At 66.8% G+C, this 53002-nt stretch carries 41 protein-coding genes, 3 tRNA genes and 4 pseudogenes; 37 read left to right on the top strand and 11 right to left on the bottom strand.

Annotated elements, in window-relative coordinates; genetic code table 11:
- Nucleotides 1-258: 258 nt before the first annotated feature.
- The 5 genes from HGG74_RS12690 to HGG74_RS12670 all read left to right on the top strand — a co-directional run bounded on the left by HGG74_RS12690 (nt 259) and on the right by HGG74_RS12670 (nt 4221).
- Nucleotides 259-330 (top strand) — tRNA-Gln (locus HGG74_RS12690).
- Between the two features lie 51 nt (nt 331-381).
- A tRNA-Glu gene (locus tag HGG74_RS12685) sits at nt 382-454 on the top strand.
- 126 nt (nt 455-580) lie between these two features.
- Nucleotides 581-653 (top strand) — tRNA-Glu (locus HGG74_RS12680).
- A 125-nt stretch (nt 654-778) separates the two neighbouring features.
- Entirely contained in the window at nt 779-2608 is a 1830-nt protein-coding gene (locus HGG74_RS12675; RefSeq protein WP_168486840.1) for a dynamin family protein, read from the top strand.
- The gene (locus HGG74_RS12670; protein WP_168486838.1) at nt 2605-4221 is read left to right on the top strand and encodes a YfjP family GTPase; all 1617 of its coding nucleotides are present in this window, start codon (nt 2605-2607) and stop codon (nt 4219-4221) included. Before HGG74_RS12675 ends, HGG74_RS12670 begins: the two co-directional genes overlap by 4 nt.
- Nucleotides 4222-4319: 98 nt before the next feature.
- On the opposite strand, the gene HGG74_RS12665 is transcribed toward HGG74_RS12670, so the two are convergent.
- On the bottom strand, nt 4320-4871 hold the full coding sequence (locus HGG74_RS12665) for a DUF1697 domain-containing protein (RefSeq protein WP_168486836.1): 552 nt from the start codon (nt 4869-4871) through the stop codon (nt 4320-4322).
- A 111-nt stretch (nt 4872-4982) separates the two neighbouring features.
- On the opposite strand from HGG74_RS12665, the gene HGG74_RS12660 reads away from it, so the two are divergent.
- Nucleotides 4983-5996, top strand: coding sequence for a thiamine-phosphate kinase (locus HGG74_RS12660; RefSeq protein WP_376766140.1), 1014 nt, complete (start codon nt 4983-4985; stop codon nt 5994-5996).
- A 78-nt stretch (nt 5997-6074) separates the two neighbouring features.
- Here the strand turns inward: HGG74_RS12660 and HGG74_RS12655 are convergent, their stop codons facing one another.
- On the bottom strand, nt 6075-6794 hold the full coding sequence (locus HGG74_RS12655; RefSeq protein ID WP_168486832.1) for an IclR family transcriptional regulator: 720 nt from the start codon (nt 6792-6794) through the stop codon (nt 6075-6077).
- 145 nt (nt 6795-6939) lie between these two features.
- On the opposite strand from HGG74_RS12655, the gene leuC reads away from it, so the two are divergent.
- The 6 genes from leuC (at nt 6940) to HGG74_RS12625 (ending at nt 13483) form a co-directional block, all read left to right on the top strand.
- A complete protein-coding gene (leuC, locus tag HGG74_RS12650) occupies nt 6940-8403 on the top strand; it encodes a 3-isopropylmalate dehydratase large subunit (protein ID WP_168486830.1) in 1464 nt (487 codons plus the stop codon).
- Nucleotides 8404-8416: 13 nt separating this feature from the next.
- Nucleotides 8417-9016 carry a 3-isopropylmalate dehydratase small subunit gene (gene leuD / locus HGG74_RS12645; RefSeq protein ID WP_168486828.1) on the top strand — a complete coding sequence of 200 codons (600 nt, stop codon included), beginning with the start codon at nt 8417-8419 and terminating at the stop codon, nt 9014-9016.
- A gap of 169 nt (nt 9017-9185) precedes the next feature.
- Nucleotides 9186-10502, top strand: coding sequence for a UDP-N-acetylglucosamine 1-carboxyvinyltransferase (murA, locus tag HGG74_RS12640; protein ID WP_168486827.1), 1317 nt, complete (start codon nt 9186-9188; stop codon nt 10500-10502).
- Between the two features lie 16 nt (nt 10503-10518).
- Nucleotides 10519-11298, top strand: a complete 780-nt coding sequence (locus HGG74_RS12635) for a lysophospholipid acyltransferase family protein (protein WP_168486825.1) — start codon at nt 10519-10521, stop codon at nt 11296-11298.
- Nucleotides 11295-12332: an NAD(P)H-dependent glycerol-3-phosphate dehydrogenase gene (locus HGG74_RS12630; protein WP_168486823.1), complete on the top strand. Its 1038-nt coding sequence runs from the start codon at nt 11295-11297 to the stop codon at nt 12330-12332. The genes HGG74_RS12635 and HGG74_RS12630 overlap by 4 nt, the downstream gene beginning before the upstream one ends.
- Nucleotides 12329-13483 carry a D-alanine--D-alanine ligase family protein gene (locus HGG74_RS12625; protein WP_168486821.1) on the top strand — a complete coding sequence of 385 codons (1155 nt, stop codon included), beginning with the start codon at nt 12329-12331 and terminating at the stop codon, nt 13481-13483. The genes HGG74_RS12630 and HGG74_RS12625 overlap by 4 nt, the downstream gene beginning before the upstream one ends.
- A gap of 101 nt (nt 13484-13584) precedes the next feature.
- Here the strand turns inward: HGG74_RS12625 and HGG74_RS12620 are convergent, their stop codons facing one another.
- Nucleotides 13585-14088, bottom strand: coding sequence for a DUF3515 domain-containing protein (locus HGG74_RS12620; RefSeq protein ID WP_168486820.1), 504 nt, complete (start codon nt 14086-14088; stop codon nt 13585-13587).
- A 76-nt stretch (nt 14089-14164) separates the two neighbouring features.
- Between HGG74_RS12620 and HGG74_RS12615 the strand changes: the two genes are divergently transcribed.
- The 17 genes and pseudogenes from HGG74_RS12615 (at nt 14165) to HGG74_RS12535 (ending at nt 34792) form a co-directional block, all read left to right on the top strand.
- A complete protein-coding gene (locus HGG74_RS12615) occupies nt 14165-15235 on the top strand; it encodes an LCP family protein (protein WP_246262870.1) in 1071 nt (356 codons plus the stop codon).
- Nucleotides 15236-15244: 9 nt separating this feature from the next.
- Entirely contained in the window at nt 15245-15982 is a 738-nt protein-coding gene (locus HGG74_RS12610) for an OCRE domain-containing protein (RefSeq protein WP_168486687.1), read from the top strand.
- 52 nt (nt 15983-16034) lie between these two features.
- The gene (locus tag HGG74_RS12605; RefSeq protein WP_168486818.1) at nt 16035-17255 is read left to right on the top strand and encodes a glycosyltransferase family 4 protein; all 1221 of its coding nucleotides are present in this window, start codon (nt 16035-16037) and stop codon (nt 17253-17255) included.
- The gene (locus tag HGG74_RS12600) at nt 17252-19006 is read left to right on the top strand and encodes a glycosyltransferase family 4 protein (protein WP_312856835.1); all 1755 of its coding nucleotides are present in this window, start codon (nt 17252-17254) and stop codon (nt 19004-19006) included. Before HGG74_RS12605 ends, HGG74_RS12600 begins: the two co-directional genes overlap by 4 nt.
- Nucleotides 19007-19008: 2 nt before the next feature.
- Nucleotides 19009-19908, top strand: coding sequence for an ABC transporter permease (locus tag HGG74_RS12595; protein WP_168486816.1), 900 nt, complete (start codon nt 19009-19011; stop codon nt 19906-19908).
- A complete protein-coding gene (locus tag HGG74_RS12590; RefSeq protein ID WP_168486815.1) occupies nt 19892-20827 on the top strand; it encodes an ABC transporter ATP-binding protein in 936 nt (311 codons plus the stop codon). Before HGG74_RS12595 ends, HGG74_RS12590 begins: the two co-directional genes overlap by 17 nt.
- An 11-nt stretch (nt 20828-20838) precedes the next feature.
- Nucleotides 20839-22752: a glycosyltransferase gene (locus HGG74_RS12585; RefSeq protein ID WP_168486813.1), complete on the top strand. Its 1914-nt coding sequence runs from the start codon at nt 20839-20841 to the stop codon at nt 22750-22752.
- Nucleotides 22753-22762: 10 nt separating this feature from the next.
- On the top strand, nt 22763-24070 hold the full coding sequence (gene wecC, locus HGG74_RS12580) for a UDP-N-acetyl-D-mannosamine dehydrogenase (RefSeq protein WP_168486811.1): 1308 nt from the start codon (nt 22763-22765) through the stop codon (nt 24068-24070).
- A 9-nt stretch (nt 24071-24079) separates the two neighbouring features.
- Complete coding sequence (locus HGG74_RS12575; protein WP_168486809.1) at nt 24080-24949, top strand: hypothetical protein; 870 nt, start codon at nt 24080-24082, stop codon at nt 24947-24949.
- 7 nt (nt 24950-24956) lie between these two features.
- Nucleotides 24957-26918 carry a glycosyltransferase family 2 protein gene (locus HGG74_RS12570; protein ID WP_168486807.1) on the top strand — a complete coding sequence of 654 codons (1962 nt, stop codon included), beginning with the start codon at nt 24957-24959 and terminating at the stop codon, nt 26916-26918.
- Nucleotides 26915-29257, top strand: a complete 2343-nt coding sequence (locus HGG74_RS12565) for a glycosyltransferase family 2 protein (RefSeq protein WP_168486805.1) — start codon at nt 26915-26917, stop codon at nt 29255-29257. The genes HGG74_RS12570 and HGG74_RS12565 overlap by 4 nt, the downstream gene beginning before the upstream one ends.
- Nucleotides 29244-30125 (top strand): alpha/beta fold hydrolase, encoded by an 882-nt coding sequence (locus HGG74_RS12560; RefSeq protein ID WP_168486804.1) that lies wholly within the window; start codon nt 29244-29246, stop codon nt 30123-30125. Before HGG74_RS12565 ends, HGG74_RS12560 begins: the two co-directional genes overlap by 14 nt.
- 514 nt (nt 30126-30639) lie before the next feature.
- Entirely contained in the window at nt 30640-32775 is a 2136-nt protein-coding gene (locus HGG74_RS12555) for a glycosyltransferase family 2 protein (RefSeq protein ID WP_168486802.1), read from the top strand.
- Complete coding sequence (locus HGG74_RS12550) at nt 32772-33407, top strand: hypothetical protein (RefSeq protein WP_168486800.1); 636 nt, start codon at nt 32772-32774, stop codon at nt 33405-33407. The genes HGG74_RS12555 and HGG74_RS12550 overlap by 4 nt, the downstream gene beginning before the upstream one ends.
- Before the next feature lie 104 nt (nt 33408-33511).
- Nucleotides 33512-33780, top strand: a pseudogene (locus HGG74_RS22135) (IS21 family transposase); the annotation flags it as partial.
- A 59-nt stretch (nt 33781-33839) separates the two neighbouring features.
- On the top strand, nt 33840-34379 hold the full coding sequence (locus HGG74_RS12540) for an ATP-binding protein (protein WP_168486797.1): 540 nt from the start codon (nt 33840-33842) through the stop codon (nt 34377-34379).
- A gap of 38 nt (nt 34380-34417) precedes the next feature.
- Nucleotides 34418-34792 carry a hypothetical protein gene (locus tag HGG74_RS12535; RefSeq protein WP_168486795.1) on the top strand — a complete coding sequence of 125 codons (375 nt, stop codon included), beginning with the start codon at nt 34418-34420 and terminating at the stop codon, nt 34790-34792.
- Nucleotide 34793: 1 nt separating this feature from the next.
- Here the strand turns inward: HGG74_RS12535 and HGG74_RS12530 are convergent, their stop codons facing one another.
- Nucleotides 34794-35543, bottom strand: coding sequence for a hypothetical protein (locus HGG74_RS12530; RefSeq protein WP_168486793.1), 750 nt, complete (start codon nt 35541-35543; stop codon nt 34794-34796).
- Between the two features lie 1300 nt (nt 35544-36843).
- Between HGG74_RS12530 and HGG74_RS12525 the strand changes: the two genes are divergently transcribed.
- Both HGG74_RS12525 and HGG74_RS12520 read left to right on the top strand, forming a co-directional pair.
- On the top strand, nt 36844-36981 hold the full coding sequence (locus tag HGG74_RS12525) for a hypothetical protein (protein WP_168486791.1): 138 nt from the start codon (nt 36844-36846) through the stop codon (nt 36979-36981).
- Nucleotides 36982-36991: 10 nt separating this feature from the next.
- Entirely contained in the window at nt 36992-37408 is a 417-nt protein-coding gene (locus tag HGG74_RS12520) for an ATP-binding protein (protein WP_312856834.1), read from the top strand.
- A gap of 485 nt (nt 37409-37893) precedes the next feature.
- Here HGG74_RS12520 and HGG74_RS12515 read toward each other — a convergent pair whose 3' ends face one another.
- From HGG74_RS12515 to HGG74_RS12505, 3 genes are all read right to left on the bottom strand, one after another.
- Nucleotides 37894-39510 carry a hypothetical protein gene (locus HGG74_RS12515; protein ID WP_168486789.1) on the bottom strand — a complete coding sequence of 539 codons (1617 nt, stop codon included), beginning with the start codon at nt 39508-39510 and terminating at the stop codon, nt 37894-37896.
- A gap of 424 nt (nt 39511-39934) precedes the next feature.
- Entirely contained in the window at nt 39935-41065 is a 1131-nt protein-coding gene (wecB, locus tag HGG74_RS12510; protein WP_376766139.1) for a non-hydrolyzing UDP-N-acetylglucosamine 2-epimerase, read from the bottom strand.
- A 112-nt stretch (nt 41066-41177) separates the two neighbouring features.
- Nucleotides 41178-41390 (bottom strand): hypothetical protein, encoded by a 213-nt coding sequence (locus HGG74_RS12505; protein WP_168486786.1) that lies wholly within the window; start codon nt 41388-41390, stop codon nt 41178-41180.
- Between the two features lie 216 nt (nt 41391-41606).
- On the opposite strand from HGG74_RS12505, the gene HGG74_RS12500 reads away from it, so the two are divergent.
- The 4 genes and pseudogenes from HGG74_RS12500 to rfbA all read left to right on the top strand — a co-directional run bounded on the left by HGG74_RS12500 (nt 41607) and on the right by rfbA (nt 46444).
- Nucleotides 41607-42626 (top strand): DAK2 domain-containing protein, encoded by a 1020-nt coding sequence (locus tag HGG74_RS12500; protein WP_168486784.1) that lies wholly within the window; start codon nt 41607-41609, stop codon nt 42624-42626.
- Nucleotides 42619-44817 (top strand): ATP-dependent DNA helicase RecG, encoded by a 2199-nt coding sequence (locus HGG74_RS12495; RefSeq protein WP_168486782.1) that lies wholly within the window; start codon nt 42619-42621, stop codon nt 44815-44817. The genes HGG74_RS12500 and HGG74_RS12495 overlap by 8 nt, the downstream gene beginning before the upstream one ends.
- A gap of 3 nt (nt 44818-44820) precedes the next feature.
- Nucleotides 44821-45393: a 16S rRNA (guanine(966)-N(2))-methyltransferase RsmD gene (gene rsmD / locus HGG74_RS12490; RefSeq protein WP_168486780.1), complete on the top strand. Its 573-nt coding sequence runs from the start codon at nt 44821-44823 to the stop codon at nt 45391-45393.
- A gap of 171 nt (nt 45394-45564) precedes the next feature.
- Nucleotides 45565-46444: pseudogene (gene rfbA, locus HGG74_RS12485) on the top strand (glucose-1-phosphate thymidylyltransferase RfbA).
- A gap of 30 nt (nt 46445-46474) precedes the next feature.
- Here the strand turns inward: rfbA and HGG74_RS12480 are convergent.
- The 4 genes and pseudogenes from HGG74_RS12480 to HGG74_RS12465 all read right to left on the bottom strand — a co-directional run bounded on the left by HGG74_RS12480 (nt 46475) and on the right by HGG74_RS12465 (nt 50932).
- A pseudogene (locus HGG74_RS12480) lies at nt 46475-47797 on the bottom strand (sugar nucleotide-binding protein).
- Between the two features lie 17 nt (nt 47798-47814).
- A pseudogene (rfbB, locus tag HGG74_RS12475) lies at nt 47815-48812 on the bottom strand (dTDP-glucose 4,6-dehydratase).
- A gap of 78 nt (nt 48813-48890) precedes the next feature.
- Entirely contained in the window at nt 48891-49691 is an 801-nt protein-coding gene (locus tag HGG74_RS12470; protein ID WP_168486779.1) for a spermidine synthase, read from the bottom strand.
- Nucleotides 49688-50932 (bottom strand): aminotransferase class I/II-fold pyridoxal phosphate-dependent enzyme, encoded by a 1245-nt coding sequence (locus HGG74_RS12465; protein ID WP_205761816.1) that lies wholly within the window; start codon nt 50930-50932, stop codon nt 49688-49690. Before HGG74_RS12465 ends, HGG74_RS12470 begins: the two co-directional genes overlap by 4 nt.
- Nucleotides 50933-51214: 282 nt before the next feature.
- Between HGG74_RS12465 and coaD the strand changes: the two genes are divergently transcribed.
- Nucleotides 51215-51709: a pantetheine-phosphate adenylyltransferase gene (gene coaD, locus HGG74_RS12460; RefSeq protein ID WP_168486776.1), complete on the top strand. Its 495-nt coding sequence runs from the start codon at nt 51215-51217 to the stop codon at nt 51707-51709.
- 56 nt (nt 51710-51765) lie between these two features.
- A complete protein-coding gene (gene galU / locus HGG74_RS12455) occupies nt 51766-52701 on the top strand; it encodes a UTP--glucose-1-phosphate uridylyltransferase GalU (RefSeq protein ID WP_168486775.1) in 936 nt (311 codons plus the stop codon).
- Nucleotides 52702-53002 lie beyond the last annotated feature (301 nt).

Below are 53002 nucleotides of genomic sequence, written 5' to 3'. Positions count from 1 at the left end.
CTGCCGGCACGCCAACAACAGACCTAACGAATCCCTACTAGGGCAAGTCGCTGCGCCACTGCATTGGGACCTGGCGCCGTCCGGCAGGAAAGTCGCCAGGTCCCAATGCGCCCGGACCAGCGGAAACGGTGTGACGGACACCTCACGTAGCAGGGCCGTTCCGATTTTGAACATCCGCGGGACATCGGGTAAAGTAATTACTCGTGCTGAGGCGCTAGGAACGCGGGGAAAGCCCCGCCGACCGGCAATCCAAGCCATTGGGATATGGTGTAATTGGCAACACTACGGTTTCTGGTACCGTCATTCTAGGTTCGAGTCCTGGTATCCCAGCGCTGGTTTTCCGGCCCACAGGGCGGGAACAATCCGGTAAGGAAAGTACACGGCCCCATCGTATAGCGGCCTAGTACGCCGCCCTCTCACGGCGGTAACGCGGGTTCGAATCCCGCTGGGGTCACGGTCAGCGGCCCGGGCTTTGCGTCCGGGCGGTTGCGTTTAATCGGGAATTCCACCCGGTTGGAACCGGCAGGAAGGCGCCTGGTGCGCCCTCGGCCGGCCGGCGGAAGCCGGAAGGAAAGTGCTTGGCCCCATCGTATAGCGGCCTAGTACGCCGCCCTCTCACGGCGGTAACGCGGGTTCGAATCCCGCTGGGGTCACGGTCAGCCGGTCCCGGACAGTATGTCCGGGACCGGCTTTGTTTTTCCCGGGCCAACCGGCCGCCGGCACCTGGCGCCGGCTCATCGTGGGCGAATCCTGCTGATTTTCCCTCCCGGCTGGCATGATGGTCAGCGTGAGACAGACAGCTGAAGGCGAGGCGGCCGGCGGCCCGGCAGGCGCCGTCGTCCTGCTCGAGGAGGTCCTGGCAGCGCTGCAAGCACTGGCCCTGCCGCTGCAGCTGCCCGGGGCGGAGCAGATGCGCCGCAATGTTGCCGGTGCCCAGGGGCAGCTGCGGGATTACGTGCTGCCGCGCTACCACAGCCTTCAGGCACCGCTGCTGGCCGTGGTGGGCGGATCGACCGGCGCCGGTAAATCCACCTTGGTCAACGCCCTGGCCGGGCACCCGGTCACCCGGGCCGGGGCGATCCGCCCGACCACCCGGCAGCCGATCCTGCTGCACCATCCCGGGGACAGGCACTGGTTCGCGGACCAGCGGATCCTGCCGGGCCTGGCCCGGACGGTGGGAACGGTCAGGAAGGACTTCCCGGCTGCGGGCAGTACCGGCCTTCCGGGGGCAGCCGGCCCAGGCGGCGAGGAACAGGTTTCCTCGCTGGTCCTGCTGGCCGACGACATCGTTCCGCAGGGCGTGGCGCTGCTGGACGCCCCCGATATCGATTCCATCTCGGATGCCAACCGGAAACTGGCCGGCCAGCTGCTGGCCGCGGCGGACCTGTGGCTCTTTGTCACCACGGCGAACCGCTACGCCGATGCCGCGCCGTGGGAGCTGCTGCTGGAGGCCGCCCGGCGGAACATCACGGTGGCTGTTGTCCTGGACCGGGTGCCCGAGGGGGTGGAAGAGGAAATCCGTCCCGACCTGGCCGGCATGCTCGAGCGCGAGGGGCTCGGCGGCGCCCCGCTGTTCGTGGTGCCCGAGGCCGCCCTGGATGCCCGGGGCATGCTGCCGCCGGAGTCAGTGGCCCCAATCCGGACCTGGCTGGGCGATATCGCCGCCGACAGCGCCCGGCGTTCCGCCATTGCCAGGCGCACGCTCAGCGGAGCCATCGGTGCCATGGCGGACAAGGTGGAGGCAGCAGCCGATGCCGTGCAGGCCCAGTTGGCGGCAGGGGACCGGCTGCGCCAGGACGCGGCCGGCGCCTACTCGGACGCCGCCAGGCGGGCCCTGCTGGCGACCCAGGACGGAACCCTGCTGCGCGGCGAGGTGCTGGCCCGCTGGCAGGACTTCGTGGGCACGGGCGAATTCTTCCGCTCCCTGGAGTCCGGGATCGGACAGTTGCGGGACCGGATCGGCGCGTTCTTCAGCGGCAAGCCGGCACCGTCGGTGAAGGTGGAAGCAGCTATCGAATCGGGTCTGCAGGCAGTGATTGTGGACGAGGCGGCCAAGGCTGCGGAGGAGGCGGACGCCCGCTGGCGGGACGACCCGGCCGGCCGCCAGCTGCTCGGCGGCGACGACCTGGCGGCCCCGAGCGTCTCGCTGGCGGACACCGTGGCCGCCGAGATCCGCGCCTGGCAGGCGGACCTGCTCGAGCTGATCCGCGTCGAAGGCCAGGACAGACGCCTGCGGGCCCGCGTGCTGTCCTTCGGCGTCAACGGTCTCGGCGTCATGCTGATGGTGGGGGTTTTCGCCACCACCGGGGGGCTGACCGGCCTGGAGATCGGCGTCGCCGGCGGCACCGCCGTCGTCGGCCAGAAGGTGCTCGAGGCGGTGTTCGGCGAGGACGCCGTCCGGCGGCTGACCAAGACCGCGCGCGAGGACCTGGCCCGGCGCACGGATTCCCTGATGCAGGCCGAGGCCGCCCGCTTCCTGTCTCGGCTCGACGTGCTGGACAGCCCGGAGGCTGCAGCCGTGCTGCGCGGGCAGGCGCGCAGGCTCGCCGACCTGGCAGAGCAGACGGCCCGGGCCGGGCAGGACGGCGGAACGGAGACGCGCCCATGAGCCGGCACCGCGGGACCACCGAGTCCTCGCCGCTGCAGCAGCGGCTGGAGGCGCTGAACACCGCCCGTGAGCTGGCCGTCGGCAGGCTGCCGGAGGCCGTGCTGACGCCGGCATTCGACGTGCTTGAGCGCGCCAGCATGCGCCGGTCGCTGTCCTCCGAACACACCGTGGTGGGTCTGTTCGGAGCCACCGGCAGCGGGAAATCCTCCCTGTTTAATGCCCTGGTCGGTGAGGAGGTCGCCAGGGCGGCGGCCCGGCGGCCGACGACGGCGGAACCGCTGGCGGGCATCTGGGGAACCGCAGGCAGCGAGCCGCTGCTGAACTGGCTCCAGGTCAACCGGCGCCACGAGATGGACGCGGACACGCTCGCCGACCCAGCCACAGGCGGCCTGATCCTGCTGGACCTGCCGGATTTTGATTCCACCGCCGTGGAGCACCGCAGGATCGTCGAGCGTCTGGCCGGCCAGGTGGATGTGCTGGTCTGGGTGCTGGACCCGCAGAAGTACGCCGACGCCGCCGTGCACTACGGCTTCCTGCGCCCGCTGGCCTCCTACGGGGCCGTGACCCTGGTGGTGCTGAACCAGGTGGACCGGCTGCGCGAGGGCGAGCTGCAGCCGGTGACCGACTCCCTCCGGGACCTGCTGGCCGTGGACGGATTGGAGCAGGTCCCGGTCTTCCCGGTCTCCGCGCGCACCGGGTCCGGCATCGCCGAGCTGCGCCAGGCCATCCGCAAGGTCGTCGATGACCGCCAGGCGGCCAGCGAGCGGCTGGGCGCGGACGTGCGCAGGGCCGTCTCCGTGCTCCAGGACAGCGGCTCCGGCACGGCGTTGCCCGGCCCCGGCCAGCAGGCCAAGCGCGAGCTCGCCGGACAGCTGGCCCAGGCGGCCGGCGTCGAGGTCGTGGTGGAAGCGGTGGAGAAGTCCTTCCGGCGGCGCTCCCATGCCAGCACCGGCTGGCCCGTGACGCGCTGGCTGGGCCGGCTGCGGCGCGACCCGCTGCAACGGCTGAACCTGGACCGGCGCGACGTGGATCCCGCGGTTAACCGCTCCTCGATGCCGGCGCCCGGCCCGGCCCAGCGTGCGCGCGCGGATACGGCGATCCGGGCTTTCGCCGACGCGGCCAGCGCCGGCGCACCCGATCCCTGGCGCGGGTCCATCCGGCGCGCGGCCCGGTCCACTGCCGAAACCTTGCCGGATGCCCTCGACCAGGCGCTGGCGCGGACGGACCTCGGGTCGAACCGGAAGGCCTGGTGGTGGCCGGTCGCCGGGATCCTGCAGTGGATTGCGCTGGCGGCAGCGCTGGCCGGGGCGCTGTGGCTGCTTGGGCTCTTCGTGCTGGGCTATCTGCAGCTGCAGGTTCCGCCGGCGCCGCAGGTCGAAGGCTTCCCGGTGCCCACGCTGCTGCTGGCCGCGGGAGTGCTGCTGGGCATCCTGGTCGGCATCGCGTCGGGGCTGGTCGCCAGGCTGGCTGCCCGGCAGCGGGCGGCCAAGGCCCGGCGCAGGCTGCAGGCAGCGGTGGCCGCCGTCGCCGAGGAGAAGGTGGTGGCCCCGGTGGAAGCGGAGATCTCGCACTACAACGACTTCCGCCAGGCCCTCGCCGCCGCCTCCGGTTAGCGGCGGCCGTCCCGTCCGCCCCACGCGCGCCCCGGCGCCATCCTGCCGGGCCTGCCGATGGCCACCCGGCGGCAGGAGCCGATGCCTGGCGGGGAGTATCAGTGGCCGGTGACGGTGGCCGTGGACCTGGCAGCCTCCAGGACCTTGAGCATCGTGCGCAGGTTCCGCGTCGTCGTCACACTCTTGTAGCGCGCCTTGGCCCCGAGCTTGCCCAGCGGGCTGTCCAAGGTGGCGCCCTTGGGACACTGCCAGGCCACGGCCTCGGGCCCCAGGCTCACCTGCTCGGCGCCCGCGGCCGCCCCGGCCTCGAACAGCTCCTGCAGCAGGACCGGGTCGGAGGACAGCGTGATGTAGGTGTGGGTGTCGGCCTCATCCGGCGGATACGGGCAGGCCGCCACCAGCTCGCGCACCCGCTCGGCGGGCAGGACAATCACCCAGGCGTCGTAGCCGAAGGCCTCGCGCAGCCGCTGCTCGATGAGCGACTTGACCTCGGCGGCCGGGACCTCGGCGGAACACACCACGTTGCCGCTGGCCAGCAGCGTCTTCACGTCCTGGAGCGGCAGCCCGGCGAGCTCGCGCTGCAGGTCCGCCATCTTGATGTTGATCCCGCCCACATTGATGCCCCGCAGGAAAACCGCATACCCAGTCATGCAGGGCAGATTACCGTCCGGGCGGGCCGGTGGTGAATGATGCCAAGGGAGAGACGGCCGCAGTCCCGGCGGCCGGCGGTCGACGATGGGCGCGCAAGGCGCAGGAGCGTGGTGGAGCAGGTGGCGGACCGATTGACGGTGGCGGAGCTGGACGAGCGGGGGCTGCTGCAGCGGATCTTTCCGCGGCTGGGCACTGCCCGGGCGGCGGCGGTGCCGGTGGGCCCGGGGGACGACGCCGCCGTCGTCGCCGCCCCGGACGGCCGGACCGTGGTCAGCATCGACACGCTGGTCGAGGACCACGATTTCCGGCTGCGCTGGCCCGGCGGGTACCGGACCACAGGTTTCGACGTGGGCTGGAAGTGCGCGGCGCAGAACCTCTCCGATGTTAACGCAATGGGGGCCGAGGCGACCTCCCTGGTAGTCAGCCTGACCTTGCCCGGCGGCACGGAAGTGGCGTGGGTGGAGGACCTGGCGGACGGGCTGCGCGCGGCGCTGGACGAACTCGGGGCGCCGCGCTGCGCCGTTGTTGGCGGGGACCTGGGCAAGGGGCCGGCGCTGGTGGTGACGGCGGCGGTGACCGGGGATCTCGGCGGCCGGGCACCGGTGCTGCGCTCCGGGGCACGGGACGGGGACGTGCTGGCGGTGACCGGCTCCCCGGGACAGGCCGCGGCGGGACTGGCACTGCTGGAGAGCAACCACGCCTATGACGGCCTGCCCGCGCCGCTGAAGGACTTGGCGGACGCCCAGTCCAGGCCGGTGCCGCCGCTGGCATTGGGACCGCTGGCTGCCCGGGTCGGTGCACACGCGATGATGGATGTTTCGGACGGGCTGGTGCGCGACGCCGGGCGGCTGGCCGCCGCCAGCGGGGTGACCATCGAACTGGACTCCGCCGCGCTGCTGCCCTTTGCCCGTTCCTTGCGCGCCGCCGCGGAGCTGGCCGGGGCGGATCCGCTGGCCTGGGTGCTGGGCGGGGGAGAGGACCACGGGCTGCTCGCCGCCTTCGGACCGGACTCGGCGCTGCCGGACGGGTTCACCGCCGTCGGCCGGGTGTACGACGGCGACGGGCAGGTGACCGTGGACGGCGCCAGCCCCGGGGCGGCCGGCTGGGACCACTTCGCCGGCTGACCCCGCCAAGCTGGCGCAAAATTCTGCAAAAATCCGGCAATGGATGCGCCGCATCTGCTGGCGGATTTTCCGGAGGGGTCAGTCGCCGGATTTGCGCAGCGCCTCGGTCAACTGCGCGGCGGCCTGGCACACCACGTCGGCGTGCAGGCGCCCGGGCTGTCGGGTCAGGCGCTCGATCGGGCCGGAGATGGACACTGCCGCGATCACCCGCCCGGACGGCCCGCGCACCGGGGCGGAAACCGAGGCCACGCCCGGCTCGCGTTCGCCGAGGCTTTGGCCCCAGCCGCGGCGCCGCACCCCGGCCAGGACGGTGGGGGTGAAGCGGGCGCCCTGCAGCCCTTCGAGCAGCCGCTCGTGGTCTTCCCAGGCCAGCAGCACCTGCGCTGCCGAGCCGGCCTTCATGGACAGCTGGGTCCCGACCGGGATGGTGTCGCGCAGGCCCACGGGGCGCTCGGCCGAGGCCACGCAGACGCGCCATTCGCCCTGCCGGCGGAAGACCTGCGAACTCTCCCCGGTGGCATCGCGCAGCTGGAGCAGGACCGGCCCGGCCGCGGCGATCAGGCGGTCCTCGCCGGCCGCGGAAGCGAGTTCGACCAGGCGGCCGCCCAGAATGAACCGCCCCTGGACGTCGCGGGCCACCAGCCGGTGGTGGACCAGGGCCAGTGCCAGCCGGTGCACGGTGGGCCGGGCCAGTCCGGTGGCCGCCACCAGTTGGGCCAGCGTGGTGGGACCGGCCTCCAGGGTGTCCAGCACCATAACCGCTTTATCAATCACGCCGACGCCGCTTGAATTGTCCATAAAATGATATTGCCGTCTCACTATTTGAGATGCAAGTCCCAAAAGTGGCGCTATGCGGCGCGCTGCTGGAAAAGTGGAAACACAAGCTTCTGCGGCCCCGGCTCCGGGTGGCCGGCCGCGCTGTCGATGATGGAGGGAGCTGGCCATGGCCGGTCATACTGCGGGCAGGACGCTCGCCGAGAAGGTTTGGGACGCACATGTGGTGCGCCGCGGGGAAGGCGAGGGCGCTGCCCGCCAGCCGGATCTGATCTTCATCGACCTCCACCTGGTCCATGAGGTGACGAGCCCGCAGGCGTTCGAGGGCCTGCGGCTGGCCGGCCGGAAGCTGCGCCGGCCGGATCTGACGATCGCCACCGAGGACCACAACACGCCCACGATCGATATCGACAAGCCGATCGCGGACCTGACCAGCCGCACGCAGATCGAGACGCTGCGCAACAACTGCAGGGAGTTCGGCGTCCGGCTGCACCCGCTCGGCGACGCCGAGCAGGGCATCGTGCACGTCGTGGGCCCGCAGCTGGGCCTGACCCAGCCGGGCCTGACGGTGGTCTGCGGCGACTCGCACACCTCCACCCACGGCGCCTTCGGCGCCCTGGCCTTCGGCATCGGCACGTCCGAGGTCGAGCACGTCATGGCCACCCAGACGCTGTCGCTGAAGCCGTTCAAGACCATGGCCATCAATGTCGAGGGCACGCTGCGCCCGGGCGTGAGCGCCAAGGACATCATCCTGGCCGTGATCGCCAAGATCGGCACCGGCGGCGGCCAGGGCTACGTCCTCGAATACCGCGGCTCGGCCATCCGCGCCCTGAGCATGGAGGGGAGGATGACCATCTGCAACATGTCCATTGAGGCCGGTGCCCGGGCCGGGATGGTGGCCCCGGACGAGACCACCTTCGACTACCTCAAGGGCCGCCCGCACGCCCCCGAGGGCGCCGACTGGGACGCCGCCGTCGACTACTGGCGCACGCTGCACACCGACGAGGATGCCGTCTTCGACGCCGAGGTGTTCCTGGACGCCGACGAACTCGAACCGTTCGTCACCTGGGGCACCAACCCCGGCCAGGGTGTGTCCCTGTCCGAGCGCGTGCCGGATCCGGAGGACTTCGGGGACGAGAACGCCAAGGCCGCGGCCGAACGCGCCCTGCAGTACATGGGGCTTGAGGCCGGCACGCCGATGAAGGAGATCCGGGTGGACACCGTCTTCCTGGGCTCGTGCACCAACAGCCGCATCGAGGACCTGCGCGCCGCGGCGGAGATCATCCGCGGCCGGGCCAAGGACCCCCACGTGCGCATGCTGGTGGTGCCCGGTTCGGCCCGCGTCCGGCTCGAGGCCGAGGCCGAGGGCCTGGACCAGGTGTTCAAGGACTTCGGCGCCGAATGGCGCTTCGCCGGCTGCTCCATGTGCCTGGGCATGAACCCGGACCAGCTGGCCCCGGGGGAGCGCTGCGCCTCGACCTCCAACCGCAACTTCGAGGGCCGCCAGGGCAAGGGCGGGCGCACCCACCTGGTCTCCCCGGTGGTCGCGGCGGCCACCGCCGTGCGCGGCACGCTCAGCTCACCGTCCGACCTGGAGCCGGCCGCGCCCGACGCCGCCGGCCGCGCAGCCTAAGGAGCTTCCACCCATGGAAAAGTTCACCACCCATACCGGCATCGGCGTCCCGCTGCGCCAGTCCAACGTGGACACCGACCAGATCATTCCGGCCGTCTACCTGAAGCGGATCACCCGCACCGGCTTCGAGGACGCGCTCTTTGCCGGCTGGCGCAAGGACGAGAGCTTCATCCTCAACCGCGAGCCCTTCAGCCGCGGCTCGGTCCTGGTTGCCGGCCCGGACTTCGGCACCGGGTCCTCCCGCGAGCATGCGGTCTGGGCGCTGAAGGACTACGGCTTCAAGGCCGTGCTTTCCTCCCGGTTCGCGGACATCTTCCGCGGCAACTCCGGCAAGCAGGGCCTGCTGGCCGCCGAGGTGGCCCAGGACGACATCGAGCTCATCTGGAAGGAGCTCGAGAACCACCCGGGCACCGAGGTCACCGTCGACCTGGCCGCCAGGACCGTGCGCTGCGGCACCATCACCGCACCCTTCGGGATTGACGACTACACCCGCTGGCGCCTGCTCGAAGGCCTCGACGACATCGGGCTGACCCTGCAGCACGAGGCCGAAATCACAGAATACGAGTCCGCCCGCCCCTCCTGGAAGCCCAGGACACTGCCGGCCAAGTCCTGATCCTTCGCCGTCCGGCGCATTTCCGGCCAGCCTGTTTAGGTCCGGCCCCGTCGAGCTTCTATGCTTAGAAGGGGGCCTTCGCGAAGCTCGTGTGGAATCCGTGAGCGGAATCCGCGCATCCGGCTTGAAGGCGTAATGACGGTGTCCACATCGAGGGAAACAGGTATCCATGGCAACTGTGCTGACCATCCGTGGCGGTGTCCCGCTGACGGGACAGGTGTCCGTCCGCGGCGCCAAGAACCTGGTCCCCAAGGCGATGGTCGCAGCACTGTTGGGCAGCGATGCCTCGGTGCTGCGCAACGTCCCGGAGATCAAGGATGTCGACGTCGTGACCAGCCTGCTGCGGCTGCACGGCGTCGAGGTGGTCAAGGAGCCGCAGACCGGGGATCTGCGGCTGGATCCGACCAAGGTCAAGACAGCGCAGATGAAGGACATCGACGCCCACGCCGGTGATTCCCGCATCCCGATCCTGTTCTGCGGCCCGCTCATCCATGCAATTGGCGAGGCCTTCATCCCGGACCTGGGCGGCTGCAAGATCGGTGACCGGCCCATCGACTACCACCTCGAGGTGCTGCGGCAGTTCGGTGCTGTGGTGGAGAAGCGTGAAGGCGGTATTTCCATCTCCGCGCCCAAGGGCCTCAAGGGCGCCAAGCTGTCCCTGCCGTACCCCAGCGTGGGTGCCACCGAGCAGGTGCTGCTCACGGCGACCAGGGCAGAGGGCATCACGGAGCTGAGCGGCGCTGCGATCGAGCCGGAAATCATGGACCTGATCGCCGTGCTGCAGAAGATGGGCGCCATCATCACCGTCCAGACCGACAGGGTCATCCGGATCGAGGGCGTCCGCGACCTCACCGGCTTCAAGCACCGGGCGCTGCCGGACCGCAACGAGGCAGCCTCCTGGGCGTCGGCAGCACTGGTCACCCAGGGCGACATCTACGTCGCGGGCGCGCGGCAGGGGGACCTGACGGCCTTCCTGAACACCTACCGCAAGGTGGGCGGCTCCTTCGACATCGACGACAACGGCATCCGCTTCTACCACACGGGCCGCAAGCTGTCCCCGCTGGTGCTGGAGACCGACGTCCACCCCGGCTTCATGACGGACTGGCAGCAGCCGCTGGTGGTCGGCCTGACCCAGGCCCAGGGCGTGTCGATCGTCCACGAGACGGTGTACGAGAACCGTTTCGGCTTCACCGAGGCCCTGGTGCGCATGGGTGCGAACATCCAGCTGCACCGCGAATGCCTCGGCAGCGTCCCCTGCCGCTTCGGCCAGCGCAACTTCCTGCATTCGGCGGTGATCTCCGGTGCCACCCAGCTCAAGGGCGCCGAGATCCACATTCCGGACCTGCGCGGCGGCTTCAGCCACCTGATCGCGGCGCTGGCCGCCACCGGCAGCTCCCGGGTGACGGGAATCGAGATCATCAACCGCGGCTACGAGCACTTCCAGTCCAAGCTCGAAGCCCTCGGCGCGGATTTCGACGTCCACTGACGTGCCGCCGACGATTATGGAAAAAGCACAGAAGGAACGCATCACCCTGGGAGTGGTGGCCATGGTGGCCCGGCCGGTGCTCAACGCCGTCCTCCGGCGGCAATGGGCCGGCCAGGAGCACCTGCCCAAGGACCGAGGCTTTATCGTCTGCCCCAACCACAACACCGAGATCGACCCGCTCGTGGTCGGCCACTACCTGTACAACAGCGGGCACCTGCCGCACTTTCTGGCCAAGGCGTCCCTGTTCAGCATCCCGGTGGTCGGGCCTATCCTGCACTGGGCCCGGCAGATCCCGGTGGAACGCTCCAGCGCCGGGGCCAACCGCTCCCTGACGGCGGCCCGCGAGGTCATGGACGCCGGCGGCGCGGTGATCGTCTACCCGGAGGGCACGCTCACGCGCGATCCGGACCTGTGGCCGATGCGCGGGCGCACCGGCGCGGCCCGGCTGGCCCTGCAGACCGGCGCCCCGGTAGTGCCGGTGGCACAGTGGGGTGCCAACGAGCTGTTTCCCCGGTACGCCAAGCGTTTCCACCTCTTCCCGCGCAAGACCTCCAAGGTGCTGGCGGGGCCGCCGGTGGACCTGTCAGAGTTCCGCGGCCGGCCGATTACCAAGAGCGTGCTCGAGGCCGCCACGGACAAGATCATGGCCGCCGTGACCGAACTGTTGGCCGGACTGCGCGGCGAGGCGGCCCCGGCCGGACGCTGGGATCCGGCGGCGCACCGCCAGAAGGCGACCGGCCGGGACTTCGCCGCCGGGGACGAGGCGGCTGCCCGGCTGGCGAAGGACGCAGAGTGAGCGCCCGGCGGCCGCTGCCGGCCAAGGTGGCGGTCCTCGGCGCCGGAAGCTGGGGCACCACCTTCGCCAAGGTGGTCGCGGATGCCCACCCTGACATCCAGGTCAGCCTCTGGGCCCGCCGGGCGGAGGTCGCCAAGGAAATTAACGAGTTCCACCTGAACTCCCAGTACCTCAAGGACATCAGGTTGCCGGAGAACCTGGCAGCCTCCGCCGACCTGGCCCAGGTGCTCGGCGGCGCCCCGCTGGTCGTGCTGGCGGTGCCGGCCCAGTCGGTGCGTGCCCAGCTGAAAACCGTGAAGCCGCTGCTGGCGCCCGGCGCCGTCGTCGTCTCGCTGATGAAGGGGCTGGAACGCGGCACCGATGCGCGCATGAGCCAGGTCATCCGCGAGGAACTGGGGCTGCCGCAGGACCGGGTGGCGGTGATTTCGGGCCCGAATCTGGCCATGGAGATCGCCCGCCGGGAACCGACTGCCTCCGTGGTGGCCTGCACGGACCTGGAAGTGGCGCAGTGGATCGCCGCCGTCTGCACGGCACCGTATTTCCGCCCCTATACCAATACCGACGTCGTGGGCGTGGAGATCGGCGGCATCGTCAAGAACGTGATTGCCCTGAGCGTGGGCATCTGCGACGGCAAGCACATGGGGGACAACACCAAGGCCTCCGTGATCACCCGCGGCCTGGCCGAGACCACCCGGCTGGCGCTCGCGCTCGGCGGCGAGCTGGAGACGATGGCCGGGCTGGCAGGCCTCGGTGACCTGGTCGCGACCTGCTCCTCCCCGCTCTCGCGCAACCATACTGCCGGGCGCCTGCTCGGCGAAGGGCTGAGCCTGGACGAGGTCAACCAGCGTATGACGCAGACCGCCGAGGGCATCAAGTCCGGCCGGGCCGTGCTGGACCTGGCCGCGCAGATGGGTGTGGAAATGCCGATCACCGAGGCCGTGGTCGCGGTCCTCGAAGGCCACCTGTCCGTGGAAGAGCTGGCCCCGCGCCTGCTGACCCGTGAACTCAAATCCGAAGGCGAGCAACAGCAGTGACATTCCCTCCGTCCCCCGGCCAGCAGTCCTGGAACCCGGGGAATTCCCGTCCGCGGGTGGTTGTCCTCTTCGGCGGCCGGTCCAGCGAGCATTCCGTCAGCTGCGTGACTGCTGCCGGCGTGCTGGGGGCCATTGACAAGGGCAAGTACGACGTCGTGCCCGTGGGTATTGCGCGGGACGGCAGCTGGACGCTGGTGGACGAGGATCCGGCGCAGTGGTCGCTGGCCTCCGGTTCGCTGCCCGAAGTTGCCGCCGGGACGGAACAGGTCATGCTGGCCAACCACGGCCGCGGCACCGAACTGCTGGTCACCTCCGGCGGCCAGGCCCCGCGCAGCCTGGGCCGGATCGACGTCGTGCTGCCGCTGCTGCATGGGCCGTTCGGCGAGGACGGGACGCTGCAGGGGCTGCTGGAGCTGGCGGACGTGCCCTATGTGGGCCCGGGCGTGCTCGCCTCCGCGGTGGGCATGGACAAGCACTATATGAAAGTGGTGTTCGAGTCCGTCGGGCTGAAGGTCGGGCCCTACCAGGTCATCACGGACCGCCAGTGGCAGCAGGATGCCGGCGCGGCCCTTGACCGGGTGGCCTCGCTGGGCTTCCCGGTGTTCATCAAGCCGGCCCGCGCAGGCTCCTCGATGGGGATCACCAAGGTAACCGACCGCTCTGGGCTGCGGGCCGCCATCGAGGCCGCCCGGGAGCATGACCCGAAGGTGGTCGCGGAGGCCGGGATCGCCGGCCGGGAAATCGAGGTGGCGGTGCTGCAGGGACGCGGCATCGAGGAGCCGCGCACCAGCCTGCCAGGGGAAATCGCCGTGCAGCCCGGGGACCACGACTTCTATGATTTCGAGGCCAAGTACGTGGACGGGGCCGCGGCGGCGCTCAGCTGCCCGGCAGACCTGCCGGCCGAGGTCACCGAGCGGGTGCGCGCGCTGGCCGCGGCTGCCTTCGACGCCGTCGGGGCCGAGGGGTTGTCCCGCGTGGACTTCTTCTACACCCCGGACGGGGAGCTGGTGATCAACGAGATCAACACCATGCCCGGCTTCACGCCGATCAGCATGTACCCGCAGATGTGGGCCAAGTCCGGCATCCCCTACACTGAGCTGATCGACGAGCTGATCTACCTGGCCCTGAGCCGCCGGACCGGCCTGCGCTAACCCCCTCTCCCGGTCCACTTTGCACATCACGCCCGTTCCTGTCCCGGGAACGGGCGTGATGTGCAAAGTGGATGGAGGCGGGTCGAGGGGAACGGGGCGGGCTACTGCCCGGTCTCCAGCGTGTCCGAAATGCTGAGGCACCTGTTGGTCTGCGGGATCTTCGACACAGCGGCGGCCAGGTCCGTCAGGACGCTGCTTTCGGCCACCTGGTCCGGGTCGAAGACCAGCTCGGTCGCCGGCGTGCGCCCGTAGGTGGTCGCCGTCCAGCTTCCTTCCTGGGTTCCCTCGGGCCCGCGCAGGACCCAGTCCACTCCATTGACGCTCACGCACTGGTCGGTGGTCGGCCCGGGCACGGGTACCCCGCAGCGCAGGATCACCTGGGACGGATTGCCCCAGGCCGCCGAGCCTTGGCTGGTGGTCTCGCGCCTGGGTGCATCGGCCACGAACTGCGGCAGCAGCACCATCATCGGGGCGCACCCGGGGTTGGCCGCATCCGGCGCCGCCTCGACGTGGACCGCCGGGGAACACGCGGCGGTCCCGGCCACGACCACGCCGGCCAGGAACAGGGCAGCGGGCAGGCGGACGGCACGAAACGGCTGTGGCATACGTCAATTTTAGCCGGTTCACCGAGGCAACCACGCTAAGATCGAGAAGTTGCCTAGGTCCTTTGGGAGTCAGAAATTGTCCGAACATCCATACAATCTCGAGCCTGACGAGGGTGAATACCGTCCCCGCGGCCGCCGGGGCCGGGGCAGGAAGCGCCACCCCGTGCGTGCCGCCATCCTCACGATGCTCGGACTCGTGGTGGTTGCGGCCATCGTGGCCGGCGGCTACGTGATGAACCTCGCCAATACCTTCAACAGCAAATCCCAGACCATCGAAACCGCCTTCCCAGAGGAAGCGGCCCGACCGGTGAAGGCATCTTCGGACAAGTCGGTCAACATCCTGCTGATGGGCTCGGACGAGCGCGGCGGCAGCGGCCAGACCGAGAACCTGGCAGGTGTGCCCAACGGCGGCCGTTCGGACACCATGATGCTCATGCACATCCCCGCCGACCGCGAAAATGTCTACGTCATGTCGATCATGCGCGACCTGTGGACGGACATCCCCGGCTACGGAGAACACAAGATCAACGCCGCGATGGCCTTCGGCGGCGTGCCGCTGGTGGTGGGAACCCTCGAAGGGCTCTTCGACACCCGGATCGACCACGTCGCCATTATCGATTTCGCCGGTTTCCAGGCCCTCACGGACTCCCTGGGCGGCGTCCAGATCAACAACCCCGCCGCCTTCCAGTCCAGCGGCTCCCTGGGCGAGTTCTTCCCCCAGGGCGTGCAGACCTTGGACGGCGACTCGGCCCTGAAATTCGTGCGCGAGCGCAAGGCCTTCAGCGACGGCGACTACCAGCGCGTGCGCAACCAGCAGCTGTTCGTCAAGGCCGTCATGTCCCGCTTCCTGAATGCCGGGACGCTGGCCAATCCCGGCCGGATCGCCGACGTCGTTTCGGAGTTCTCGCCCTACATCAGCGTGGACGCCGAATTCGATGCGGCGACCGTAGGTAAACTGGGCGTCGGCCTGCGCGATGTCCGCTCCGGCGACATCCACATGTTCACGCTGCCCACCCTGGGCACCGGCACGTCGGCGGACGGGCAGTCCATCGTGATCAAGGACCAGGAAGCGATCGACCAGATCACGGACGCGCTGCGGAACGGCGCGTTCGACGATTACTGGGCCACCACCGAAGCCGGAAGCTAGGAACGGACTATGGGAACCAGAAGCCGCCTCTCCGCGGCCGCCCTGGCGGTGGCCCTGCTCGGCGCGGTGTCCGCACCGGCTGCCGCCCTGCCGGTTACCGAGCCGGTGCCTGTCACCAACCCCGGGAAGACCACTGAGCCCGAGCCCGAGCCTGAACCTTCGGACCCGGAGCCGGAACCGAGCCAGGAACCGGCACCCGAGCCTACCCAGGAGCCTGCCGACGAGCCCGCACCGGAACCGGAATCCGTACCGGAACCTGAGCCTGAACCTGAACCTGCCGTCGAGTACGACCCCGTCACCGGCTATCCGCTGGATCCGACGTACGGCCTGCCGGTCCACCCGGCCACCGGCTACCTGGTCAATACCGCCACGGGCCTGCTCTACGTGCCGAACACCAACTACTTCATGGACCCGGTGACCGGGGAACTCTACAACCGCGACACGTTGCTGCCGGTGGAGGCCAAGCCCGAGGAAGAACCCTCACCCAAGCCGGAGCCGACCAAGACCAGGAAGCGCGAAGCAGAGGCCAGTGCCGCGCCGTCGGCCAGCGCCGAACCGGAGCCCACGCCCACGCCGATGCCAGAGCTGGCCGCAGCGGATACCGAACGCACGACGGCGGTAGGCAAGTCCCCCGTGGTCCGCGGCACGGTAGCTGCGCTCCTGGTGGGCATCGGCGTGCTGTACTACGCCCGCATCCGGCGGGGCTACAAGCCGCGCCGGGGCCGGAACGCGGCAATGGGCGCCTGATGCTGCCGCCAGTCACCTGCACCACAGTCTCAAGCTATAGGGGGAGCAGCCCGTGCGGATCTTGCTGCTGACACACTCATACACGCCCGAAGTCAGCCCGCCGCAGCGGCGCTGGTCCCAGTTCATCACCCATTTCCGCCAGCGCGGCTGGGAGGTGGACGTGGTGGCACCGATCGCGCACCTGCCCGAGGGCCGGCGGACGCTGCCAAAGGACCAGGCCGGCCGGGCCTTCCGCCGGCACGCTGGCGACCACGGCGAGCGGATCCGCAGGGTGCCGTTCCTGCCGCACCGGACCACGCGGCTGGGCCGGCTGGCCAACCACCTGTTCTCCGCGGCCTGCAGCATCCCTGCCGCACTGATGGGCCCCCGGCCGGACGTGGTGGTTGTCACCGTGCCCAGCCTGCCTATCCTGGGGGCAGGCTATCTGGCGGCCAGGCTGCTGCGCGCACCCCTGGCGGTGGACATGCGGGACGCCTGGCCGGACATCGCCCGCGATGCCCGGCTCGTCCAGGGCAGCGCCAAGAGCGTCGTGGAGCGCATCATCATCGCCATCCAGGACCGTGCGGACCTGGTGGTCACGGTCACCTACGGCTTCGCCGAGATCCTGCGCCAGCGCGGACTGAAGAATGTGGCCACGGTCAGCAACGGAGTGGACCTGGACTTCATCGAAGAGCTGCCGGAACCCTCCGCTGCGCCGGGACGGCTCGAAGTGGTCTACCTGGGCAACCACGGCGAGAGCCAGCGGCTGGATGTGGTGGTCAAGGCCGCCGCGCTCGTGGGCGACAAGATGCAGCTGACCATGGTGGGCCACGGCGTGGAGCGCAACCACCTGATCGAGCTGGCGGCCGAACTGGACGCGCCGGTGGAGTTCCATCCCCCGGCCAACCGCACTGCGGTGATGGAGTATTACCGCCGCGCGGACACCTGCGTGGTCTCCCTGCGGGATGACTGGAAGTCCTTCGAGTCCACCATCCCGTCCAAGACCTACGAGGTCCTGGCCCTGGGCCGCCACGTCACCGGCATTGTCCGGGGCGAGGCCCGCAAGATCCTGGACGATTCGGGCGCAGGCGACGTGGTCGGAGCCTACCCGGAGGCCGTGGCACAGCTCTGGCGCGACCTGCTGGATGACCGTTCCCGCCTGGCCACCGGGGGCAGGGGCCGCGAGTGGGTACGCAACAACGCGAATGTGCCGGCGCTGGCCGCTTCCTACATGGAACTGCTGGAAAGCGTGGCGGCAGCGGGCCGGACGGCAGCGGCAGGGAAGAGGCCGTGACGGCGCGACGCCTGGCGGACAATGCCCGGCTCGCCGCAGGGACCGTCCGGCAGCATCTGGGCGAGGATCCGGCAGTACTCGCACTGCAGGTTTCGCGCCGGCTGCCGGCCCGACTGGTCCAGCCGCTGGCCCGCCGGGCCGCCCGGCGGGGGGGCACCGCCTTTACCGCGCCGCTGGGCGCCTTCGCCAGCGGCCAGCAAGATCTCGCGCGCAGGCAGCTCCAGGCAGCGGCCGAGGCAGGAGCCTCCGGCCGCCGGGCGCTGCGCCTGGCGGATGTCGCCATCGCCGCCGGCCTGGCGGATGAGGCGGACCGGCTGCTGGCGAATGTCGATCCCGGCACCTCCGGCCGCCGCGGCACCGCCGCCAGGCGTCGCTGGTATGACGGCGACATGGCCGGCGCCGTCGCGGCCCTGGCCGGCGGCGGGCGCCGCGACGAGCGCCAGCGGCAGCGCCTGGCCAGTGAACTGAGGGTTTTCACCGGCTGGGCCCCGCAGCTGCCGCCGGTGCCCGGCTACCGGCCGGAACCGGACACGGTGCTGCATCTGCTGACCAATTCGCTGCCGCACACCGGCAGCGGCTACGCGCAACGTTCGCATTCGCTGCTCAAGGCCCAATGCGAGCTTGGCGCCACGGTGCACGCCGTAACCCGCACCGGCTACCCGGTGCAGGTGGGGCGGCTGCTGGCCCGGCAGGTGGATGTGCTCGACGGCGTGGTCTACCACCGGGACCTGCCGGCCAGCCTGCCGCCCGGCTTCGACCAGCGCCTGCAGCAGCAGGCGGAGGGGCTGCTGCAGCTGGCCCTGGAGCTCAGGCCCGGAGTGCTGCATACCACCACGCACTTCGTCAACGGCCTGGTAGTAGGTGCCGTGGCCCGGGCCTTGGGCATTCCGTGGGTATACGAGGTGCGCGGCCAGCTCGCCGACACCTGGGCCGCCGCGCGCGGACCCGGGGCTCGCCAGAGCCAGCGGTACCACCTGTTCCGGGCCCGCGAGCGGGACGTAATGGCCAAGGCCGACGCCGTGGCCACGCTCGGCGAGGCGATGAAGGCGGACATCGTGGGCCAGGGAATCCCCGCGGACAAGGTGCTGCTGCTGCCCAACGCCGTTGGCGACAGTTTCCTGGCTGAACCGGCAGCGCCGCCCCAGGCGCGGCGGCAGTTGGGCCTGCCCGAAGAGGGTACCTTTATTGGCACCGTCAGCAGTCTGGTTGACTATGAAGGTTTGGACGATTTGCTCCGGGCCTTCGCCCGGCTGGCCGGTGGGTATCCGGAACTGCGCTGCCTGATCGTCGGCGACGGCGTGGCCGCTCCCGGCCTCAGGGCGCTGTCCGCGGAGCTCGGCATCGCGGGCCGCGTGCTGCTGCCCGGACGCGTCCCCCGGGACCAGGCCCACCTGTACCACCAGGCGTTGGATGTTTTTGTTGTGCCACGGAAGGATCTTGATGTGACTCGTGCCGTCACCCCGCTCAAGCCGGTGGAGGCCATGGCTTCCGCCCGCCCGGTCGCTGCCAGTGACCTGCCGGCCCTGCGCGAGCTGGTGTCCACGGGCCGCACCGGTGTGCTGTTCCGCGCGGGCGATCCGGGGGACCAGGCGGCCGCGCTGGGCAAACTGGTGGCGGACGCCCGGCTGCGTGAAGAGTTGGGCACCCAGGCCCGGGCCGGCATCCTGCGCGGGCGGACCTGGGCGGCCAATGCCACCGCGCTGGCCGGTCTCTATACAGGCCTTAAGGCAGACATCGCGGGTGTCCGGTGACCGTGACCGAGACCAGACCCCCGGCAGCAGAGCCGGCCTCCGCCCCGGAAACCATCACCGTTCCCGTCAGCCTGAAAAAACTGCGCAGGATCGGTGCGCGGCCGGGCTTCACTGACTACCTAGTCCAGCTCTGGGACCGCCGGCAGTTCATCGCCTTCGACGCCCAGGCCCGGGTCCAGACTGCCAACGACAAGGACAAGCTCGGCAGCTTGTGGCTGATCCTCACGCCGCTGTTCAACGGGCTGACCTACTACTTCATTTTCGGCATGCTGCTGGGCACCGGCCGGGGCATCGACAATTTCGTCGGCTATCTCGTGATCGGCATCTTCACCTTCCAGTTCAGCGCCTCGGCGATCCTAGCTGGCGCCCGGAGTCTTGTGGCCAATGAATCCGTGATCAAGGCGTTCACCTTTCCGCGCGCGGCGCTGCCGATTGCCGCCAACCTGCGGGAGCTGCTCTCGTCCGTTCCGTCCACCATCGTGATGCTGCTGCTGGTCATCGTGGCGGCGCCGGTGGAGGAAATCACCTGGCGGTGGCTGCTGATTATCCCGGTAATGCTGCTGCAGCACCTGTTCAACCTCGGCCTCAGCATGCTCCTGGCGCCATTCCTGTACAAGGTCCATGACATCGGCAACCTGCTGTCCTTTGTGTTGCGTTTGTGGATGTACGGCTCGGCGGTGTTCTACAGCTTCGACCGCTTCAACGAATATCCGCCCCTGGTGAAGATCCTGGAAGCGAACCCGCTGTTCTGCGTGATCGATATCGTCCGGGACTCGGTGCTCTATGCCGCCACCCCGGCTTGGCAGAGCTGGGCAACACTGGCGGTCTGGTCCTTGGGTCTGCTGGCCGCAGGTTTCTTTGTTTTCTGGCGGCAGGAGGAGTCGTATGGCCGGGTCAGCTAAGTTTGCCTTGTCGGAGAGCGGCGTCCGGTGGGACGCCGAGCCGTCCATTGTCGTGGACAACGTGGACGTCCACTACCGGACCCAGCACCACGGGGACGTCGGGGACGGCACCGGGGGCATCTTGGCGGCAGCGCGGCGACGGTTTGGCGGCTCTTCGAGTACAGTCAAGCACGCGCTGCACCAGATCAGCTTTGTGGGCTACAAGGGGGATTCGATCGGCATCGTGGGCCGCAACGGCTCCGGCAAGAGCACCCTGATGCGCGTCCTGGCGGGCCTGACCCTGCCCACCGGCGGGTCCATCTACGCCCAGAGCGAGCCGGTCCTGCTGGGCGTGAACGCGGCCTTGATTCCCTCGCTCTCCGGTGCCCAGAACATCCGCCTTGGCTGCCTGGCCATGGGTATGAGCGAGGACGAGGTCGAGAGCAAATACGACAGCGTGGTGGAGATGTCCGGGCTGGAGGACGAGATCAACCACCCGATGAAGACCTACTCCGCCGGCATGGGCGCCCGGCTGCGCTTTGCCATCGCCTGCGCGGTGGATCCGGAGATCCTGCTCGTGGACGAGGCGTTGAATACCGGCGACGCGCAGTTCAAGCAGCGGTCCAAGCAGCGTATGGACTTCATCCGCGAACAGGCCGGCACTGTCTTCATCGTCAGCCACAGCCTGGGCACCATCAAGGAAAACTGCAACCGCTGCATCTGGCTGGACAAGGGGGACTTCATCATGGACGGGGACCCCGAGGTGGTGACCAAGGAGTACCACAACTTCGTCTGGCGCATGACCCAGGGCAACAAGGACTACGGCATGCAGATCCGCAATGAAATCATGGCCAGCCGCCCGCAGATCCGGACCGATCTGCTGGAGAGCGGCTGGCGCAGTGCCAAGGCAGCCCGTAAGCGCGCCGCCGGCAAACCTTAAGTGAGCAAGTAATGAACAATGCGATACTGACCCCGCTGCGCCGGGGCTTCTGGCACCTGCGCAACGGCGGCCTCGGCGCGCTGCGCGAACACGTGCGCCGCCAGGACCCGGCCGGCACGGGTCCCGGTCCGCTGCGCAGCACCTTGCTGTCCCTGGCCGCGCCGGTCCGCCGGCGCCGGCCCCGGTTCGAGCCTGCCCAGCTGGCAGCAGCGGTTCCCGCCAATCTCACCGTGCACGCCGGCGTCATCATGGATGAATTCTCGCTGGCCGGCTTTGAGTGGGAGTGGCGGTGCACGCCGCTGGCGCCTGGAACAACCGCCGGGGACATGGAAGCGCTGGGTCTGGACCTGGTGCTGATCGAGTCCGCCTGGGCCGCCAACGGCGGCGCCTGGCGCTACAAGCTGCTGGGCAGCAGCGGGCCGGCCCCGCAGATCCGTGAACTGATCGATGCCGTGAGGTCCTTGGGCATCCCGGTGGTGTTCTGGAACAAGGAGGATCCGCCGCACTACGAGGACTTTCTGCCGTTGGCCAGGCTGTGCGACTACGTTTTCACCAGCGACCAGAACATGCTGCCGCGTTACCGTTCGGACCTGGGCCATGACCAGGTGGGCTGCCTGCCCTTCGCGGCCCAGCCGAAGATCCACAACCCGGTCCGGCCCCGGCACGGCTGGCAGGAGCGGGACGTTGCCTTCGCCGGGATGTACTTCGCCCACAAATATCCGGAACGGCGCGAGCAGATGGACATCATTCTGCCAGCGGCCGCCGACGCCTGCAGCGGGCAGGACTACAGTTTCGAGATCTTCTCCCGCCAGCTGGGCCGCCAGGACGAGTACCAGTTCCCGGCCCCACTGGACAAATACGTGGCCGGCTCGCTGGACTACGCCCAAATGCTCACCGCCTACAAGGCGTACAAGGTCTTCCTCAACGTCAACTCGGTAGTGGATTCGTCCACCATGTGCTCGCGCCGGGTTTTTGAGATGACTGCGGCCGGCGCCACCGTGGTCTCGACCCCCAGCCCTGCCATGCTGCACTTCTTTCCCGAAGGCGAACTGCCGCTGGTGGACAGCCGGCAGGAGGCGGCCAACGTCATCCGCACCCTGCTGAACAATCCCGACTATGCCCAGCGTCTGGTCCATCTCGCCCAGCGTCGGATCTGGGCCGGGCATACCTACCGGCACCGCGCGGAGCAGATCCTGCGCGCGGTCAGGCCGCAGCTGGCAGCCACGGAGGACAGGCCGTTGGTCTCCGTTCTGGCCTCAAGCATCCGTCCGGACCAGCTCGACCACGTGATCGAGGGCGTGGCCAGCCAGCGCGGGGTCGACGTCCAGCTCGTCTACGGCGCCCACGGGTTTGCGGTGGACCTGGACCAGTTCCACCGCAAGTGCCGGGAGGCCGGCATCGCGGACGCGTCCGCACTGGAATTCCCCGCCGAGATGACCCTCGGGGAGTGTTTGAACGCCTTGGCGGAGAAGGCTTCGGGGGAATTTGCCGCCAAATGGGACGACGACGATCTGTACGGTCCGTGGTACCTGTTCGACCAGCTGCAGGCACTGGACTACTCCGGGGCCGCCGTGGTCGGAAAGATGGCGCACTACATGCATTTCCAAGCGCCGGCCGTCACGGTGTTGCGAAACTCACATTTGGAGCACCGGTACTCGCACTTCGTTGCAGGCCCAACGCTTTTCGCCCGTTTGGAAACCTTCCGAGAACACCCGTTTCCGGCCGTTAACCGGGGCGAGGACACGACCTTCCTGAGAACTGTCCTAGAATCGGGTCGGAAGATTTACGCCGCGGACCGGTTCAACTACTGTCAGGTCCGCAGCGCTGACCATACGCAGCACACCTGGCAAGTGAGCGCAGGCGAACTGCTCGCCTCGTCTTCCATCAAGTTTTTCGGGAATCCCGTGGAACAGGTCTTTTTGTAGGGGGTCCATTATGGGGAAAACCACGTTCGATCTGGCCGTTATCGGCCTGGGTTATATCGGCCTGCCGACGGCGGCGACGTTCGCCAGCCACGGCAAAAAGGTTGCCGGCGTCGACGTGAAGCAGTCCACCGTGGACGCCGTAAACCGCGGGGAAGTGCCTTTCGTCGAACCGGATCTGGGCGTGGTGGTCTCCGGCACCGTGAGTTTGGGAAGTCTTAAAGCTTTCACTGAAGTGCCGCAGGCGGATGCGTTCATCATCGCCGTCCCCACGCCTGTAGCCGAGGACAAGGACGTCGATCTCTCCTACTTGCGTAGTGCCGCGGAAATGATCGCACCTGTGCTGCGCGGCGGCGAACTCGTCATCCTGGAATCGACTTCCCCGCCCGGCACCACCGAACGCATCGGCGAGTTCCTGGTGGCGGCCCGTCCGGACCTGTGCCTGCTGCCGGAGCCGGGCAAGCGGCAGATCCATCTGGCCCATTCGCCCGAGCGCGTGCTGCCGGGCCGGATCATGATCGAAATCGTCACCAATGACCGTGTCGTCGGCGGCCTGACGCCCGAGGCTTCGCGCATGGCCAAGGAACTCTACGAGGTGATCTGCCAGGGCGAAATCCATGTCACCGACGCCAAGACCGCGGAGATGACCAAGCTCGCGGAGAACTCCTTCCGGGATCTGAACATCGCCTTCGCCAACCAGCTGGCCCTGATGTGCGGCCAGCTCGGCGTGGACGTCTGGCGCCTGATCGAGTTGGCCAACCGGCACCCCCGGGTGGACATCCTCAAGCCCGGTCCGGGCGTAGGCGGGCACTGCATCGCCGTGGATCCCTGGTTCCTGGTCAGCGCTTTCCCCAACCACTCCGGCCTCGCACGGGCAGCACGTGAACTGAACGATTCCATGCCCGGGCATGTCGTGGACCGGGCCCTGGCAGCGGTGGCGGACGTTCCCGCACCCACCATTGCCCTGCTTGGCCTGGCCTTCAAGGCCAATGTGGACGATACCCGCGAATCTCCGGCGATGGACGTGGTCCGCCTGCTCGCCGACGCCGCGCCGGGGGCCACCCTGCTGGCCGTGGACCCGCATGTGCCCGCACTGCCGCAGGCCCTTGCCGGCGCGGGGAACATTGGCCTGGCAGAGCTGGACACGGCTTTGGAGGCCGCAGACCTGGTGGTCCTGCTGGTGGACCATGACGAGTTCAAGGCCCTGGACCAGGACCGGCTGCTGGGCAGGCGGATCATTGACACCCGCGGTGTCTGGCGGCCGGCCGACGGCGCGGACGGCTCCCTGGCCGCCGCAGCAGTTCCCTCGCTCGCGCTCTAGGACCATCCCGTGACAGACCTCGCAGTAACCCTGGACGTCCATAAGCAGATCAGGCAGTGGCAGCAGGAAGCCGGACTGCCGGTGGTCGACCTCCAGCAGCCCCGCCGCAGCTGGGCAGCCATGCTGACCATCCTGCTGGACGCCCGCAGCGCCGATGCCCGGACTGCCGCCCTGTCCATCAGTTCGATCTTGACCGGCAGCACGCAGCGCAACCCGCTGCAGGTTCTGATACCGGACTCGGAGGATTCCGTGCTACTGGAGCAGTGGCTGGCGTTCGAGCCGGACGTTAGATTTGTCCGAACCGTGGACGAGGCTGTCCTGGGCGCGCAGTATTTGCTGGTCTGTCCTGCCGGAGTCGTCTTCGGCAGCCACTCAGTGCAGGCAGCCGTGGAGGCCGCCCAGGAATCCGGTGCCCGGCTGCTGCGCGCAGTGGTTGACGGTGTTTCCGGTTCTTTGGAACTGTGGGACACGGCCGGGTTGGGTTCCGCGGCAGACCTAAGCGCCGCCGAGCAGGGGATCCGGGACGACGGCGGCGAACGCTGGGTGTCCGGTGCCAGCCTGGGCGCCTACGCCGCCGGCCGGCCCGCGCCGAAGATGTTCCTTCGCAAGGGTGCCGCCGGCAGGTTCGACGTCCACGTCGTGGTCAAGGACCTGAAGGATCCTGCAGCCCGCCGGGACTATGAGCAGCAGATCCGGCAGCTCGAAAGCGAACTGGCCCGCGCCAAGCGCCACTGGTGGCAGGAAGCCTCCTCGGCTGCTCCGGCCGGCGGCACTGCCCGGCGGCCGTTCGGGAGTGTTCCGCTGCGCGCGGTGCGGAAGGGGCCGCGGTACCTGGCCGCGCGGACTGCCCTCCGCCTGCGCCGCTGGACCACCGGGTGAGATAGCGGTGGATCTGACGAACACGCTGGCCGGCAGCTACGATTTTTCCCTCCCGCAGCTGGCCACGGCACTGAAGCTCGGCCCGAAAGCCTACGAGTGGGCGCTGGAGGATCTGGCGGACCCGGCACGCATTGACCGCGGTTCCGGAACGCAGCAGCTCTGGCACGACAACTTTGTGCTGGCCGCACAGTCCCTGGCGCAGGCCCGCCGGTGGCTGCCGCTGCTGTCCCTGTCCGGCAAGGCGCACCGGGTCCATCTGGTGCTGCGGGACCATCCCGCCGCCGGTCCGGAGTCCGGCCCGCCTACTGTTGCCCAGCTGCGCAGCGGCCTGATGGTCGCCGGGTCGGCTGCCCCCGCCGGTTATGTAGCGGTCACGGTGTCTGCCGGGAACTGGGTGGATGTGCACCGCGCGGTCGCCGCCGCGCTCACGCACTTCCAGGTCGGCCGGCCGGGATCGGTGGTCCGCGGCCTGCGGATCGGCCTCACTGATCCCGTCCACGCCGCGTGGGCCGCCGGAGACCCGCTGGCCCGTTCCCTCACCCCGGACATGCTTGAGCCGGAAGAACATGACATCTTTCCGGTGGATGTACTGGTGGCCGCTACTGCGCCGGAGATCACTTCGGTGCGCCGGCCGGCCCGGATCATCCTGCCGGAGTCCGGCCTGGCCGACGTCGACGGCTGGTCCACCGCCCTGCCGCCGGTGGACGTCCGGTCGGTGTCGCCGCGCGGCTTTGAGCCCTACCCCGGGTCAGGCATCGTGCAGGCGGTGCCCGCGCCGGACGGCGGCGTGGCCTTCGACGGCGTGCACGGGACCGCCGTTCTGGCACCCGGCGAGCCGGTGGGGGCGCACACTGTCGCGGCCCTGCGCCCGCACAGCTACGTGGATATTGCCGGGCTGCTCTCCGCCTCCGACCAGCGCTCCGCCTCTGTCGTCATCTCCAACCTCGCCGTCGCCGGTATCCCGATGCTCGCCGGTCCCGGCAGCCGGGCTCTGCAGCTGCTTGGGCCGGACCTGGCCGCTGCCGTGACGGACTTCGACGCGCAGGACACGCCGCTGCGGCGCGAATCCAAGTCCATTGACATGCGCAGGCTGGCGCTCGATCTGTTCGAGCCGGCCGCGCGCTGGGCCCGCTGGGTTCCCAACCTGGCACAGCCGGAACCTGCGACGGTGAGCGTGCTGCTGGCCACCCGCCGCGCGGACCGCGTCCGCGAGGCCGTACGCCAAATCGACAGGCAGAGCTGGCCTGCGGTGGAAATCGTGCTGGTGCTGCACGGGATCGAACTGCCGGACGGGGAACTGGACCGGCTGCGCGCGGAGTGCTCGCGTGACCTGGTGGTCCGTACGGCAGGCGCGGAGCAGGTCCTGGGCCAGGTGCTCAACATCGGAGTTGCGGCTGCCAGCGGGGAGCTGCTGGCCAAGATGGACGACGACGACTGGTACGGGCGCAACCACCTCCGCGATCTGGTCCAGGCCCGCCGGTACTCAGGGGCGGACCTGGTCGGCAGCCAGGTCGAATTCGTCTACCTCGAGGATCTGGACATCCTCACCCGCAGGCCCGCGGAGGGGGAACGCTACTGCCACCATGTGGCTGGCGGTACCATGCTGATCTCCCGGCAGGACCTGGCCGACCTCGGCGGCTGGCGCCCGGTGCACCGGGCGGTGGACCGCTGCCTGCTGCAGGCAGTGGAGGCAGCCGGCGGGAGCATCTACCGCGGCCACGGCCAGAACTACGTCATGCACCGCTACGGTGACGCCCCCGGGCATGGCGGACACACCTGGGCTCCGGAAATGGAAACTTTCCTGCAGAACTCCAGCGAGCAGTGGGACGGCTTCGTGCTGCCCCCGCAGATCGATGCCGCGGACATCAGCTACCGCCCGCCCGGCCGCTCCCGCAGGCTACGCAGCATTTTCAGTGCGGCGGAACCGGAGCTGCAAACCAGCTTTCCAGCAAGGGGAGAACACTCATGAGCACACCGGTTTCCAAGCTGCGCAGCAGCCGCCGGCAGTTGGCCCGGCTCGTTGTCCCCCTGGCGGGCGTCATGGCGGGCGCGGTGTTGGTGCTGGCCCTGGTCGGCCTCGCCTTGGGCTCGACCAACCTGCTCCTGCTGGCCGTCATGCTGCTGGTGCTGCTGGTCGGCGTGGGCATCGCCGTCACGTACCGGCGGCTGTCCCGGGTGATGGTGGCTACCCGGGACACGTCCCGGCAGTCCTTCCACCTGCTGAGGGCCTCCGGGTTGGAACCGGACCTGCTCTCCAGGTTCACCCAGTTCGGCGCCCTCGCGTGGTTCCAGCAGCACAACTCGCTGTCGATGACCCAGATCATGCAGCGGCTGACCAAGATGCGCTCGATCCAAGGCCGGGACCTGCTGAGCCTGAAAGCCACCCGTGGCCGCTGGAGCTGGTCCGCCCTGGAACGGGCCCTGGAAAACTACCGGCTGGGCGGCAACGCGCGGCTGGAGGTGGAACGGCATCTGCTGGCTGCTGCCGGCCTGCCGCTGGCCCAGCTGGCGGACCTATGCTTCCGGCAGAGCGCCAGCCCCCTGGACCAGCTCAATGCCGCCACCATGTACCAGCTGGTGCTGCGCTCGCGGGGGACCGAGTTGTTCGCCGGTAAGGGCCGCGCCGCCTTCCTGCTCGAGTCCCTGGCCTCCACCGGCCGGTACGAGGAAGCCGAGTCCCTGCTGCCACTGTTCAAGCCGGCCGAGGACCGCCGGCATGACGTGCAGCTCTTCCGCGCCAACTTCCGCAACCCGTTCCGTCTCTCCAACAAGGGCGTCGAGGACTGGCTGGACACCATCAACAGCGTCTACCGTGCCGAGGGCCTGGCCGAGCTTCGGCTCACGCCGGGCGAGGAGGAGCCCTTCCAGCGCCTGGCCGCCGCCGAAGCCCTGCCCGTCGACGGCGGTCCGCTGGTGAGCATTCTCATGCCGGTCTACCGGCCGGATGAGTACACCGACCTGGCGGTCCGCTCCGCCCTGAACCAGACGTACCGGAACATCGAAGTCATCATCGTCGATGACGGCTCCGGTGAGGAATACTGGCCGCTGCTGCAGCGCTGGGCTGGCGCCGATCCCCGCATTACCGTGGTCGCCAACCCGGTCAACTCCGGAGCGTACACGTCCCGGAACATGGCCTTCGAGCGGGCCCGGGGCGAGTTCGTCACCGTTTTCGACGGCGACGACTGGCAGCACCCGCAGAAAATCGAACGGCTGGTGGCGGCCGCCGTTGCTCAGCCGGACCACCGGCTGGTCTCGGCTCCCTGGACCAGGGTGGGCCCTGACCTGTACTTCCACTACCGCGGCTGGCGCGGGGCCTTCATCACACCCGCACACGTCTCAACCCTGTTCCCCGTGGCGGTGGTGCGCGACAAGCTGGGCTATTGGGACACTGTGCGCAAGGCTGCCGATGGGGAATTCATTGTCCGGTACCAGCTGCTGGTGAATCCCGAGGAGCCGCTGGAGGTCAGCCAGGCGCCGCTGACCCTGTCCCTGGTGACGGACTCGAACCTGTCCGTGGAGGACTTCCGCCTGGGATTCCGGGCCCCGGACCGCAATGCTTACCGGGAGTACTACCAGCGCTGGCACCGGCAAATCGAGGCCGGCGAACACAACGGCCATCTGCCGTTTCCCCTGCCGGAGCGTCCCTTCGCCGCGCCGGGACGGTACCTGCCGGAGGCGGTATCCAGCCGCGAACTCGACATCGTCCTGGTCGGGGACTTCAGCTCCGGCGGTACCGAGTCGGCCCTGCTGCTGCACCACGTGGAGCAGGCTCGGTCACTGGGGCTGAGGGTGGGCGTGCAGCACCAGTACAGCCTGGGGCGGGACGCTTCCTTCGGGCCGGCGTTCAATGACGATTACCTGGAGGCATTCCGGACCGGGGCGCTGCAGCGGGTCGAAATCACCGATGCTGTGGCGGCCCAGCTGGTCCTGGCCTACGATCCGAGCGGTTTTGAGTTCCAAAGCGCCCTGACCTCCAGGATCCAGGCTGCGCAGGTCGCCGTCCTGGCTGCTCACGGGCCGGAATCCGACGCCGGGCACCACTACGATGTCACGACCGTCACCGGAAACGTGCACGCCATGTTTGGCAGCTATCCGGTGTGGCTGCCGCTGGACGCGGATGTCTTCGCACTGCTCGCCCCGCTGCTGCCGGCCACCATGCTGGCGGCGCCCAGCTGGCAGCAGCTGGCCGCGGAACTCCCGCACGAGGCTACTTCGGACGGCGGCCGCCCCGCGCCGTCGATCGCTAGAATTGTCAGGTTTGCGGGACTAGAGGAAAGACTGCTGGAGGACATCAGTGCAGGTCACTAAGACTGAGTGGGACGAACGCAACGGCGTTGAGGTCCGCCACATCGACGATGCGGGGGCGATTGAGCATTCCGCCGGGGAGGATCTCTCATATGTGATCCCGTTCCGGAAGGACGGCGGGCTGCCCGTCCGGTGCCTCTACACTCCGGGCGATTCGCAGACCTTGGTTGTGGCCTTCCACGGTTCCCTGCAGCGGACCAAGTACCAGCTGCCGCGCTTCGAATGGCGCAAAACGCTGGGCGAACTGGACGCAGGACGGCTCTTCTTTGCCGACACCACGCTTGAATTGGACGGTGGCATGCCGCTTGGCTGGTACATCGGCACCGCCGCACAGGATCTGGCCGACGATGTCGCTGCCGTGATCCGGCAGGTTGCAGCGGATGGGAACTACAGCCGGGTCCTGCTGGCCGGTTCCAGCGGGGGCGGCTTTGCCGCCATGGCGGTCGCGCGCCGGATTCCCGGCTCAGTAGCCGTCAGCTTCTCGCCCCAGACCCGCGTCGGCGACTACATTCCCTGGGTCCATAAGGCTTTTGTGAAGGCGGCTTTCCCGGGGCACGAGACGATTGACGACGTCGAAGCCCAGTACGCGGAGCGGGTTAATCTGCGCCGGCTGTATGCGGAGCCGGAGGTGCCGAACTATGTCCGCTACGTGCAGAACTCCAACGACACCGGGCACGTCACCGATCACTACGCGCCGTTCGCCGCGTCCCGGTTCGTCGACGCTTCCACCGGCGGTGTGGATGCCTCCGGTAGGATCCGGTTGGTCCTCGAAGCGATGCAGCAGGGACACCAGCCGCCATCGCGGGGACGGTTCCTCGGCCACATCCGGGCCGCCCACGAGGAATTCTTTGGGGAGCCGCTCGGCGGTTGACCCGGCGAGCTGCCACTCCGGCGTGCGGGACCACTCCGAGTCCTACATCCTTCCGGCAGATTGAGACATCTGTACCGCACCTTCAGGGGAGAACTATGAAATCCGAATGCCAGTATGTGTTCAAGGTGGCGCACCAATCGAACGCACTTCATCTGGCCCTTCACTATGACCGTCCGGTGGCTGAGGAATCTGCCGTACTGCTCATTCGTCTTTTCGACACCGCAGGACACGAAGTCATGAGCCGGAGCCTCCTACGTTCCGATGCCGTACCCAGCTCCTACCTGTTCGTTCCTCCACGGTCCGATCCGGGCCTTCACCCGGTCGGGGTCATCACGACAACGCGGCATGTGGTGACGGTAAAAATGACAGCACTAGCTTGGCCATCCCTTGAGCCGCTCGGCAAAAAGTGTTTCCCGAGGACCTTCCTCGGGATCCGGCGACCTGGCCTTGAGGCGCGGACCGACGGCCCGGGCAGAATGCACATTATCCCAGGAAGGCCGAACGGTTCGTCGAAATGACCACGCAAATGGATGTATCTGTTGTTATTGGTTTCAAGGATTGGGGCATCAACCGCCTTCGGATGGCTGTGCAAACCATTCAAAGGTCATTTGGCAGTCTGGCCGGGGAAGTCATTGTCTCCGACTACGGCTCGGCAGAACACGCGGAAACGAAACGTGCCATGGAGGAGGCCGGCGCCGTCTACGTCTACACCGAGACGGACGGTGTATGGTCCCGCTCCCGGGCGCTTAATGCCGGTTTTGCCGTTTCCTCGGGCCGAGTCCTGGTATCCACCGATGCCGATATGATCTTCTCCCCGAAGTCCATGGAAATTGTCGGGAAAGCGATCCTGGCCAATCCGGATCTGGCGCTGGTACTCCAGTGCCGCGACCTGCCCGAAGGCTACTCGGACGTGGAGCTGGCGGGCCGGACGATTGACTGGCGGCTGCTCGAACGTGTCTCCCGCATGCGCCCGCGATGGGGGATGGGCGGAATGATGGCGGCCAGCCGGGCCAGATACCTGGAGATCCGCGGTCTGGACGAGCGCATGGAAATCTACGGCGGCGAAGACATCGACTTCGCCAATCGGCTACGTCGTGCAGGGGCGCGGCTCGAGTGGGTGGTCGATGACGACGTGCGAATGTACCACATGTGGCACGCACCCTCGCGGAAGATCGCCTCGGAGACGGCCCAGGGCCGGAAGGCGATCGAGCTCAACAGCAAGATCCACGTTGAGGACAAGTCGGTCATCCGCAATACGGTTAACTGGCAGCACAGGCCCGCGGATGCCGAACTGCCCGTAAGCGTCGTCGTGTCGACCTACAACCGAGCATCTTACATCGCGGACAGCATCAGGTCGGTCCTGGCCCAGAGCATGCCGGACTTCGAGCTCATCATCGTCGATGACGGCTCAACCGACGCGACCCGGGAGGTAGTGGAGTCCTTCAGGGACGAGCGGATCCGTTACTTCTACCGGGAGAATGCGGGCATTGCTGCCGCCCGGAACTTCGCGGCCTCCGTCAGCCGCGGCCGTTATACCGCCGTTCATGACGACGACGACATCATGCTGCCGTGGCGCTTGGAGAAGCACCTGGCGGCCCTGCGCCCCGGGCACCACGGCTCCTACGGCGCCTGGGTCGACTTCGATGACGAGACAGGTGAAATGAACCTGTTGCCGGGGAAGGATCTCTCGCTGGGTTCCCTGCTGACCTCCGGCAGGGTCTATCTGCACCCGACTATGATGATCGCGACGGAGGTGGTCCGCCGGCTTGGCTATGACGAGTCGTTGCGCAGCGGTTCCGACTACAACCTTGGTATTCGGATGATGCGGTCCGGCATCCGGCTGAACCACACCGGCTATGTGCATACACTGCGCCGCCTTCACAGCGGACAGATCACCGAAACCGATTCGGTGGTCCAGCACACGTCCGCCGTACTCACCCAGACGATGGCCAGGGTGCCGATGTCCACTGTCGAATTCCGTGCCCTGCACAAAGCCCATTCGAAAACTCCACCCAAGGCGTTGGGCGAGCGGCAGGAGGTCCTGGCTTCGGTGGCCGACTACCTGCCGGGACACCTGGTCCGGCGGGCAGCCGTCGTCCGTTGTGAAACCGCCGAGACTGTCAGTCTTCCGGACGAACTCATGCTTGCGGACCGCCACATCCTTGAGCATGACTGGGACGGGCAGCTCATTTCCCAAATCGGAGTCTTCGAAGAAGTCGGGCTGGACCGGGTTTCCGCCCTTCAGGATGCGGGCATGGCCGTGGAGGTCGATGATCCTTCTGCCGCAACCTCTAGGGATAAAGTTACGCTGATGGCCATCGACGCCATGGTCACAGCCGGACGGCGATCTTGGGGGGCGGTTGACGAACCTGTGTTGGTTTTTGCTTCCAGCAAGAACTTGGATTGGGTCAAGCATGTGGTGGATAAATCCTTCCCCGGCGCGGAAGTTCACCAGCGCCTGTTGAGTGACGAGGATGCCTTGATGTTTGTCCTCTGTGTGGGAGGCCTACCGCTCGAGAGCCTGGAAAATTTGTCCATCTCGGCCAGCACACGTGATCTGACACTGCGCTCCTGGATCGATTTCTCAGGCGACACAGATGATCTCGCCGCCCTCCTGTCGTCGACGCCGGAAAAGGAAGTAGTCAAGTGAAGTTCGATTGGCAAGGCAACACGGATACTGGCGGATCGGCGATCGTAGCCCAGCCTGAGCGCTACGACGCAGTGCCCTTTGTAAACGAGCTGCTCATCGACGGGCGTCCGCGTGTGGTCAGCGGAGATCGCTTTGCAGTCGCCGCTGCCCTGGCGTTTGGGCAGGAAACCAGTGGCAGCATGGACCTTCCCTTTCCACTAGCACCAGCTACTGCCCAAGCGATCCAGCAATTCCTGCATCCGACCTGGGTCAACCTCACACCGATTGAGTACGTCCCCAAAGCGTTGCCCATCGGAATCAACCGCCTCCATTTGACGGTCGATGGAGCCGCTGCCCAACCAATCGGCAACACCTTTGACAAGCAGCGGACCATTCATTTCGACCTTCGACGGTCCGACCGGTACGCCGGCCAGCTAATGTCTTTGGATCATCATGTGGTAGTGAGCAATGCATGGATGTTCGGGGAACCGGATTCAAAACGGTCATTGTGTGCTGCGCTGGCAGTGGCTGTCCTGTTCGCGGAGAGCCTGCAAGTCGACGCAATTGAATTTCCAGCACTGATGACCCGCCCGGATGGGCTCACGGATTCAATCAACGCGTTACTGCAGTCTTGCCGATTGGCGCTGGCTTAAGCAATCAGACGAATGGGCTGGAACTACTGCTGCAGTTCGCTCAGTCAGCATCTTCAATTCTCGCGGTAACTCCCTATTCATCGATGTCCATCGGTTGACGAGCCGATTACATGTCCAGGACCCGCAGCGCTGCTGAGGCTGCCTTCCTGGCCATCGGCAACGGCGCGGCGACTTGGGTTGTGGAGGCCGCCGCGGCCGCCGCGGCCCGGATGAACATGAAAATGGCCGAGAATGTGACCTGGCGAAGATCGCCGGCACCAAGGCGGTGGACCGGGCCGTGGGCGAAGCCGCGCTCCACGGCGACCTACCCTCGATCGCGAACGACCGGCGTACCACGGTCCACGCCGAGGACAAGACTCGGTCTCTAACCTAAGAGACCGGCACCTGGGCATGCATGTGTGCTGGACCCGCAGCTGTGAACGAGCAGAATTGATGGGCCCGATCAACTCCGCCAACACCACGGTCCCGGCCCTGTCAGGCGAGTTGGAAGCCCTGAAGCGGCAACTGAAAGTGCCCCAAGCTCGGGCGCTGATCCCGGAACTGATCGCGAGTGCCCACGCCGAGCGCGGGGAACCCGTCAAGGTCATCACTGACCTGTTCGTCGAGGAAGCCGTCGGCCGGGTCCGGTCCATGCTCGTCACCCGCCGCAAGGAAGCAGACTTCCTCAAACCCCTCGACGCCTGGGACCCCGCGGCCTCGTCCGTCCCCCGCCCCGACCCAGCAGGCCCATGTGCACCTTGGAATGGATCAGCTGCAGGGAAAACCTCGTTCCGGCTCGCGCACCTCTGCGACCTGATCCGGACCCTTGGCACCGACGACAGCGTCCCCCGAGCCGTCACCAGAATCCTGCGATCTGAACTTGTCGTCATGGATAACGTCGGCTTGTTGCCTGTGGCCACGGCCACCGTGGACAGGCTCCTGCACCACGCCCATGCCTGCCAGACCAGCGGGGACTCCATCCGCCTCACCTAGACCTCGTCGGGAAGGAGCCACCCTAACAAGACCACACGATGGCCAACCCCCGCCAAAACACTCCGTACGCAGATCCACCGGTCACCGGTGGACGGAAACTCAGGGCCGTTGACAGCATCTGGCCGCCACGTCCGAGGGGCAGGCCGGCGCTCAGCGCCCTGTCAAGTCCGACCGTCGATGAACGCGAGGCCACGGCCGCACTGTTCGAACATGACCGCCTCCTGGTCGCGGACCAACAGACGTTCGTCGGCGACAAGAGCTTTGCCCACAGGGTCCCCGTCAACGGTGGGAACATCTTCAAGTTCAGGAGCTTCCGGTTCAAACTGGCTAACTACAGCCGCACCAATGTTGACGGGCTGAATGCTACTAAGATCAGCACCGACGCAGTGAACAAGCAGTTGCCAACGACCTGATCTAAACCGATGCGCCGACCATCTGGCCAATTCCTGTCAGCAAGCGATTACCGACCACCGGCTCAAACGCATAACGGTAGTGGTTCTGGTCTTCTAAAGCCGCTACAAACCCGTGCTCAAGGATCGTTTCCTTAGTCGTGTGCAACGGGATCCCATGATCCTGTTGCACACGACTAAGCATGGTGGTGAGCCTCTCCCGCACGGGGACGGGCGAACCGTCAGGCATTTCCGTGTACAAGTGATCAACAGTCATTGTAGGAGCCCCGAGCCGGTCCCTGATGGTGAGTAAATCCGCTGCCAACTCGTCCTGGGTCGCGAACGAAACCTCCAACGACTTCAATACATGATCGTCGGGCAGAGCTTCGGTGCGTCCCTCAATAATGGGGCGGTGGTCCACGCCTGCTTGTTTCGCGATTCCGTACACCTTGTGCGCGTTGAGTTCGATTCCGTTGATTCGGTGCTGCTTATAGGAGCTCACCTCCACTACGACGGCGTCGATGGGCCCGAAATCTACGCTCATGTCGTCGGGGAACTCCAGATGGGATTCGAGCGCTGCTGGCCGCAATTCGGCAGGAATATTGGTCCGGCCTTGGATGATGTCAACATACTGACGACCCGCAGCTGCCGTGTGCGTAAGCCAAAGGTGCGTGTTGTAGTTGACCAGATCAATCCTGCCCTGCTCGTACATGCGTCGAAGCGGGCGGGTAACACGGCAACTGCCAATGGCCAGAACACGGGGCTTTGTAGACATATCCCATATACTAACCGCGCTTAGTTAAACGAATCAGCCAGCAATGGTGCGTGTCGTGGGCCATTCTAGGAAAGACTCTCTACTCCGCGGACCTACGGCGCAAAGTGGTTGCCTGCAAGCTTGCACAGGGCGAAGTTCTATGCGCCGTGGAGGCTGAACAGAAAATCAACATCAACTTCTGAACTATCGCCCCAACTGAACCTGCCACACCGTCGGAAGCAGCCTTGTGTTCAGGACGAGCAGGAGAAGTCACGGACTCGCAGGGAAACTAATAAGCCCCTGACCTAGGGTGCCAAAATAGTCGGGCGAACAAAGTTGATCCTGCCAGCGTGACGTGCCCCTTGAGGTGTGAGTGGCAGTTCTAAGGTGACCGCATGCGGCAAATTCGGCTGACCGTCGGTAGTGGCCTTTCCTGGCCGCCGTCGGCGGTGGTTTTTGACCATGGACGGCAGACCCTTTTGACCGTCTGGTCCAGTGGGCCTGCGTTTTGTGCCGGTGATGTTCCTTTTCGCTTGCGGTGTCGGCACGGGGGAGCCACTTCGTTCCATATGAAATAGCGATGCCAACCGTCATTTTCATGTCTGTTCTGAAGGAGCTCCTCTCGAAGTCGCGAGGGGCCCATAAAAATTCTAGGAATCTATGATTTGACCCGGTCCTATCGTGTCACCCCGGCGCTCTGCTCTGTCTCACGTAACACCGTCCGGGCGTATGTCAAGGCCCGCGACGAGGGCAGCAGGGCTCCTGTCCCGCGGAATTTCGGGCCAAAAACAGATGCCTCCGAAGACAAACAGATGCCTCCGAGGACCAGATCCGGACCCGAATGAAGCAGTCCGAGGCAGGAGACGTGCCGATGTCGTGCACGAGCAGCTTCGCCCGCCGGGCGATACCAGATCGAAGTGTACGACCCGTCCCGTGGTGGCCTCGACCAAGGAGGAGTACCGGCCGCAAAACACCCGGGCACACGGGCACCGGACCGCGAGCCCGGGCTCTGGCTCAGGGAAGTCGTCTCTGCGGACACGACCAAGATCCGGATCAAGTTGGCACACGCCGTGGATCGGGCCATGTTCCACGGCCCAGATCCAGTCGACAAGGATCTCGGCGCGGCAGCGGCACCACTGCTTCGGCCACGAGGACTTGCTCTCCATTATCGAAGGAACCGCAGCCGCGGAATCGGCCGCGTGCCTGCGCACCGTCACCGATCCCGGCCGGCGGCTGTCCCGGGGCACCGGCGGCTGGGCCGGCTTCGACACGGCCGGCACTGGCACGGATACGTGCGCCAAGGAGCTGGGGGAAGACATCAATGCCCGATAGCATCGCAACCCCGGCCGCACCGACCATCTATTCCGTCATTGCCCTGATGCGCACCAACTATGATGCCCATGCCCGCCTGACCGCCGCCGCGTGCTGGCCACTGCCTGCGCCCAGCACCGGTACCTAAGTCGGGCCGTGTGCGTGCTGCTCGAAGCCCTCGGCCTGCAGGCTGTCGACGAGGGTATGACCATTATTGGTTCACACTCAAGGACCTCGACGCCTTGGTCCGCAGGCACCGATCCAGGGACAGCGTGAACAAGGCCATCGACCAGACGATTAACGCCGACCTAGGCTGCTTTGACGATATCGGCTTACTGCCGGTCATCGCGGACGTCGCTGAAGGGTTCTATCGCGTCGTTGACGCCGCCTACGAGAAACGGTCCCTGGGCGTCAGTTCGAACACCCACCCGGGCGGCTTCGACAAACTGATGCTCAAGGCCATTGCCACCCCGACCGTGGACCGGACCCTGCACCACGCCCACGTCTCCCAGGCCAGCGGCAAATTAATCCGGCTCATCCAGGCCCAAAGCGGAAAGGGAACCCAACCCATATGAGATAAAAACCACCAGCCGGGGCGCTGGCAATCGGCACCGCAGGCCGGCTTGAAGGGATCCGGGTCGTGACGACGCGTAAATCGGGCAGGTTGAAGATCATGGTGGCAGCATCAGGTGCCGTCGAAGCAGGGTGAACCGAGGTTCGTGGATCTGTTCGGAAGAATGCCAAAACGACACTCATCCAACCGGTCGGTCGGCCGCCTCAGCGTCTACGCCACAACGTTATTCCCCTACGAACTTCAAAGAGCCGGCAAACCGGGACGAACCAAGAAACGGCCCGTCCCGGTAGCCCGCCGCTCCTGCATCGATGTAGAACAGGTGGCACGCCCAAGGCTTCCGCGGTGGTCCACGCGGGTAAGGTTTGAGCCCACATCACCTGCCGTGAGAGGCTCGTTCACTATGGGCATTCACTCCGGAAACGGTCTGGCTAACCATTCCCCTCTGCAAGGGAATTCTCTCAGTCTTTTAGGCCGCTATCTCAGAGCTCATGGCCAAGTCAGCCTATCCTGGCCGGTTAGCCATAAACACGACGAATACATCGTCAAAACTAAATTAATGTCAGCAGGGTTTTCAACTGGCCTGCCTATCTTCTGCATCAGTGAATCTATATTGAACACCTGGGCAAAGTCTGCGACGGTTGCTTGCACCTCCTCTAGCATCGGCATGAGCCGGGGTAGAGCCATGTCCAGCTGTGCTACTCGGGTAGAAGGAATTTTCATCCGATTAGCACGTTCTGTTTGCTCCTCGGTCGGAGTGGCAAGTCTTCCGCCGTTTCGCCTGCCAGTAGCCGCAGATCTTCTTGAATCAAACTTTGGCTTCGGTTCGGGCTCGAATTCGATGATGTCCGGAAGCTCTCGTAGCCGTTTGTACTTCCAGTCGAATGCATTCTTGGCATAGGGGTACCGAATGAGGTTTTCGTCCAGCATGTTGAGAAGGTCGAAGCCAAAAACATTGGATCGCCTGGTATCGAAGTCAAGTTTGTAAGTTGCACTCAGTCCGCCCATTCCATACAGTGGGTCGAACTGCGACCCGATGGATGACCACTCCCGGCTCTGGTTTCCAACAAAATATCTGTTTCTTACGCGCATGAACAAATAGTCAGGAATAGCGTCGCTTCTGACTCCAAGTTCCAAACCTTCGGTCACGAGTGTCTTAATGCGTTGAGCGATAGCATCAGCATAATCAGCCGTAAAGACGGTTTCGTTGTCTCCTGTCGGGAATCCGCGGCCTCCCCACATTCTGGCAGCAAGCTCGTATGGGCTCGAATTAACGGCATCGGACATATTTACCGAATAGTAAGTTCTATAAAACTCACCATATCCACCTTGGAGAATAAGGGAGCCTGCATTCTTCATTCCGATGTCTGGTGCGGTCGGAAGAATGCCGGAGCTCCTGACCATCGGCCCCAAAAACTGTTCGTCCACGGATCCTGGGAGTACGTCCCAGTCGGCGCCCGAGTAGTTCGTCATGGTTAAATCGAACGCACTGGCCAGTCCTTCAGCAACCTCACGGTCGATTTTTGGGCTAGGGAGGCAGAAATATCGAAAATCGTCTTTCTTCCTTAGCTTCAGAATGCCTGCCAGAACCACGCGTGAGTCGAAGCCACCGGTGAGGTGTGCAATTTTGTATTCATGCGAGGAATCCACCGCAGCCTGAGTATTATCGATAATTTCTTGGTATGTTTCCAATAGATCATCTGCATATGAATTTTTGTTATTGAAAACTCGCTCCATTAGTCCGTAGGTGCGGATCTTAGGAGATTCCCTGTCTATGACAACGTACTGAAAATGATCTAATGCGCTAATTTCATCGTAGCTAGACGGAAAAACCCCGCCGCACCCGGTAACAATAAGGCAGGCCGAATATTTTGCCGATCGGGTGAGTTTCTTTCCACGTGACTCAAGGAATCTGACTAAGCTAGCAAGATCGCTCGATACAGCGAAGTCGATCCCGTCGTCAAAGTAATAGACAATTCCGGCGCCGAGTGGATCAGCAAGTATTGCGAGTTCTTCTGAAACACGGTCCCAGACATATAGGGTGACCGATCCCCTGAGTTTTTCCCCTATTGTCTCCCAAGTGTCGACTCTGTTAGGCGCTACCACTTTGGTAGCATCTGCGGTGTCGGACAAAATCTGTCCACCGGAAACCCCGCACCCGTGAAGACCGATCGTCGTTCGCCGGGAAACGAGTGATGGAGTAGCGCCGCCGACGACATAGGTGTTTTCGTAGAATTCGTACGATTTAAGAGAATGGTCAGGACTCTTTGTGCGATATATAATTGGCGCTAGAAACATAGGGTGGTCATTCCATTATCTCTTGGGTGATTATTTTCAAATCTCTTAGGCAGTACCTGGCAGGGCCGCCGGACGTATGCGTAAGGCTGCGTGGGCGCCCGGGAGTGAGTGGCCGGATGGAGAGGTTTCTTGGCTCCGAGGCGCGTGGGCGGCATGAGTTCGCCCGGAGACGGGGATTCTGTCTCCACTCTGAACGCTTCCAGGACGTGGGAAACGGTTTCAAGCACGAGTACTACACCGCAAAATCCGTTAGCCGAGTGCCTACGCCGAGCATCGCGGCTACGGCCGCCACCGTCCGCGCGGCTGCCTTGCCGTCGCCGTATGGGTTGACCGCTCCCGCCATGGCTTCGTAATGGTCGGCGTCGTCCATAAGGCTGCGCACCTCGGCGACAATCCTGTCCTCATTGGTGCCGATCAGCAGCACGGTGCCGGCATCTACGGCCTCCGGGCGCTCGGTATTCTCCCGCATCACCAGCACTGGCTTACCTAGGCTCGGTGCCTCTTCCTGGACGCCGCCAGAGTCGGTCAGCACTATGTGGGCCAGGGACAACAGCCGGGTGAATTCCGGGTAGTCCAGCGGCTCCGTTACGAGGATGTTTTCCACACCATCCAGTGCCGGCAGCACCGCCTCTCTGACGACCGGGTTCTTGTGGATGGGCAGCACCAGCACGATGTCGGGGTAGGCGGAGGCGATCCTTGCCAGCGCCCGTCCGACGCCGCGCATTGCCTCACCTTGGTTCTCGCGGCGGTGTGTGGTCACCAGTAGGATGCGGCGGTCTTCTATGGCCAGTTCCTCCAGCCGCGGATTCCGAAAGGTTATATCTTTGGCGACCGTTTCCAGCAGGGCATCGATCACGGTATTCCCCGTGACCACGATGTCTTCTTCCGGCACATTCTCGGCCAGCAGGTTGGCCTTGCTTACAGGGGTCGGGGCCAGGTGCAGGCTGGCGATCTGCGAGGTGATTTTCCGGTTGGCTTCCTCGGGGAAGGGGGAGAGCAGGTTGCCGCTGCGCAGTCCGGCCTCCACGTGGACCACCGGGATGCCCCGGTTGAACGCGGCAATGGCCGCTGCGGTGGACGTGGTGGTGTCCCCCTGGACCAGCACGGCGTCCGGGGCGGACGCGGCGAACAGCGTATCCAGTCCGGCAACGGTTCGGGTGAAGATGGCATTGAGGGACTGTCCGGGCTGGATGATGTTCAGGTCGTGGTCCGGAACGATGCCGAAGAGGTCGTTGACCTGGTCCAGCATTTCGCGGTGCTGGCCGGTCACCGCCACTACGCACTCGAAGTTGCCGTCGGCCTGCAGCGCCTTGACAATGGGCGCCATTTTGATTGCCTCGGGCCGGGTTCCGTAGACGGGCATGATGGTCTGCAAGAAATTCCCCCCGGGGCAGTAAGCGCGGCAGTCGTGCCCCGCGGAGGCGGGGCGGGCGGTCAGGCAGCCGCCGGATCCACTGGCCGGAAAACGGCGGCCCCTAGAGCATAAGCAGGGCCGCGAGCAAAAGTGGAATCGCCGCCACCACGGCGGTCGCTGCCGCGGCGGCAATCCGCCGCTTCCTGCGGTAGGCGCGTTCCGGCTCGCCGGCAGCCGCGGCGGCCGGTCCGAGCTCTGCGGCGGGGATCTTTTCGGAACCGGGCTGTCTTCTCAAGTGCCGGGCCGCTGGCATCCCGGAGGGTGAGTAGGTCATGGCTGCGGTCCTTCATGTTTCGTGCACCGTTTCCCCCACCACTATAAAGGCCGCCCCTGGCAGGGACACTGCGGGCAGGCCTTTGGTTGGTTTCGGGCCGCAAATTTCCGCCCGCTTCCGGGTACGCGCGTGCCGGCTGCGGTAGGCTCGGTTAATGCCGGAGTACTGAAAGCTGGGTTGGCGCTTAAGCCGCCGGCAACTGTGGATGGGAACGGATTGCAGACGAAGATTGCCGCGAATGCCCAGGCGCTCAAGCGCTGGCTGGGCAAGGCGGAAGAAGTATTGGGCAACCACAGCGACCGGCTGAACGCCATCAACATCTTTCCCGTGGCCGACGGCGATACCGGCACCAACCTCTACCTCACCGTGCGGTCGGCCTCCCGCGCCGTGGCGGAGATGGCCACCTCCGATGTGGGCGAACTGCTGGCCGAAGCCGGGCGGGCCGCCATGGAGGAAGCCAGGGGCAATTCCGGCACGCTCTTTTCCGTTTTCCTGGCCGCCCTGGCCGAACCGCTGCACGGCACCGCGCGGTTGACCGGCCCGCTGCTGGCGGCAGCCCTGGAACGGGCCGAAATCCGCTGCTGGTCCGCGCTGAGCGAGCCGGTGGCCGGCACCATGCTCTCCGCCATCGAGGCCGCCACTCGTGCCGCCAACACTGCCGACGCGGCGCAGAACGGCGACGACAGCAACCACGGCCTGGCGCAGACTCTCAATGCTGCGGTGCAGGCAGTGCTCGAGGCAGTGGTGGCCACGGAGACACAGCTGGACCTGCTCACCGAGGCGCACGTCGTCGACGCCGGAGCGGTGGGATTCCTGCTGGTCCTGGACACCCTGCGCGCCAGCGCCCTGGGCGAGGAGCTCCAGCCGGAGCTGCTGGAAGGCCTGCACGGCTACGGCGTGCAGGATCCGCACATCCACCTGGACCACCGGGCCGAGGGCATGGAGGTGATGTGCACCATCAACCTGAGCCCCCTGGACGCGGCCACGCTGCGCCTGCAGTTGGACGAGCTGGGGGAATCGGTGATCCTCAGCGCCGTCACGGAGGTCCCGGACGGCTACCGCTGGCGGGTGCACGTGCACGTCCAGGATCCGGAGGCGGCGCTGGCCGCCATCCGGCAGTTCGGCGAGCCGGCTCACCTGTCCGTCACCGCCCTGTCCGCTGCCGCTCCGGACCAGGAACCGGCCCCGGAAACCGCCGCGGACGGAGCGTGCGGGGCCCTCAGCGCCGATGGATGACCGCAGGCCGGCGGAGCTGGACCTGCCGCTGGAGCGCCGCCTGGGCAAACGCACCGCTGCCGCCCTGCAAAAGCACCTGGGCCTGACCCGCACTGGCGAGCTGCTGAACTACTTCCCGCGCCGCTACCTCAAGCGTGGGGAACTGACGCTGATCGCGGACCTGCCTCCGGACGAGGACGCCACCCTGGTGGCCCGGGTCCTCAGCTGCAGCACGCGGCGGATGCGGGCACGCCGGGGCTCGCTGACCGAGGTGGTGATCACCGACAACTCCACCTACGGGAACCTGAGCCTGACCTTCTTCAACGGCTACCAGGCCGAACGGGACCTGCGTCCGGGCACGCTGGCCATGTTCTCCGGCAAGGTCACCCGCTACCAGGGCCGCCTGACCCTGACCAACCCGGACTATGCCCTGCTCGAGGACGCCGCGGATTTCAACGCCGAGGAGGCGCTGCGGCCGGTGCCGCTGTACCCGGCCACGGCCAAACTGGGCAGCTGGCGGATCAAGTCCGCCGTCGAAATCCTGCTCGACAGCGTCGATTTCACCCGCGTCGGGGACCCGGTGCCGCCGGACATTGCCATCCGCGACGGCCTGCTGTCGCTGCCGGATGCGTACCAGCAGATCCACCGGCCGGCCACGATCGAGGATGCCCGGCGGGCCCGGGAACGCTTCCGCTACCAGGAGGCGCTGGTGCTGCAGGCCGCCCTGGCCCGCCGGCGGGCCCAGGCCACCGCCGAGGAGGCCACCGCCCGTCCGGCCGTGGCCGGCGGCCTGCTGGACCGGTTCGATGCCGCCCTGCCGTTCACCCTCACCAACGGCCAGCGCGAGGTCGGCGCCACGGTAGCCGGCGAACTGGCGGCGAACCATCCGATGAACCGGCTGCTGCAGGGCGAGGTGGGCTCGGGCAAGACCCTGGTGGCCCTGCGCGCCATGCTGCAGGTGATCGACGCCGGCGGGCAGGCGGCGCTGCTGGCGCCGACCGAGGTGCTTGCCGCGCAGCACTACGAGTCCATCCGCCGCACCCTCGGCCCGCTCGCCGAGGCCGGCCTGCTGGGCGGGGACGAGGCGGGCACCCGGGTGGTGCTGATCACCGGCTCGGTCACCGGCGCGGCCCGCCGCCGGGCATTGCTGGAGGTGGCCAGCGGCGAAGCCGGGATTGTCATCGGCACCCACGCCCTGCTGTCGGACGAGGTCATGTTCGCCGACCTGGGCCTGATCGTGGTGGACGAGCAGCACCGCTTCGGCGTGGAGCAGCGGGACCGGCTGCGCTCGCGTGCGGCCCGCCCGCCGCACCTGCTGGTCATGACCGCCACGCCCATTCCGCGCACCGTGGCGATGACGGTCTTCGGGGACCTGGAGACCTCCGTGCTGTCCGAATTGCCGGCCGGACGAGCCCCGATCGCCACCCACCTGGTCGGGCTGGTGGAGCACCCCGGCTGGGAGGCGCGGATCTGGGAACGGGCCCGGGAGGAGGTCGACGCCGGCCGCCAGGTCTATGTGGTGTGCCCGAAGATCGGCGACGAGGACCGCGAGGATACCGACCCCTTCGACGCCCCGCCGCCGGAGGAGGAGACCCGGGAACTGGCCGCGGTGGTGTCCACCGCCGAATACCTGGCCACGGTACCGGCCCTGGCCGGCGTGCGGACCGGCGTGCTGCACGGCCGGCAGGACCCGGAGGCCAAGGCGGCCACCATGGCCGCCTTCAACGACGGCCGGCTGGACCTGCTGGTCTCCACCACCGTGATCGAGGTGGGCGTGGACGTACCCAACGCCACCCTGATGGTGGTCCTGGACGCGGACCGTTTCGGGATCTCCCAGCTGCACCAGCTGCGCGGCCGCGTCGGCCGCGGCGGCCTGCCCGGCACCTGCCTGCTGGTGACCAGGCTGGAACCGGGCCATCCCAGCCGCGCCCGGCTGGACGCCGTCGCCCGGACGACCGACGGGTTCGAACTCTCCCAGGCGGATCTGCTGCTGCGCCGGGAAGGGGACATCCTCGGATCCTCGCAGTCCGGCGGCAAGTCCACGCTGAAGCTGCTGCGCGTGATCACCGACGAGGACGTCATCGCCACGGCCCGGGCCGACGCCGCCGGCATCGTCGCGCATGATGCGCAGTTGGCCCAGTACCCGGAGCTGGCGCAGGCGATCGAGCTGTACCTGAATCCGGAGAAAGAGGCATTCCTTGAACGGGGCTGAACGATGAGCCGCATCATTGCCGGAGTGGCCGGGGGAATCAGCCTGGCCAACGTACCGGGAGACAGGACCCGGCCCACCACCGACCGGGTCAAGGAGGCGTTGTTCTCGCGGCTGGATTCCTACGGCATACTGGCCGGGGCACGGGTGCTGGACCTGTTTGCCGGGTCCGGGGCCCTGGGCGTGGAGAGCGCCAGCCGGGGTGCCGCCGAGGTGGACCTGGTGGAATTGTCCGAGAAGGCGGCGGCGGTCTGCCGCCGGAATGCCGAGCTGGTGAACAAGGCCCTGGGCCGGACGGTGGTGCGGGTGTCGCGCAGCGGCGTGCAGCCCTTCCTGGACCGGCTGCACAGCTACGATCAATGGGACCTGGTCCTGATGGACCCGCCCTATACGCTCTCCGAGACCGAACTGGCCGAGGTGCTGGCCTCGCTGTCGCCGCGGCTGGCCGATGGCGCCGTCGTCGTCGTCGAACGCTCCTCGCGCTCGCCGGAGCCGGTGTGGCCGGACGGGCTGGAGCGCTTCGCGGACAAGAAGTACGGTGAAACCCGGCTCTGGTACGCCGAGCCGGCCCGCCAGTAAACCGGAGACTACCTGGGGGTTACTCAGGGGACTGTGCATAGCTACGTGCCTGTGCGGGCTGGCTACCTGAGCTTCCGTCTGTTCTTACTGGACCTTCGGGTGAATCGTTGCCGCCTCCCCATTGGCTGCATAGCGTTCCTCTTACTGGTCGTCGAACAGGGGGAGAACGACGTGCGGGGCATTATTCTGGCCGGTGGCACGGGAAGCCGGCTGCATCCGATTACGCAGGGCGTAAGCAAGCAACTGATGCCGGTCTACGACAAGCCGATGGTCTACTATCCGCTGTCCACGCTGATCCTGGCCGGCATCCGGGACATCCTGGTGATCACCACCCCGCACGATGCCGAGCATTTCCGGCACCTCCTGGGGGACGGTTCCCGCTTCGGCATTTCGCTGTCCTACGCCGTGCAGCCGAGCCCGGACGGCCTGGCGCAGGCTTTTCCTGCTGGGGGAGCGGCATATCGGCTCCGAGCCGGTCGCCCTGGTGCTGGGGGACAACATTTTCCATGGTCCGGGCCTGGGCACTCAGCTGCAGCGGTTCGCCGGCATCGACGGCGCGGTGGTGTTCGGTTATTGGGTGGCGGACCCGAGCGCCTACGGGGTAGTGGAATTCGATGAGTTCGGCCAGGCGCTGAGCCTGGAGGAAAAGCCGGCGCAGCCGCGGAGCAATTATGCAGTACCCGGGTTGTACTTCTATGACAACGACGTCGTGCAGGTCGCCAAGTCCCTGCGGCCGTCAGCGCGCGGCGAACTGGAAATCACCGACCTGAACCAGGTCTACCTGGACCGTGGAAAGCTCTCGGTGGAGATTCTGCCGCGCGGTACGGCCTGGCTCGACACCGGCACCTTCGAGTCGCTCTACGAGGCCTCCGGCTTCATCCGTACGTTGGAACACCGCCAAGGGCTCAAGGTCGGTGCACCGGAAGAGGTCGCCTGGCGCCAAGGCTTCCTCTCCGACGAAGAACTGCGGGAACGGGCGGAGCCCCTGCTCAAGAGCGGCTACGGAAGCTACCTGCTGGGACTGCTGCAGCAGCCGGTCCTGCAACACTGACCAAGGTTGCCAAGACCTGGGCAACAGGCCCTACTTGCCCAGGTAAGCCTTCAGGCGTTCCTCGATCGGGGCCGGGCTGAAGCCCGTCGCCTCGATCTTGGATAGATCGAAGCTGCTGTGCAGCGGTCGCGGGGCCGCTTCCTTGCCCGCGAAATAGTCAGCCGTGCTGACACCGGCGACCTCTCCGGCGTCCCTTCCGCCGAGCTGGTAGATTCGCCGGGCGATGGCTGCCCAGGATTGGGGATCGCCGGTGTTGGAGAGGTTGTACGTTCCGTAGGGGGCGCCGGCGTCGAGCAGGTGGCGGATGCCGGCGGCCAGGTCCTCGGTGAACGTCAGCCGGCCAACCTGGTCTTCCACCACTGACGGGCTAATGCCTCGTTCGGCCAGGGAGGCCATGGTCCGCACGAAGTTGCCGCCGTCGCCGACCACCCAGCTGGTGCGGACGATGTAGTGCTGCGGCACCACCGAGACGACGGCGTCGCCGGCCGACTTGGTCTGCCCGTAGACGCCGAGCGGGCTGAACGGTTCCTCCTCGCGGTGGAGCGGCTCGGTGCCGTCGAAGACGTAGTCGCTGGAGACATGCACGAGCGTGATGCCGTGCGCCGCGGCGACCTTGGCCAGCGCGGTCACGGCCGAGACGTTGACCGCCCACGCATCGCGCCGGCCCTGGTCCGTCTCCGCCGTGTCCACGGCCGTGTAGGCGGCGGCATTGATGATGGCGGAGTAGTTGCGCCAGTTCCGTACCGGCCAGCTGTCGGGCGAGGCCAGGTCTACGTCGGCGCGGGTGGCGAATTCCACCTGCCGCGCCCCGGCATAGGCCTCGCGCAGCGCCCGGCCCAGCTGTCCGTCCGCCCCCAGGACCAGGATCTTCTTCGGGGCCATCGGGACGACGTCGGCAAACCGCGGATGCGCCTTGTCCTTGCCGGACAGTTCGGCCTGCTCCAGCGGGATCGGCTACTCGATGCCGGCCGTCTCGTCCGCCAGCGTCTGGAAGGCATTGCCCACGCCGCGCGGGACGAAAATGGCGGTGGAGGGATCCAGTTTGGCGGTAAAGACGGTGCCGAATCCCGGCCCCTCGCGCAGGTCCACCCAGGCGCCGAAGATCCGCCCGGTGGCTACCGAGATGAACTTGTCCCACGGCTCGGCGTGGATGCCGCGTGTAGTTCCGGCCTTGTCATTGAAGGAAATGTTGTTCTGGACGGGGGAAAAGTCCGGCAGCCCGAGAGCGAGCATCTTCTTCCGCTGCCAGTTTTCCTTGAACCAGCCGCGGTTGTCGCCGTGGACGGGCAGGTCGAACAGCAGCAGGCCGTCGATGGTGGTCGGCCTGGCCTGCAGGGGCTTGGAAAATTCCATCGTCGAAAAACCCATCCTTACTGCCCCTGTTCCTTGTACCGGGCCTCGGCAGCAGCCTTCTGCGGGCGCCACCAGTGCTCGTGGTCGAGGTACCACTTGACGGTGTTGGCCAGGCCTTCTTCGAAGTTGGCGTAGGCCGGCGTCCAGCCCAGCTCCGTGCGCAGCTTGGTCGAATCGATGGCATTGCGAAGGTCGTGCCCCGGGCGGTCCGGCACCAGCTCGTAGGCGTCCTGCGGCCGGCCCATGGTCTCGAGGATGAGTTCGACCACGTCCCGGTTGTTCTTTTCGCCGTCGGCGCCGATCAGGTAGGTTTCCCCGATCCGCCCCTTCTCCAGGACGGCAGTACCGCGGAGGAATGGTCGTTGGCGTGGATCCAGTCCCGGACGTTCTCACCCCGGCCGTAGAGTTTCGGCCTGACCCCGTCGATCACGTTGGTAATCTGCCGGGGGATGAACTTCTCCACGTGCTGGTAGGGACCGTAGTTGTTGGAGCAGTTGCTGATCGTGGCCTGCACCCCGAAGGAGCGCACCCAGGCCCGCACCAGCAGGTCCGACCCGGCCTTGGTGGAGGAATACGGGCTGGAGGGGTTGTACGGGGTGGACTCGGTGAACCGGGCCGGATCGTCCTGCTCCAGGTCCCCATAGACCTCGTCAGTGGAAATATGGTGGAAGCGGACCCCGTGGCGGCGCACGGCTTCGAGCAGGGTGTAGGTGCCGATGATGTTCGTGTCCAGGAACGGGCGCGGATCATGCAGTGAATTGTCGTTGTGGGACTCCGCAGCGTAATGCACCACCGCATCGGCCTCGGCCACCAGCGGCTCCACGGTGGCGGCGTCGGCGATATCGCCTCGCACCAGCCGGAACCGGTCGGCGGGCAGGCCTGCGAGCGAGGCCTGGTTGGCGGCATAGGTCAGTTTGTCCAGCACTGTGACGCTGCAGTCAGTGTTGTCCAGCATATAGTGGACAAAATTCGAACCGATGAATCCGGCACCGCCGGTGACAAGAAGTTTCCCCATGGCGCCACCCTACCGGCTCGCCCGGCCCTGCAGGCTACATTCCGGTACCGGTGGGCGAAAGCACGGGATGCCTGCCGGTCAGCTGCCGGCAAAGGCCTCCAGTTCCGGCCCGGTCAGCACGGCTGCCGGGTGCGGCCCCGCCGCCAGCAGCGCCTGGGTCCAGTCCTGCGGCCACGGCCGGTGCGCGGCGGCCAGCACGATGTTGCCCGGGTACCGGGCGCTGAACATCCCGGCCTCGGCGATCGCAGCCAGGCTGCCGGGGATTGTTCCGCCGGCCGGGTCCGCCGCCAGTGCCTCGGCCAGTGCCTGCACCTGGCGCCGGGCGAAGCGCAGTGGCGGATCGTCGCCGACATTGACCAGCAGCACGCCCCCGGGGGCCAGGATTTCCAGCAGCTCCCCGTAGAAGTCCGGCGTGGTCAGGTGGGCCGGGGCGTCCTCACCGGCGAAGACATCCAGCACAATGACGTCGAATTCGCCGTCGACGGCGCCGAAGGCCACTTCCTGCCGGGCGTCCCCGAAGTACACGGTCAGGTCGGTGCCCTCCGGCAGCGGGAGCTTGTCGATGACGAAGTCCAGCAGCTCGCGTTCGAGCTCCACGGCGTGCTGCTCCGACCCTGGGCGGGTGGCCTGGATGTACCGGGCCAGCGTCAGCGCGCCCGCCCCTAGATGCAGGCAACGCAGCGGCTGGCCCGCCGGCCCGGCCAGGTCCACTACATTGGCGATCCGGCGCAGGTATTCGTAGAACACGTGGGCCGGATCCCGCAGGTCCACGTGGGATTGTTCCGCCCCGCCGATGCTCAGGATGTAGGCACCCGGAACCCGCCCGTCCGGTTCGATGTCGGCGTGCAGCCCGCTGGCACGCAGGAAACGCCCGGTCATCCCAGCCGCTCCTGCAGCGTGGCGAGGCGGGCCGCCGCTTCCTCCAGCACCTCGATCTTTTTGCAGAAGGCAAAGCGCAGCAGGGAACGGGTCCGCTCGGCGCCGTCGGCATGGCAGAACACCGAGACCGGGATCGCTGCCACCCCCACCAGCTCCGGCAGCTGCCGGGCCAGGGCAGGAGCGTCCGTGACGCCCAGCGGCGCGGCGTCCACGTTGATGAAGTACGTTCCGTCCGGGGTGAAGACCTCCAGGCCCGCCCGGCGCAGGCCCTCGCTGAGCACATCCCGCTTGCGTTGCAGGCCGGCGGCCACGCCCTGGTAGAAGGAGTCATCCAGGGCCAGTGCGGCGGCGATGGCCGGCTGGAAGGGGCTGCCGGAGGAATAGCTCAGGAACTGCTTGACCGTGCGGATGGCGGCGACCAGATCGGCCGGACCGTGCAGCCAGCCGATCTTCCAGCCCGTGAAGGAGAAGGTCTTGCCGGCGGAGGAGATAGTGACGGTCCGTTCCGCTGCGCCCGGCAGCGTGGCCACCGGAATGTGCGGGACGCCAAAGGTCAGATGCTCGTAGACCTCGTCCATGACGATGACGGCGTTGTAGCGTTCCGCCAGTTCCACGACCTTCGCCAGCGCCTCGCGGTTGAAGACGGTGCCCATGGGATTGTGCGGGTTGTTCACCAGCACCACCCGGGTGCGGTCCGTGAACGCCTGCTCCAGGTGCTCCAGGTCCGGCTGGAAGTCCGGGGCGCGCAGCGGCGAGGTCGTGTGCGTGGCGCCGCTGAGCCCGATCATGGCTCCGTAGGAATCGTAGAACGGCTCGAAGGTGAGCACCTCGTCCCCGGGCCCGGTCAGGGCCAGCAGGGTGGCGGCCAGTGCCTCGGTGGCGCCGGTGGTGATGATGACCTCGGTGTCCGGATCAGGGGCCAGCCCGTAGAAGCGCTGCTGGTGCGCGGCCACCGCCTCCCGCAGCACCGGCATTCCCTTGCCCGGGGCGTACTGGTTGGTCCCGGCCGCGATGGCCTGCCGGGCGGCCGCGGCGATGGCGCCGGGACCGTCCTCGTCCGGAAAGCCTTGTCCCAGGTTGATGGCACCGGCCTTCACGGCCATCGTGGTGATTTCCTCGAAGATCGTCACCCCGAGTCCGCCGTCGGCAGTCAGCAGGTTAGCTCCCGCCGCCGCACGCTGCCAGGGGGCCGGTCCCGGCGCTGCATTGGACAGGGCGAGGCTGTGCTCTGCTGTGCTCATGGTTCCCAGTAATATCACCATCCGTGGTGCACGGGCCGCGATCAGATCCTGGCGTTCGCGCAGCTGCGCGGCTGCCTCGCCTGCACAGGGCGCCAGGCCGGTGTCCCGTTCGAAACGGTCCAGGCCGCATACTGTGCCCAGGAGTGCGGCGGATGCGGCCAGGCAACCTCATCCGCCGCGGGCCGTGCAGTGGGGTGTGAACGACGCGGCCTGAAAACGTCACATCCAGTGGTGGGTCAGGGCCTTAAACCTGGCCCTTCAGGATCGGGTAAGTTGATAGCTATGCGCCGAGCCGTATGCCCCGGATCCTATGACCCGCTCCACAATGGACACGTGGAAATCATTGCCCGCGCCGCGAGCATGTTCGACGAAGTCATCGTGGCCGTCTCCACCAACTATGCGAAGAAGTACCGCTTCAGCCTGGAGGAGCGCCTGGCGATGGCCAGGGAAACCCTGTCCTACCTGGCCGGCACCACGGTGGAGCCGATGGGGGACGGGCTGCTGGCCGAGTTCTGCCGCGACCATGGGGCCGGGGCCATTGTGAAGGGGCTGCGGACCACCCAGGACTACCACTACGAGTTGCCCATGGCGCATATGAACCGCAAGCTCACCGGCGTGGAGACGGTGTTCCTGCCGGGCGACAGCCGCTACACCTACCTCTCCTCGACCCTGATCAAGGAAGTCGGGGCTCTGGGCGGGGACATTTCCGAGTTTGTGCCCAAGGCGGTGCTCAAGCGGTTCCAGGCCGGCAGCACGGCATCGCAGCCGACGGCGTAGTCCCGGTTGCCGACATAAGTTGCGGGAGGAAGCCCGGTTTCCGGTAGCCTTCCCCCATGTCCCAGAGCCCAGGTGTACGCAAAGCAGTCATTCCGGCAGCAGGATTAGGTACCCGTTTCCTGCCGGCCACGAAAGCGATGCCCAAGGAAATGCTGCCCGTAGTCGATGAGCCAGCCATCCAGTGCGTGGTGGAGGAAGCAGCCCGCGCAGGCCTGCGCGATGTCCTCATGATTACCGGACGGAACAAGCGGGCTTTGGAAGACCACTTTGACCGCGAGCCTTTCATCGAGCACACGCTGGAGCAAAAGGGGGACCTCGGAAAGCTGGCGGCTGTCCAGGAGTCGACCGAGTTGGCAGATATCCATTACCTGCGCCAGGGCGACCCGAAGGGGCTCGGCCACGCCGTGCTCTGTGCCAGGCAGCACGTCGGTGACGAGCCCTTCGCCGTCCTGCTCGGCGACGACCTGATCGACAAGCGTGACGAGCTGCTGGGGCAGATGATCGAGGTGCAGCAGCAGACCGGCGGATCGGTGGTCGCCCTCATGGAAGTGGATCCGGAGAGGATCAGTTCCTACGGCTGCGCGGATGTGAGTGCCGTGGACGGCACGGATTACTTCAAGGTCAACGGACTTGTGGAAAAGCCGGCCGCCGGCGAAGCGCCTTCGAACCTGGCGGTCATCGGCCGCTATGTGCTCCACCCGTCGGTCTTCGACGTTCTGGAACAGACGCAGCCCGGCCGTGGTGGTGAAATCCAGCTGACCGATGCCTTGCAGGCGCTGGCACAGTCCGGGGAACCCGGCGGGGGAGTTTACGCTGTGGTCTTCAGGGGCCGACGCTACGACACCGGGGACAAGCTCAGCTACATCAAGGCCGTGGTCTCCCTGGCCGTCGAACGTCCCGATCTTGGGCCGGAACTTCGCCCCTGGATCCTGGAGCTGGCGGCTCGGATCCAGGCTGACACCGAACTTACCGCTGCGGCAGCCGCAGTCTAGGCCATCGGTGCCCGGGTCGGCGCGGCTTTCCGGGGAAGGTGGATTAGCTCACAGCGGTAGCTGCGCCATCCCGCGGCTCACGGTCGATAAATCCGGCCGGACATAAAGAAGGGTTGGGTCGGATCCATCCGTCCCAACCCTTCTTTGCCGGTCCTGCTAAAGGGATGCGTACAGCTTGCCGGTGGAGGTCCGCCAGCCGCGCGAGTCAAAGAGGGCCGAGTTGCCCATGATGGGGTCGGTGATGGGCCGCGTCTTCCAGGCGAAGCGTTCGACGTAGGGCATGGCGCGCATGCCGGCGACA

Source organism: Arthrobacter mobilis (assembly GCF_012395835.1).
In the GTDB taxonomy this organism is placed as follows: domain Bacteria; phylum Actinomycetota; class Actinomycetes; order Actinomycetales; family Micrococcaceae; genus Crystallibacter; species Crystallibacter mobilis.
This window is presented reverse-complemented; position numbering and strand designations above follow the sequence as displayed.

Coding starts and splice junctions, on each gene's coding strand:
- HGG74_RS12675 (WP_168486840.1), top strand. CDS start 779: ATGGTCAGCGTGAGACAGACAGCTGAAGGCGAGGCGGCCGGCGGCCCG.
- HGG74_RS12670 (WP_168486838.1), top strand. CDS start 2,605: ATGAGCCGGCACCGCGGGACCACCGAGTCCTCGCCGCTGCAGCAGCGG.
- HGG74_RS12665 (WP_168486836.1), bottom strand. CDS start 4,871: ATGACTGGGTATGCGGTTTTCCTGCGGGGCATCAATGTGGGCGGGATC.
- HGG74_RS12655 (WP_168486832.1), bottom strand. CDS start 6,794: ATGGACAATTCAAGCGGCGTCGGCGTGATTGATAAAGCGGTTATGGTG.
- leuC (WP_168486830.1), top strand. CDS start 6,940: ATGGCCGGTCATACTGCGGGCAGGACGCTCGCCGAGAAGGTTTGGGAC.
- leuD (WP_168486828.1), top strand. CDS start 8,417: ATGGAAAAGTTCACCACCCATACCGGCATCGGCGTCCCGCTGCGCCAG.
- murA (WP_168486827.1), top strand. CDS start 9,186: ATGGCAACTGTGCTGACCATCCGTGGCGGTGTCCCGCTGACGGGACAG.
- HGG74_RS12635 (WP_168486825.1), top strand. CDS start 10,519: ATGGAAAAAGCACAGAAGGAACGCATCACCCTGGGAGTGGTGGCCATG.
- HGG74_RS12620 (WP_168486820.1), bottom strand. CDS start 14,088: ATGCCACAGCCGTTTCGTGCCGTCCGCCTGCCCGCTGCCCTGTTCCTG.
- HGG74_RS12610 (WP_168486687.1), top strand. CDS start 15,245: ATGGGAACCAGAAGCCGCCTCTCCGCGGCCGCCCTGGCGGTGGCCCTG.
- HGG74_RS12590 (WP_168486815.1), top strand. CDS start 19,892: ATGGCCGGGTCAGCTAAGTTTGCCTTGTCGGAGAGCGGCGTCCGGTGG.
- HGG74_RS12585 (WP_168486813.1), top strand. CDS start 20,839: ATGAACAATGCGATACTGACCCCGCTGCGCCGGGGCTTCTGGCACCTG.
- wecC (WP_168486811.1), top strand. CDS start 22,763: ATGGGGAAAACCACGTTCGATCTGGCCGTTATCGGCCTGGGTTATATC.
- HGG74_RS12565 (WP_168486805.1), top strand. CDS start 26,915: ATGAGCACACCGGTTTCCAAGCTGCGCAGCAGCCGCCGGCAGTTGGCC.
- HGG74_RS12555 (WP_168486802.1), top strand. CDS start 30,640: ATGACCACGCAAATGGATGTATCTGTTGTTATTGGTTTCAAGGATTGG.
- HGG74_RS12540 (WP_168486797.1), top strand. CDS start 33,840: ATGGGCCCGATCAACTCCGCCAACACCACGGTCCCGGCCCTGTCAGGC.
- HGG74_RS12535 (WP_168486795.1), top strand. CDS start 34,418: ATGGCCAACCCCCGCCAAAACACTCCGTACGCAGATCCACCGGTCACC.
- HGG74_RS12530 (WP_168486793.1), bottom strand. CDS start 35,543: ATGTCTACAAAGCCCCGTGTTCTGGCCATTGGCAGTTGCCGTGTTACC.
- HGG74_RS12525 (WP_168486791.1), top strand. CDS start 36,844: ATGCCCGATAGCATCGCAACCCCGGCCGCACCGACCATCTATTCCGTC.
- wecB (WP_376766139.1), bottom strand. CDS start 41,065: ATGCCCGTCTACGGAACCCGGCCCGAGGCAATCAAAATGGCGCCCATT.
- HGG74_RS12505 (WP_168486786.1), bottom strand. CDS start 41,390: ATGACCTACTCACCCTCCGGGATGCCAGCGGCCCGGCACTTGAGAAGA.
- HGG74_RS12495 (WP_168486782.1), top strand. CDS start 42,619: ATGGATGACCGCAGGCCGGCGGAGCTGGACCTGCCGCTGGAGCGCCGC.
- rsmD (WP_168486780.1), top strand. CDS start 44,821: ATGAGCCGCATCATTGCCGGAGTGGCCGGGGGAATCAGCCTGGCCAAC.
- HGG74_RS12470 (WP_168486779.1), bottom strand. CDS start 49,691: ATGACCGGGCGTTTCCTGCGTGCCAGCGGGCTGCACGCCGACATCGAA.
- HGG74_RS12465 (WP_205761816.1), bottom strand. CDS start 50,932: ATGAGCACAGCAGAGCACAGCCTCGCCCTGTCCAATGCAGCGCCGGGA.
- coaD (WP_168486776.1), top strand. CDS start 51,215: ATGCGCCGAGCCGTATGCCCCGGATCCTATGACCCGCTCCACAATGGA.
- galU (WP_168486775.1), top strand. CDS start 51,766: ATGTCCCAGAGCCCAGGTGTACGCAAAGCAGTCATTCCGGCAGCAGGA.